The 55876-nt window shown below is 67.3% G+C and carries 56 protein-coding genes and 1 tRNA gene (2 of these 57 running past the window's edge); 37 read left to right on the forward strand and 20 right to left on the reverse strand.

Annotated features, from left to right (window positions below; translation table 11 throughout):
* From KHC28_RS25730 to KHC28_RS25760, 7 genes are all read left to right on the forward strand, one after another.
* Positions 1–370, forward strand: partial view of an ABC transporter permease gene (locus KHC28_RS25730; protein WP_214011224.1) — the end only. 662 nt of this gene lie to the left of the window's left edge; only the last 370 of its 1032 coding nucleotides appear in the window; the start codon falls outside the window, past its left edge; the stop codon is at positions 368–370.
* 71 nt (positions 371–441) lie between these two features.
* Positions 442–1443: a dihydroxyacetone kinase subunit DhaK gene (locus KHC28_RS25735; protein WP_214011225.1), complete on the forward strand. Its 1002-nt coding sequence runs from the start codon at positions 442–444 to the stop codon at positions 1441–1443.
* 11 nt (positions 1444–1454) lie between these two features.
* The gene (locus KHC28_RS25740) at positions 1455–2093 is read left to right on the forward strand and encodes a dihydroxyacetone kinase family protein (protein WP_214011226.1); all 639 of its coding nucleotides are present in this window, start codon (positions 1455–1457) and stop codon (positions 2091–2093) included.
* A gap of 181 nt (positions 2094–2274) precedes the next feature.
* Complete coding sequence (locus tag KHC28_RS25745) at positions 2275–3264, forward strand: aldo/keto reductase (protein WP_214011227.1); 990 nt, start codon at positions 2275–2277, stop codon at positions 3262–3264.
* A gap of 18 nt (positions 3265–3282) precedes the next feature.
* Positions 3283–3879 carry a flavodoxin gene (locus KHC28_RS25750; protein ID WP_214011228.1) on the forward strand — a complete coding sequence of 199 codons (597 nt, stop codon included), beginning with the start codon at positions 3283–3285 and terminating at the stop codon, positions 3877–3879.
* Positions 3880–3939: 60 nt separating this feature from the next.
* A complete protein-coding gene (locus KHC28_RS25755) occupies positions 3940–4680 on the forward strand; it encodes an SDR family oxidoreductase (RefSeq protein WP_214011229.1) in 741 nt (246 codons plus the stop codon).
* 5 nt (positions 4681–4685) lie between these two features.
* Entirely contained in the window at positions 4686–6023 is a 1338-nt protein-coding gene (locus KHC28_RS25760) for a multidrug effflux MFS transporter (RefSeq protein ID WP_214011230.1), read from the forward strand.
* Between the two features lie 15 nt (positions 6024–6038).
* Here KHC28_RS25760 and KHC28_RS25765 read toward each other — a convergent pair whose 3' ends face one another.
* From KHC28_RS25765 to KHC28_RS25780, 4 genes are all read right to left on the reverse strand, one after another.
* On the reverse strand, positions 6039–7334 hold the full coding sequence (locus KHC28_RS25765; protein WP_214011231.1) for a flavin monoamine oxidase family protein: 1296 nt from the start codon (positions 7332–7334) through the stop codon (positions 6039–6041).
* A gap of 62 nt (positions 7335–7396) precedes the next feature.
* The gene (locus KHC28_RS25770; RefSeq protein ID WP_214011232.1) at positions 7397–8095 is read right to left on the reverse strand and encodes a dihydrofolate reductase family protein; all 699 of its coding nucleotides are present in this window, start codon (positions 8093–8095) and stop codon (positions 7397–7399) included.
* Between the two features lie 60 nt (positions 8096–8155).
* The gene (locus KHC28_RS25775; protein WP_214011233.1) at positions 8156–9223 is read right to left on the reverse strand and encodes an NAD(P)-dependent alcohol dehydrogenase; all 1068 of its coding nucleotides are present in this window, start codon (positions 9221–9223) and stop codon (positions 8156–8158) included.
* 91 nt (positions 9224–9314) lie between these two features.
* Complete coding sequence (locus tag KHC28_RS25780) at positions 9315–9704, reverse strand: (R)-mandelonitrile lyase (protein WP_214011234.1); 390 nt, start codon at positions 9702–9704, stop codon at positions 9315–9317.
* 131 nt (positions 9705–9835) lie between these two features.
* On the opposite strand from KHC28_RS25780, the gene KHC28_RS25785 reads away from it, so the two are divergent.
* Complete coding sequence (locus KHC28_RS25785; protein WP_214011235.1) at positions 9836–10729, forward strand: LysR family transcriptional regulator; 894 nt, start codon at positions 9836–9838, stop codon at positions 10727–10729.
* A gap of 67 nt (positions 10730–10796) precedes the next feature.
* On the opposite strand, the gene KHC28_RS25790 is transcribed toward KHC28_RS25785, so the two are convergent.
* The 4 genes from KHC28_RS25790 to KHC28_RS25805 all read right to left on the reverse strand — a co-directional run bounded on the left by KHC28_RS25790 (position 10797) and on the right by KHC28_RS25805 (position 14156).
* Complete coding sequence (locus KHC28_RS25790; protein WP_214011236.1) at positions 10797–11465, reverse strand: DUF4405 domain-containing protein; 669 nt, start codon at positions 11463–11465, stop codon at positions 10797–10799.
* A 9-nt stretch (positions 11466–11474) separates the two neighbouring features.
* Positions 11475–11957: a cytochrome P460 family protein gene (locus KHC28_RS25795; protein WP_214011237.1), complete on the reverse strand. Its 483-nt coding sequence runs from the start codon at positions 11955–11957 to the stop codon at positions 11475–11477.
* A gap of 123 nt (positions 11958–12080) precedes the next feature.
* Complete coding sequence (locus KHC28_RS25800) at positions 12081–13166, reverse strand: alpha/beta hydrolase (protein WP_214011238.1); 1086 nt, start codon at positions 13164–13166, stop codon at positions 12081–12083.
* 126 nt (positions 13167–13292) lie between these two features.
* Positions 13293–14156: a DMT family transporter gene (locus tag KHC28_RS25805; RefSeq protein ID WP_214011239.1), complete on the reverse strand. Its 864-nt coding sequence runs from the start codon at positions 14154–14156 to the stop codon at positions 13293–13295.
* A 152-nt stretch (positions 14157–14308) separates the two neighbouring features.
* Here KHC28_RS25805 and KHC28_RS25810 point away from each other — a divergent pair, with 152 nt between their 5' ends.
* A complete protein-coding gene (locus KHC28_RS25810) occupies positions 14309–15724 on the forward strand; it encodes an aminotransferase-like domain-containing protein (RefSeq protein WP_214011240.1) in 1416 nt (471 codons plus the stop codon).
* Positions 15725–15738: 14 nt separating this feature from the next.
* Here KHC28_RS25810 and KHC28_RS25815 read toward each other — a convergent pair whose 3' ends face one another.
* Positions 15739–16161: a DUF1801 domain-containing protein gene (locus KHC28_RS25815; protein WP_214011241.1), complete on the reverse strand. Its 423-nt coding sequence runs from the start codon at positions 16159–16161 to the stop codon at positions 15739–15741.
* Positions 16162–16346: 185 nt separating this feature from the next.
* On the opposite strand from KHC28_RS25815, the gene KHC28_RS25820 reads away from it, so the two are divergent.
* The 5 genes from KHC28_RS25820 to KHC28_RS25840 all read left to right on the forward strand — a co-directional run bounded on the left by KHC28_RS25820 (position 16347) and on the right by KHC28_RS25840 (position 22485).
* Entirely contained in the window at positions 16347–17669 is a 1323-nt protein-coding gene (locus KHC28_RS25820; RefSeq protein ID WP_214011242.1) for a PQQ-dependent sugar dehydrogenase, read from the forward strand.
* Between the two features lie 96 nt (positions 17670–17765).
* A complete protein-coding gene (locus KHC28_RS25825) occupies positions 17766–19007 on the forward strand; it encodes an amidohydrolase family protein (protein WP_214011243.1) in 1242 nt (413 codons plus the stop codon).
* Between the two features lie 308 nt (positions 19008–19315).
* Complete coding sequence (ppk2, locus tag KHC28_RS25830) at positions 19316–20230, forward strand: polyphosphate kinase 2 (protein ID WP_214011244.1); 915 nt, start codon at positions 19316–19318, stop codon at positions 20228–20230.
* 147 nt (positions 20231–20377) lie between these two features.
* The gene (locus tag KHC28_RS25835) at positions 20378–21994 is read left to right on the forward strand and encodes an inorganic phosphate transporter (RefSeq protein ID WP_214011245.1); all 1617 of its coding nucleotides are present in this window, start codon (positions 20378–20380) and stop codon (positions 21992–21994) included.
* A gap of 203 nt (positions 21995–22197) precedes the next feature.
* On the forward strand, positions 22198–22485 hold the full coding sequence (locus KHC28_RS25840; RefSeq protein ID WP_214011246.1) for an HdeA/HdeB family chaperone: 288 nt from the start codon (positions 22198–22200) through the stop codon (positions 22483–22485).
* A gap of 396 nt (positions 22486–22881) precedes the next feature.
* Here KHC28_RS25840 and KHC28_RS28065 read toward each other — a convergent pair whose 3' ends face one another.
* Complete coding sequence (locus KHC28_RS28065) at positions 22882–23034, reverse strand: hypothetical protein (protein WP_214011247.1); 153 nt, start codon at positions 23032–23034, stop codon at positions 22882–22884.
* A 182-nt stretch (positions 23035–23216) separates the two neighbouring features.
* On the opposite strand from KHC28_RS28065, the gene KHC28_RS25850 reads away from it, so the two are divergent.
* The 4 genes from KHC28_RS25850 to KHC28_RS25865 all read left to right on the forward strand — a co-directional run bounded on the left by KHC28_RS25850 (position 23217) and on the right by KHC28_RS25865 (position 26027).
* Positions 23217–23726 carry a hypothetical protein gene (locus tag KHC28_RS25850; protein WP_214011248.1) on the forward strand — a complete coding sequence of 170 codons (510 nt, stop codon included), beginning with the start codon at positions 23217–23219 and terminating at the stop codon, positions 23724–23726.
* A complete protein-coding gene (locus tag KHC28_RS25855; RefSeq protein WP_214011249.1) occupies positions 23723–24334 on the forward strand; it encodes a hypothetical protein in 612 nt (203 codons plus the stop codon). Before KHC28_RS25850 ends, KHC28_RS25855 begins: the two co-directional genes overlap by 4 nt.
* Positions 24335–24883: 549 nt before the next feature.
* Positions 24884–25441 carry a glycosyltransferase family protein gene (locus KHC28_RS25860; RefSeq protein ID WP_214011250.1) on the forward strand — a complete coding sequence of 186 codons (558 nt, stop codon included), beginning with the start codon at positions 24884–24886 and terminating at the stop codon, positions 25439–25441.
* A gap of 512 nt (positions 25442–25953) precedes the next feature.
* Positions 25954–26027 (forward strand) — tRNA-Gly (locus KHC28_RS25865).
* Between the two features lie 769 nt (positions 26028–26796).
* Here KHC28_RS25865 and KHC28_RS25870 read toward each other — a convergent pair.
* Entirely contained in the window at positions 26797–27537 is a 741-nt protein-coding gene (locus KHC28_RS25870; RefSeq protein ID WP_214011251.1) for a GntR family transcriptional regulator, read from the reverse strand.
* 218 nt (positions 27538–27755) lie between these two features.
* On the opposite strand from KHC28_RS25870, the gene KHC28_RS25875 reads away from it, so the two are divergent.
* From KHC28_RS25875 to KHC28_RS25930, 12 genes are all read left to right on the forward strand, one after another.
* Positions 27756–28853: an ABC transporter substrate-binding protein gene (locus KHC28_RS25875; protein WP_246565189.1), complete on the forward strand. Its 1098-nt coding sequence runs from the start codon at positions 27756–27758 to the stop codon at positions 28851–28853.
* Between the two features lie 63 nt (positions 28854–28916).
* A complete protein-coding gene (locus KHC28_RS25880) occupies positions 28917–29810 on the forward strand; it encodes a branched-chain amino acid ABC transporter permease (RefSeq protein ID WP_214011252.1) in 894 nt (297 codons plus the stop codon).
* Complete coding sequence (locus KHC28_RS25885; RefSeq protein ID WP_214011253.1) at positions 29803–30693, forward strand: branched-chain amino acid ABC transporter permease; 891 nt, start codon at positions 29803–29805, stop codon at positions 30691–30693. Before KHC28_RS25880 ends, KHC28_RS25885 begins: the two co-directional genes overlap by 8 nt.
* Entirely contained in the window at positions 30686–31453 is a 768-nt protein-coding gene (locus KHC28_RS25890; protein ID WP_214011254.1) for an ABC transporter ATP-binding protein, read from the forward strand. Before KHC28_RS25885 ends, KHC28_RS25890 begins: the two co-directional genes overlap by 8 nt.
* Positions 31450–32214, forward strand: a complete 765-nt coding sequence (locus KHC28_RS25895) for an ABC transporter ATP-binding protein (RefSeq protein ID WP_246565190.1) — start codon at positions 31450–31452, stop codon at positions 32212–32214. The genes KHC28_RS25890 and KHC28_RS25895 overlap by 4 nt, the downstream gene beginning before the upstream one ends.
* Positions 32215–32236: 22 nt before the next feature.
* Positions 32237–33493, forward strand: coding sequence for a D-amino acid dehydrogenase (locus KHC28_RS25900; protein ID WP_214011255.1), 1257 nt, complete (start codon positions 32237–32239; stop codon positions 33491–33493).
* 59 nt (positions 33494–33552) lie between these two features.
* On the forward strand, positions 33553–34359 hold the full coding sequence (locus KHC28_RS25905) for a maleate cis-trans isomerase family protein (RefSeq protein ID WP_214011256.1): 807 nt from the start codon (positions 33553–33555) through the stop codon (positions 34357–34359).
* A 39-nt stretch (positions 34360–34398) separates the two neighbouring features.
* Entirely contained in the window at positions 34399–34752 is a 354-nt protein-coding gene (locus KHC28_RS25910) for a RidA family protein (protein WP_214011257.1), read from the forward strand.
* Positions 34753–35134: 382 nt separating this feature from the next.
* Positions 35135–35296 carry a hypothetical protein gene (locus KHC28_RS25915; RefSeq protein WP_214011258.1) on the forward strand — a complete coding sequence of 54 codons (162 nt, stop codon included), beginning with the start codon at positions 35135–35137 and terminating at the stop codon, positions 35294–35296.
* A gap of 333 nt (positions 35297–35629) precedes the next feature.
* Positions 35630–36733 (forward strand): efflux RND transporter periplasmic adaptor subunit, encoded by a 1104-nt coding sequence (locus tag KHC28_RS25920; RefSeq protein ID WP_214011259.1) that lies wholly within the window; start codon positions 35630–35632, stop codon positions 36731–36733.
* 17 nt (positions 36734–36750) lie between these two features.
* Positions 36751–39897 (forward strand): efflux RND transporter permease subunit, encoded by a 3147-nt coding sequence (locus KHC28_RS25925; protein WP_214011260.1) that lies wholly within the window; start codon positions 36751–36753, stop codon positions 39895–39897.
* A 35-nt stretch (positions 39898–39932) separates the two neighbouring features.
* A complete protein-coding gene (locus KHC28_RS25930) occupies positions 39933–40583 on the forward strand; it encodes a TetR/AcrR family transcriptional regulator (RefSeq protein ID WP_214011261.1) in 651 nt (216 codons plus the stop codon).
* 154 nt (positions 40584–40737) lie between these two features.
* On the opposite strand, the gene KHC28_RS25935 is transcribed toward KHC28_RS25930, so the two are convergent.
* From KHC28_RS25935 to KHC28_RS25970, 8 genes are all read right to left on the reverse strand, one after another.
* Positions 40738–41187, reverse strand: a complete 450-nt coding sequence (locus KHC28_RS25935; protein WP_312893340.1) for a type II 3-dehydroquinate dehydratase — start codon at positions 41185–41187, stop codon at positions 40738–40740.
* Between the two features lie 109 nt (positions 41188–41296).
* A complete protein-coding gene (locus KHC28_RS25940) occupies positions 41297–41917 on the reverse strand; it encodes a glutathione S-transferase (protein ID WP_214011263.1) in 621 nt (206 codons plus the stop codon).
* Positions 41914–42339: a GlcG/HbpS family heme-binding protein gene (locus KHC28_RS25945; protein ID WP_214011264.1), complete on the reverse strand. Its 426-nt coding sequence runs from the start codon at positions 42337–42339 to the stop codon at positions 41914–41916. Before KHC28_RS25945 ends, KHC28_RS25940 begins: the two co-directional genes overlap by 4 nt.
* A 7-nt stretch (positions 42340–42346) precedes the next feature.
* Positions 42347–43024 carry a DUF1028 domain-containing protein gene (locus KHC28_RS25950; RefSeq protein ID WP_214011265.1) on the reverse strand — a complete coding sequence of 226 codons (678 nt, stop codon included), beginning with the start codon at positions 43022–43024 and terminating at the stop codon, positions 42347–42349.
* A gap of 118 nt (positions 43025–43142) precedes the next feature.
* A complete protein-coding gene (locus tag KHC28_RS25955; protein ID WP_214011266.1) occupies positions 43143–43565 on the reverse strand; it encodes a RidA family protein in 423 nt (140 codons plus the stop codon).
* A gap of 21 nt (positions 43566–43586) precedes the next feature.
* Positions 43587–44789, reverse strand: coding sequence for an acetylornithine deacetylase (gene argE, locus KHC28_RS25960; protein WP_214011267.1), 1203 nt, complete (start codon positions 44787–44789; stop codon positions 43587–43589).
* An 18-nt stretch (positions 44790–44807) separates the two neighbouring features.
* Positions 44808–45314, reverse strand: coding sequence for a flavin reductase family protein (locus tag KHC28_RS25965; protein ID WP_214011268.1), 507 nt, complete (start codon positions 45312–45314; stop codon positions 44808–44810).
* The gene (locus tag KHC28_RS25970) at positions 45311–46765 is read right to left on the reverse strand and encodes a 4-hydroxyphenylacetate 3-hydroxylase family protein (protein ID WP_214011269.1); all 1455 of its coding nucleotides are present in this window, start codon (positions 46763–46765) and stop codon (positions 45311–45313) included. The genes KHC28_RS25965 and KHC28_RS25970 overlap by 4 nt, the downstream gene beginning before the upstream one ends.
* 132 nt (positions 46766–46897) lie before the next feature.
* On the opposite strand from KHC28_RS25970, the gene KHC28_RS25975 reads away from it, so the two are divergent.
* The 7 genes from KHC28_RS25975 to KHC28_RS26005 all read left to right on the forward strand — a co-directional run bounded on the left by KHC28_RS25975 (position 46898) and on the right by KHC28_RS26005 (position 53952).
* Positions 46898–47842 (forward strand): LysR family transcriptional regulator, encoded by a 945-nt coding sequence (locus KHC28_RS25975; RefSeq protein ID WP_214011270.1) that lies wholly within the window; start codon positions 46898–46900, stop codon positions 47840–47842.
* A gap of 251 nt (positions 47843–48093) precedes the next feature.
* On the forward strand, positions 48094–48687 hold the full coding sequence (locus KHC28_RS25980) for a HutD/Ves family protein (RefSeq protein WP_246565191.1): 594 nt from the start codon (positions 48094–48096) through the stop codon (positions 48685–48687).
* 149 nt (positions 48688–48836) lie between these two features.
* On the forward strand, positions 48837–49772 hold the full coding sequence (locus tag KHC28_RS25985) for a 2-hydroxyacid dehydrogenase (RefSeq protein ID WP_214011271.1): 936 nt from the start codon (positions 48837–48839) through the stop codon (positions 49770–49772).
* Between the two features lie 84 nt (positions 49773–49856).
* Positions 49857–50882 carry an ABC transporter substrate-binding protein gene (locus KHC28_RS25990; RefSeq protein ID WP_214011272.1) on the forward strand — a complete coding sequence of 342 codons (1026 nt, stop codon included), beginning with the start codon at positions 49857–49859 and terminating at the stop codon, positions 50880–50882.
* A gap of 229 nt (positions 50883–51111) precedes the next feature.
* Positions 51112–51969 (forward strand): ABC transporter permease, encoded by an 858-nt coding sequence (locus KHC28_RS25995; RefSeq protein ID WP_214011273.1) that lies wholly within the window; start codon positions 51112–51114, stop codon positions 51967–51969.
* Positions 51970–51979: 10 nt separating this feature from the next.
* A complete protein-coding gene (locus KHC28_RS26000) occupies positions 51980–52771 on the forward strand; it encodes an ABC transporter permease (RefSeq protein ID WP_214011274.1) in 792 nt (263 codons plus the stop codon).
* Between the two features lie 41 nt (positions 52772–52812).
* Positions 52813–53952, forward strand: a complete 1140-nt coding sequence (locus tag KHC28_RS26005) for an ABC transporter ATP-binding protein (protein WP_214011275.1) — start codon at positions 52813–52815, stop codon at positions 53950–53952.
* 111 nt (positions 53953–54063) lie between these two features.
* Here the strand turns inward: KHC28_RS26005 and KHC28_RS26010 are convergent, their stop codons facing one another.
* A protein-coding gene (locus tag KHC28_RS26010) for a putative bifunctional diguanylate cyclase/phosphodiesterase (RefSeq protein WP_246565228.1) crosses the window boundary here: on the reverse strand, positions 54064–55876 show its 3' portion. Its footprint extends 275 nt past the window's final position; 1813 of the gene's 2088 nt are visible here — the last part of the coding sequence; its start codon lies off the right edge, out of view; its stop codon occupies positions 54064–54066.

The raw sequence follows: 55876 nt of genomic DNA on the forward strand, positions 1-55876 counted from the left end.
CGGCGGCAACGCCAATGTGGCGGAGCGGCTCGGCTACAGCCTGCGCACCATCCACATCTTCATGTTCGCCTATGCCGGCGCGCTCGCCGGCCTCGCCGGCATCATCCACACCGCCGCCAACCGGCAGTCGAACCCGTTCGACCTCGTCGGCACCGAGATCAACGTCATCGCCGCCGTGGTTCTTGGTGGTGCCCGCATCACCGGCGGCACCGGCACGGTGATCGGCACGCTGCTCGGCGTGCTGCTGGTGGTGGTGGTGAACAGCGTGCTGGTGATGGTCGGCATTCCCTCCACCTGGCAACGCGTCGTGGTCGGCGGCTTCATCCTGCTCGCCGCCGCCTTCTTCGTGTTCTGCCAGAAGAAGAACTGAGACTCCGCGACGCGCGCCAAAGCCGCGCCACTTCCAAGACACGCCAAAGCTTCGAGCCCAAGAGGACCGAGATGAAGAAGTTTCTCAACGATCCGGCGAATTTCGTCGACGAGATGCTCGAGGGCATCTACCGGGCTCATCCCCAGGTGACCTATGTCAACGACGACAAGCGCTGCCTCGTCGTCGCCAAGCCCAAGGCCGGCAAGGTCGGCATCGCCACCGGCGGCGGCTCGGGCCACCTGCCTTTGTTCCTCGGCTATGTCGGCGACAACATGCTGGACGGCTGCGCGGTGGGCGGCGTGTTCCAGTCGCCGAGCGCCGACCAGATGCACGAAGTGACCAAGTACATCGACCAGGGCGCCGGCGTTCTCTACATCTACGGCAACTACACCGGCGACATCATCAATTTCGACATGGCCGCCGAGCTCGCCGACATTGACGGCATCACGGTGAAGCAGGTGGTCGGCAATGACGACATCGCCTCGTCCGTGGTCGGCGAGGAGCACAAAAGGCGCGGCGTCGCCGGCATCTTCTTCGTCTACAAGGCGGCCGGCGCGGCAGCGGCCAACGGCCTGTCGCTCGACGAGGTGACCCGTCTCGCCGACAAGGCGCGGGCGAATGTGCGCACCATCGGCGTCGCGCTGTCGAGCTGCGTGGTGCCGGAGATCGGCCACGCCACCTTCTCGGTCGGCGAGGACGAGATGGAGATCGGCATGGGCATCCATGGCGAGCCCGGCATCAGCCGCAAGAAGCTCGCCCCGGCCGACGCCGTCGTCGACGAGATGATGGAGCGGGTGTTCGCCGAGCTGCCGGCCGGCGCGGGCGACGAGTTCGCCGTGCTGGTCAACGGCCTCGGCGGCACGCCGAAGGAAGAGCTCTACATCCTGTTCCGCCGCGTCTCGCAGCTGTTCGAGGCCAAGGGCTCCAAGGTGAAGTATGTGTGGATCGGCGAGTTCGCCACCGCCATGGAGATGGCCGGCGCCTCGATCTCGGTGCTGAAGCTCGACGCCGAGCTCGACCCGCTCATCGCCGTGTCGGTGAACACGCCGTTCTTCGCCCACTACAAGGCCTGAGGAGCGCGAGAATGGATGCGATCCGTGCCGACGAACTGATCGGCCTGTTCCAGAGCTGGCGTGACATGTTCGCCGCCGAACGCGACTTCCTGATCGCGCTCGACGGCAAGGTCGGCGACAGCGATCTCGGCATCACCATGTCGAAGTCCTTCGCCGCCGCCTATGACACGGTGGCGGCCGAGGGCGCGGCGGCGGGGCTGACCAAGCTGCTGCGCTCGGCCGGCGCCATCATGGCCAAGACCGCGCCCTCCACCATGGGCACGCTCACCGCCACCGGCTTCCTGCGCGGCGCCAAGGCGCTGGAGGGCAAGGACGCCATCGGCACCGCCGAGGCGGCGGCCTTCTGGCGCGCCTATGCCACCGGCATCGCCGAGCGCGGCAAGGCGAAGCTCGGCGACAAGACCATCCTCGACGTGCTCGACCCGGTCGCCGGCGTGCTGGAGGCGCAGGCCGCGTCCGGCGCCGCGCTCGCCCCGGCGCTGAAGGCGGCGGCGGATGAGGCCGAGGCGGCGCTGGAGCGCACCAAGGCCATGAAGGCGCAGCACGGCAAGGCGGCGGTCTTCCAGGAGCAGACGGTGGGCCTGCAGGATGCCGGCGCCACCGTCGGTGTGTTCCTCGTCAAGGCGATGAGCGGCTACGTCGCCGGCTGACCGGCGCGACGGCGGGGATCACGAACAGGAATGGCCGGGCGGGGGTATCACCTCCGTCCGGATTGATTATTCCTGGATATGACTGCATGCGATTTATTGCGGCTAATCGCTTGCCCCACCCCGGCCTATCTTTGCATCGAACCACAGCAGCGGATCATCCGCGCGTGCTGGAGGATGAGCGATGCAAACACGTGAACTCGGAAAAAGCGGGCTGACCGTCTCGGCTCTCGGCTTCGGCTGCATGGGCCTCGATTTCGGCTATGCGACCAAGGTGACCAAGGCGGAGGGCGTCACGCTGATCCGCCAGGCGGCGGAGCGCGGCGTCACCCTGTTCGACACCGCCGAGGTCTACGGCCCGTTCACCAATGAGCAGATGGTCGGCGAGGCGCTGCGGCCGCTGCGCGACCAGGTGGTGATCGCCACCAAGTTCGGCTTCAACATCGAGGGTGGCAAGCAGACCGGGCTGAACAGCCGGCCGGAGCATATCAAGCAGGTGGCCGACGCCTCGCTGAAGCGGCTCGGCATCGAGGTGATCGACCTGTTCTACCAGCACCGCGTCGACCCCGAGGTGCCGATCGAGGACGTGGCCGGCGCGGTCAAGGACCTCATCGCCGCGGGCAAGGTGAAGCATTTCGGCCTGTCCGAGCCCGGCGCGCAGACGGTGCGTCGCGCCCACGCGGTGCAGAAGGTCACCACGCTGCAGAACGAATACTCGCTGTGGACGCGCGGGCCGGAGACCAACGGCATTCTCGACGCCTGCGAGGAACTCGGCATCGGCCTTGTCGCCTATAGCCCGCTCGGCAAGGGCTTCCTCACCGGCGCCATGGGGAAGGACACCAAGCTCGGCGAGGGCGATTTCCGCGCCCTGCTGCCGCGCTTCACCCCCGAGGCGATGGAGAAGAACCAGGCGCTGATCGATCTCCTGAAGCGCATCGCCGCCGACAAGCAGGCGACGCCGGCGCAGATCGCGCTTGCCTGGCTGCTGGCGCAGAAGCCGTGGATCGTGCCGATCCCCGGCACCACCAAGCTGCACCGGCTGGAGGAAAACCTCGGCGGCGCCACGGTGGAACTGACCGCGGCGGACACCGCCGAGATCCGCCAGGCGCTGGCCGCCATCGATGTCGAGGGCGAGCGCTATCCCGCGCATCTGATGGCGACCGTCGGCCGCTGACGCAGAAGGGTCCGGCCGATGGCGGACAAGGATGCCTTCTCGCGGCGCGGCGCGCTGACCGCCGCGCTGCTGCTGTCATTGACCGCCGAGGCCGGCCGCAGCCGCGCGCACGCCGCCGTCCCGGCGACGGGCGGCGGCCGTGTGCTGGTCGCCTATTACTCGCGGACCGGCAATACGCGGGTGATCGCCCGGCAGATCCAGCTTGCCTATGGCGCGGCGCTGTTCGAGATCCGCACCGCCGAGCCCTATCCCGACGACTACGAGGCCACGGTGCGGCAGGCGGAGCGGGAGCGGCAGGCCGGCTACCGGCCGCCGCTCGCGGCGACGCTGCCGGGCCTCGACGCCTATGACGTCGTGTTCCTCGGCTTTCCGATCTGGGGCACCACCGCGCCGGCGCCGGTGCGTTCCTTCCTCGTCGCCCACGAACTCGCCGGCAAGACGCTGGTGCCGTTCATCACCCATGGCGGCTACGGGCCGGGCAGCAGCCTGAAGGTGGTGGCCGACCACGCGCCCGGCGCGCGGCTGCTCGACGCCTTCACGCTGCGACAGGATCAGGAGCGCGAGACGCTGGCGCAGGTCACAAGCTGGATGGGCGGCCTCGCCATCGACCGATGACCGGCAGGCGACGACGCGTTCCGCGCCAGCCTGTCCGGCGACAACATCATGGAGCTTGAAATGAGCAACGCTATTCACGGCAAGGTGGTCGTCATCACCGGCGCCAGCAGCGGCCTCGGCGAGGCGACGGCCCGCCATCTGGCGGCCGAGGGCGCCAAGCTGGTGCTCGGCGCGCGGCGGCTGGACCGGCTGCAGGCACTGGCCGGCGAGCTGGGGCTGCCGGCGGCGGCCGCCGTCGAGACCGACGTCACCGACGCCGAGCAGGTGAAGCGCCTCGTCGACGCGGCGGTCGCCGCGCATGGGCGCATCGACGTCATCCTCAACAATGCCGGCCTGATGCCGCACTCGCCGCTGGAGCGCGGCCGCATCGCCGACTGGGACCGGATGATCGACGTCAACCTCAAGGGCGTGCTCTACGGCATCGCCGCCGCCCTGCCGCACATGACCCGGCAAAAGAGCGGACACATCATCAACGTGTCCTCGGTCGCCGGCCACAAGGTGCGCCCCGGCAGTGCGGTCTATGCCGCGACCAAGGCAGCGGTGCGCATGCTTTCGGAGGGGTTGCGCCAGGAGGTGAAGCCCTACAACATCCGCACCACCATCATCTCACCCGGCGCGGTGCAGTCCGAGCTGCCGCAGAGCATCACCGAGGCCGACGTCGCCCGGGGCATCCAGGATTTCTACGAAGCCTACGCCATCCCGGCGGAGAATTTCGCGCGGATCGTCGCGTTCGCGATCAGCCAGCCGGAGGAGGTCGACATCAACGAGATCCTGTTCCGGCCCACGGCCCAGGAGCTTTGACGCCTATGTTCGAAGGCCGACCGGCAGCGAACGACACCGATGCCTCCGATACTGATGCCGCACTGAGCGACGACGTCGAGCCGGCGGCGGACATCTTCCCCGGCGACGCCACCGAGGCGGCGTCGGCGGTCGGCTCCAGCGCGCCGGCGCGTACCGAGGCGGCACAGCATGGCTGGCGCGTGCTCGGCACGCTGAGCGCGCTGATGGGCTTCGCCTCGGTCTCCACCGACCTCTATCTGCCGGCTATGCCGGAGATGGGCCGGGCGCTCGGCGCCGACAGCGGCACCATCGAGCTGACGGTCTCCGGCTATCTGATCGGCTTCAGCCTCGGCCAGCTGCTGTGGGGGCCGATCAGCGACCGCCACGGCCGCCGGCTGCCGGTCGCCATCGGGCTGGTGCTGTTCATCATCGGCTCGGCCGGCTGCGCGTTGTCCTTCGACGCGTGGAGCATGATCGGCTGGCGGGTGGTGCAGGCGGTCGGCGCCAGCGCCGGCGTGGTGCTGGGCCGCGCCATGGTGCGCGACCTCTATGAGGGACCGCGCGCGGCGCAGATGATGTCGACGCTGATGACGGTGATGGCGATCGCGCCGCTGATCGGCCCGCTGCTCGGCGGGCAGATCCTCGCCGTCGCCGGCTGGCACGCGATCTTCTGGTTCCTGGTCGTCGTCGGTTTCGTCACGCTCGGCGCGGTGGCGCGGCTGCCCGAGACGCTGCCGGCGGCGCAGCGCAACCCGGCCCCGCTCGGGCGGGCACTGCGCGGCTATGGCGCGCTGCTGCGCGAGCGGCGGCTGCTCGGCTATGCCGGCGCCGGCGGCTTCTTTTACGCCGCCATGTTCGCCTATATCGCCGGCACGCCCTTCGCCTACATCTCCTATCACCACGTGCCCGCCGCGCTGTATGGCGTGCTGTTCGCCGCCGGCATCGTCGGCATCATGGCGACCAACATGATCAATGCGCGGCTGGTGATGCGGCTCGGCAGCGACCGCATCCTGGTCGGCGGCATCGCAGCGGCGACGGCATCGGGCCTGCTGCTGGCCGGGCTCGCCTCGGCCGACTGGGGCGGGCTGTGGGGGCTGTTCGTGCCGCTGTTCCTGTTCGTGTCGACCACCGGCTTCATCGTCGCCAACTCGATCGCCGGCGCGCTCGGCGGCGCTGCCCACCGCGCCGGCGCCGTCTCGGCGCTGGTCGGCGCCATCCACTATGGCAGCGGCATTATCGGCTCGGCGCTGGTCGGCGTGTTCGCCGACGGCACGCCCCGGCCGATGGCCTGGGTGATCGCGCTCGGCTGCATCGGCAGCCTCCTGTGCTGCCGGCTGCTGTCGGACGGGCGCGGGAAGGCCTGAGCAGGTAGCCGCGCCTTATCGCGGCGCGAGCGCCGCCAATGCCGCCAGCGCTTCCTCCGCTGCCCGCGCGCCGCTCATATAGGCGCCGTGCGCGGTGGAGAAGTCGGTGGGATGGGTCGCTTCGCCGGCAAAGAACAGCCGCCCGTCGAAGGGCCGCGCCAGCTCCAGCCGCGCATCGGCGTAGCCGGGCAGCGCGTGGCTGTAGGCGCCGCCAATGCTCGGCACGCCCGCCCAGCCGGAGGCGACCAGCGGCCGCAGGCATCCCCGCACCGAGGCACCGAACAGCTTGGCGAGCTCGTCGACCGCGCGGGCGAACGCCGCCGGCGTGCCGTCCCGCTCCACCGCGCGGGCGCCGGCGCCGCCGAAGAAGCACTCGATGACCGGCCGGCCGAAGGGACGGATATAATAGGTGCCGGTCTGCGGGTCATGGAGGTCGCCCATCACATGGGTTTCCGGCTCGAACGGGCTGTCGCCGACGATCTCCAGGAACAGCTTCTCGTCGCGGCCGAGCGGCAGGCGCGTCGCCGCCTCGCGCCAGGGATCGAGCGCGGCGGGCCAGCGCAGCGTGTCGCCGGCCAGCACATGGGTGGAGACGGTGACGAGGACCGCGCGGCAGCGCAGCGTGCCGGCGGGCGTGTCGAGCGCCACGCCGGGGCCGTCCAGCCTGATCGCCTCGACCGGCGTGCCGAGATGGACGGGGATCTCCGCCGGCAAGCTCGAGGTGACCAGCGTGCCGTAGCCGGCCGGCAGCCGCCAGTTGATGTAGGTGGAGGCCGCGTCGTAGGCGGCGTAGTCGCGCGCGGAAATGCGCTCCATCTCGTCGCCGCTGACATAGCCGCTCAGCGCCTGCATATAGGCGGTCCAGTGCGCGTCCTCAGCCACCAGCGCATCGGCGGCGCAGTCGCTGGCCGGCGGGGCGCTGGCCAGGCGCTCGCTCCAGGCGTCGAAGGCGCGCTGCGCGGCGGCGTGATCCTCGGGGGCGATGCCGAGATCGCCATATTGCCGGCCCCATGCGGCGGCGGAGCGCTCGACCGTGAAGCCCGCCTGTTCGGCGATACGCGTCCACGGGTTGCGGTCGCCCGAATGCAGCCAGCCGCAGCCGAGATCGAGGGCGAGCCCGTCGGCGTCATGCGTCGAGGCTTGATGCGTCCACGCCCGGCCGCCCGGTCGCGGCAGCGCCTCCAGCACCCGCACGGACAGGCCGGTGCCGGCGAGGCGGCGCGCGGCCCCCGTGCCGGCGGCGCCGGCGCCGAGGATGACGATGTCGGCCTCGTGAAGCGTGGCCTTCTGGATCGCGGCCTTCTGGGTCATGTCAGGGGAACCTCCGAACGCACCGGCCGGCGTCGCCAGGGCGGCACCGGCGCGGACGGCCCTCAGGCGGACGTCACCGCGTAGCGCAGGTGCAGCGTGCCGTGTCCGCTGGCTTCGCAGGATATCAGCGAGAGTTCAACCTTGTCGGCGAGGCCGGCGGGGCCGGCTTCCACGATGGTAGACACGCCGGTGCGGCCGTCGAGGGCCGGGCAGAGCAGAAGGCTGACCTCGTCCACCAGCCCGGCGGCGAAGAACGCGCCATTGGCGTTGGCGCCGCCTTCGAGCAGCAGGCGGCGGATGCCGAGCTCGCGGCCGATCTCGGTCAGCAGCGCGGCGAGGTCGAGTTCCGCCCCCTCGGACACCAGATAGCCGATGCCGTCGGCCGCCAGTTCCGCCAGATGGCTGTCGGGCACGTCGCGGCCGAGCAGCACCACCACCGGATCGCCGCCGAGGGTGGCGCCGTCGAAATGCAGCTTGCCGCCCCGGTCGAGCGCGATGGCGTAGCTCGCCGCGCCACGCACCGGGAGATGCCGCCGCCGCTCGACCTCGCCGGCCTCGGCCGGCGGGTGCGGCTTGCCCTTGGCCATCTCGGCCATGGTGACGCGGCCGACGATCCAGCCGTCGCCGTCGAGGGTCTCGTGGAGCCGTTCATAGATGCCGGACCACTCCGCGCGCGTGCCGTCCGGGCTGCGGCTCCAGCCGCTCGGATGCAGGCGGCCGTCCAGCGAGGTGATCATGTGGCAGACGAGGTGAGGCTTCATCGGGCGGATCCCCTGCTGCGAAAGAGTGGACGGCCGCGCGTGGCACGGCCGTCCGGGTGATCAGGCCGCCGCCGGGGCCGGCAGCGAGGCCATGTCGATCACGAACCTGTAGCGCACATCGGAGCGCTCCATCCGCTCGAAGGCCGCGTTGATCTGATCGATGCGGATCATCTCGACATCGGGCAGCACGCCGGCCTTGGCGCAGAAGTCCAGCATTTCCTGCGTCTCGGCGATGCCGCCGATGCAGGAGCCGGCGACGGCGCGCCGGCCGAGCAGCAGCGGCACGGTGGTGGAGGGCGGCAGCGGGCCGACCTGCCCGACCAGCACCAGCGTGGCGTCGACGTCGAGCAGCGGCAGATAGGGGGTGATGTCGTGCTCGACCGGCACGGTGTCGATGATCAGGTCGAAGCCATTCACCGCCTGCGCCATCGCCTCGGCATCGGAGGAGGCCAGCAGCCGGTCGGCGCCGAGGGCGAGCGCGTCGGCCTCCTTGTCCCGGGTGCGGCTGATCGCGGTGACGTCGGCGCCGAGGGCGGCGGCGAGCTTCACCGCCATGTGGCCGAGCCCGCCAATGCCGACCACGCCGACGCGGCTGCCGGGGCCGACATTCCATTTGCGCAGCGGCGAATAGGTGGTGATGCCGGCGCAGAGCAGCGGCGCCGCCTTGGAGAGGTCGAGCCCGTCCGGCACCCGCACCGCGAACTCCTCGCGCACCACGAGATGCTTGGAATAGCCGCCATGGGTCCGGGCCGCCGGCTCGCAGGAGAAGCGGTCGGTGTCGTTATAGGTCTGCACGTTGGCCTTCTTGCAGAACTGTTCCAGCCCCTTGCGGCACTGGTCGCAGGACTGGCAGGAATCCACCATGCAGCCGACCGCGACATGGTCGCCGATCCGGTAGCGCTGCACGTCGCCGCCGACGGCGATGACACGGCCGACGATCTCGTGGCCGGGCACCATCGGGTACTGGCTCCAGCCCCAGTCGTTGCGCGCCTGGTGCAGGTCGGAATGGCAGACGCCGCAATACAGCACCTCCATGGCGACATCGTTGGCGCGCAGCTCCCGGCGCTCGAAATCGAAGGGCGCCAGGGGCGCGTTCGCGGCCTGCGCCGCATAGCCGATGGTCTTCATGGTGAGGTCCCCTTATCGGTCGTGATCGATGGCGGGCCGGCGCCGCGGCCGGCCCTGCCGTCAGGTCGTCAAATGTTCATCCGCGCCGGCGTCAGCCGGCATAGTCGGCGTCGCTGACCTTCTCCAGCCAGTCGACCACCTTGCCGTCCTGCGCCTCGGCGATGGCGAGATGCGTCATCGCGGTGTCCGGCGCGGCGCCGTGCCAGTGCTTCTCGCCGGGCGGAAACCAGACGATGTCGCCGGGCCGTATCTCTTCCACCGGCCCGCCCTCGCGCTGCGCCCGGCCACAGCCGGAGACGACGAGTATCGTCTGCCCGAGCGGATGGGTGTGCCAGGCGGTGCGGGCGCCCGGCTCGAAGGTCACGGTGGCCCCGCTCAGCGCGCCGCTGCCGGCGAAGGGCGCGTCGATGCGAACGGTTCCGGTGAAGTACTCGTCCGGTCCCCGGCGGGAGGGCTGCGAGCCGGCGTGCTTGATCTCCATCGCGATGCTCCAGGTTTTGACGGGATTTCTTGGACGGGATTCCTTGGACGGGATTTCACGTCCTGTTTATCACGCTGAATTTGGTGAACTAGTGATTGTAAATCGCATGAAGCCATGTCCAAAATTCATGAATGCAACGCGATGACCTTGTCGATCTGAATGCCTTTCTGGTGGTGGCGGAGCAGCGCAGTTTCACGCGCGCCGCGGCCAAGCTCGGCACCTCGCAATCCGCCCTCAGCCACACGGTCCGGCGTCTGGAGGCCCGTCTGGGCGTCCGCCTGCTGACCCGTACCACGCGCAGCGTCGCCGCCACCGAGGCGGGCGAGCGACTGCTCGGCACGCTGCGGCCGGCCTTCGACGAGATCGGCGCGCAACTGACCTCGCTCAGCGAATTGCGCGAGAAGCCGGCCGGCACGATCCGCATTACCACCGCCGAGCATGCCGCCATCACCGTGCTGTGGCCGGCGCTCAAGCGGCTATTGCCGGACTATCCCGACATCCATGTCGAACTGAGCATCGATTCCAGCCTGACCGACATCGTGGCGGAGCGCTTCGATGCCGGCGTCCGGCTGGGCGAGGCGCTCGCCAAGGACATGATCGCCGTGCGCATCGGGCCGGATGTGCGGATGATCGTCGTCGGCGCGCCCGCCTATTTCGAGAAACGGCCGGTCCCTCTCGTGCCGCAGGACCTCGCGGCGCATTCCTGCATCAATCTGCGCATGCTCAGCTCGGGCGGGCTCTATCCCTGGGAGCTGGAGAAGGACGGGCGGGAAGTGCGGGTCCGCGTCGAGGGGCAACTCGCCTTCAACCATATGTACATGGTCACGCAGGCGGCGCTCGACGGCTTCGGCCTCGCCTTCGTCATGGAGGATCGGGTCAGCAGCTATCTGAAGGACGGGCGACTGGTCCAGGTGCTGGAGGACTGGTGTCCGGCCTTCCCCGGCTATCACCTGTATTATCCGAGCCGGAGGCAGCCCTCCGCCGCCTTCTCGCTGCTGGTCGACGCGCTGCGCTATCGCGGCTAGAGCACTTTCGAGCGAAGCGGGTACCGGTTCGCGTGAAAATTGCGAAAACCAAAAATCTAGAGTGCCTTCAGGTCGACCGCCGCCGCAGCCAGCCGGCGACGTAGTAGCTCAGCACGCCATAGAGCCCGGCGACCGCGAGGGCGTGGACGAAGAAGCCGGCTGCGGAATCCTCGAAGTTCCACCAGTCTAGTGTCGTTTGCAGGGTGAGGCGGGCGCCGATGCCGAGCTCGAAGGAACTCCACACGCCATGCAGGGCGACGGCGGCGGCGAGCAGCCGGAGCCCCAGCGTGCGCGCCGCGTTGGGGTGTTCCAGGCCGAAGCCGGCGCGCGCGACCGCCATGAGCCGCGGCCAGCGCAGGCCGAGATGGACCGCGACGACGATCAGCACCCAATAGGCGGCGAGCACGTGGATCTGCCGGCCGGTGTATCCGCCGCCGGGCATGATGCCGGCGAGCGTTTCGGAGATCGCAACGCTGGTGGCGAGAAGCGCCAGCATCGCCGTCGCCAGCAGGAGCAGCACGGCGAGATCGAGCCGGCCATGCGCCTGCCGGCGCGCCGCGACGAGCGGGCGGTAGCGGCGACGGTTGAAGACATTATGCGCGCCGACGAGGAGGAGCAGGGCGGTGCCGGCAAGCTCGTGGACCGCGTTGCCAAGCCACCAATAGGCCAAAGCGAGCAGCAGCAGGCCGCTGGCGAGGAGATCCAGAACCAGCCGGAACAGGAGGGCAGGGGTCACGCCGGCTTCTCAGTCGACCGGGGTGCCGTCGAAATCGGGGATCCGGCTGGCGGTGAACAGATATTCCGAGCCGGACTGGCTCCGGTGGCAGGACTGGCAGCGGGCGGTGTTCTCGTTCATGTTGACGCCCCGGTCGGCCCAGAACCACTGGAACTGCCAGTCGCCGGTGCGGCGGCGTTCGTCATAGTCGGTGCCCCATCCCGACCCTTTCTGCATGACGAAGTAGCGGTAGAGCTGGCCGTCGCGGTAGTCGACCAGCACGAAATGCGTGCCCTCCGGCACTGGCTTGCCGTTCTTCACCGCGTCGAGCGCCGCCGGGGTTGTCATGATGTGCTCGGTCACATTGCCGCGTCGCACCGTAGTGTAGTGGACGAGCCGGTCGAGATCCTCGGGGAAGGTAACCCGCGTGGTTTCCGCGTGTACCTGCCAGCCCGCCAGCAGGACGAGGCCGGCGACGCCGGCCAGCGACAGGAATGAGGCCAGTCTGTTCATCGATAGGCTCCCGACAGGAGGGGTGTGCGGCAGGGCGGGAGCCCGCGCCACGGGAGGGTGCGTGACGGGAGCCCGGGCGGCGGCGAGGCTGCGCCCCGGACGGGCCCGGTGGGCGGACATCGGTCAGTCGAGGTGCTTCGCGGCAAGGAAGGCCGACACCTGGTCGGCGATCTCGACATTGTTGAGGTCCGAGAACGGGAAATGCGTGTTGCCGCGAATGCCGATCTCCGGCAGGTGGACCAGCGTCGCGTCGCCGCCGTGCCGGTTCACCGCGTCGCGCCAGAGCCGCGCCATGGCGAGCCGCGCGCGCCACGCATCCTGGGTCGGGATGTCGGTCGCGGTCTCCGGGATGTTGTCGCCATAGAAGATGACGATCGGGATGCGGGTGAGCGCCATGAACTGGTCCATCGGCACCGGCACGCCCTTCAGCGTGTCGAAGGCGTTGGGAATGTCGGCGGGCACCTCGCCCTCGGGGAAGACGAAGTTGCTGCCCGGCTCGAAGGCGACGATGGCCTTGACGTTGGCGTTCTTCACCGCAGTGGCCCAGCCGAGCCCGCCGCTATGCGAATGGGTGACCAGGATGGCCGGGCCGATGCGGTCGAACAGCGCGGAGACGGCGCTGGACATGACGCCGATGTCGAACGGGCCGGTGTCGGGCGTCATCGCCCGGAAATACTGGTCGAGCGCCTGCGGGTCGCGGGAGAACTGCACGCCGTCGAAATAGTCCGGCCAGACGCCGACGCGGAACTGGCCGAACCAGAACTGCTCGTCCGGCACCGGCTTGATGGTGGTCTCGACCGTGCTGCGTCCGGCATTGCCGCGCCGGGGCTGGTCGATCAGATAGGTGGCGAAGTTCCGCCGCAGGAACAGGGTCTGGAAGCCTTCCCGGCCGTCCGGCGTGCTCTCCCAGGTCTTGGAGAACTGGCCGAAGCCGTGCCACATGACGAGCGGGTATTTCCTCGGCTGGACCGGGATCTGGTAGAAGACATAGGCATGGTCGCCGTGGAAGCTCTGCCCGGCGGGGCCGATCGGCTTGCGCGGATCGAAACGGCCGGGTGCCGTCGACACCGTGCCGCCGACCGTGAAGCTGCCCTGTTCCTGGATGACCAGCGGCTGCGGCTTGCCGGTGTCCTGCGCCCGGACCTCCGCTGCCATCAGCAGGCTGGCGGGTGCCAGCGCCGCCGCGAGGATCGAGGTCCAGCCATTCATGCCCATGCTTCCCGTTCGGTGAGTTCTCCTTAGGTTAGAACGGGGCGTCCACGCCGATTAGCCAAGCGGCGGAGATAGGGCCTATCGCTGGAATTAATGAATGGCCGGCGACGCCGTGCGGTCGGCTTATCGCGCGAATTTCCGCGCCCCGGCCACGCACAGGATGACCGCCACCGTCACCGCCAGCATTGCCGGGCTCACCTTCTCATGCAGCAGCGTCGCCGCCAGCGCGAGACCGAAGAAGGGCTGCAGCAGCTGCAGTTGGCCGACCGCCGCGATGCCGCCCTGCGCGAGGCCACGATACCAGAACACGAAGCCGATCAGCATGCTGAACAGCGAGACATAGGCGAGGCCCATCCATGCCGGGGCGTCGATGCCGGCAAAGCTCGGCGGCATGTAGAAGACGGCCAGCACGATCATCACCGGCAGCGACAGCACCAGCGTCCACGAGATCACCTGCCAGCCGCCGAGCGTGCGCGCGAGCCGGGCGCCCTCGGCATAGCCGAGACCGCACACGATGATCGCCGCCAGCATCAGCGCATCCCCGGTCGGCGAGGCGGTGAGCCCCTGCGACAGCGCGAAGCCGGCCACCAGCGCGCTGCCGAGCAGAGAGAACAGCCAGAAGGCCGGCTTGGGCCGCTCGCCGCCGCGCAGCACGCCGAAGATCGCCGTCGCCAGCGGCAGGAGGCCGATGAAGACGATGGAATGCGCCGAGGTGACGTGCTGGAGCGCCAGCGCCGTCAGCAAGGGGAAGCCGAGCACGACGCCGAACGCCACCACCAGGAGCGAGGCGATGTCGCGGCGGGCCGGGCGCCGCTCGCGGCAGGCGAGCAGCAGGCACAGCGCCAGCAGGCCGGCGATGGCGGCGCGGGCGACGGTGAGGAACACCGGGTCGAACTGCATCACCGCCACCCGCGTGGCGGGGAGCGAGCCGCTGAAGATCACCACGCCGACGAGGCCGTTGAGCCATCCGGCCGTTGCACGTTCCATGTCGCCCTTCGCCCTTCGCCCTTCGCCTCGGCGCTTTGCGCCGTCGCGCCGTTCTGCCGCGCGTGCCAACCCTATCGGCCCCGGCCTCTGGTGCTTCAAGCCACAGTTCGATACGGTTCTGCCGAACTGTTATGAAACGATGAGCCATACGGATGAGTGCAGGTTCCAAGGTCGACGCGGTGATGGCGACGATCCGGCAGCGCATCGCCGGCCGCAGCCTGACGCCCGGCGCCAAGCTGCCCTCGATCCGCCGACTGGCCGCGAGCCTGAAGGTGTCGGCTTCCACCGTGGTGGCGGCCTATGAGCGGCTGGCGGCCGAGGGGGCTATCCATTCCCGGCCGGGTTCGGGTTTCTACGTCGCCAGCCAGGCCGAGCCGTTCGCGCTTTCCGAGCGCGGGCCGAAGCTCGACCGCGCCGTCGATCCGTTCTGGGTGTCGCGGCAGTCGCTGGAGGCCGGCGGCGGCGACCTCAAGCCGGGCTGCGGGTGGCTGCCGCCCTCATGGCTTCCCGAGGAGGGAATGCGGCGGACGCTCAGGACGCTGGCGCGTGCCGAGAGCGGCGTGCTGGCGGAATACGGCTCGCCGCTCGGCCTGCCGCCGCTGCGCCAGCTCATCGCGCGCCGCATGGGCGAGCGCGGCATCGAGGCCTCGCCGGACCAGATCGTGCTGACGGAATCGGGGACGCAGGCGATCGACCTCCTGTGCCGGTTCCTCATCGAGCCCGGCGACACCGTGCTGATCGACGACCCCTGCTATTTCAATTTCCAGGCCCTGCTACGGGCGCACCGCGCCAAGGTGGTCGGCGTGCCCTATACGCCGTCCGGCCCCGACCTCGCGCGCTTCGGCCAGGCGCTCGCCGAGCATCGGCCGCGCCTCTACATCACCAATTCGGCGATCCATAACCCGACCGGGGCGGTGCTCTCCGCCGTGACCGCCCACAAGGTGCTGAAGCTTGCCGACCAGTTCGCGCTCACCATCGTTGAGGACGACATCTTCGCCGATTTCGAGCACACCCCGGCGCCGCGGCTGGCGGCGTTCGACGGGCTGGAGCGGGTGATCCATATCGGCAGCTTCTCCAAGACGCTGTCGGCCTCGGCGCGCTGCGGCTTCATCGCCGCGCGCCCGGCCTGGATCGAGGCGCTGACCGACCTGAAGATCGCCACCACCTTCGGCGGCGGCCGGCTCACCGCCGAGCTGGTACTGGGCGTGCTCAGCGACGGCGGCTACCGCAAGCACATGGACGGGCTGCGCACCCGGCTGTCGCGCGCCCGGTTCGAGGTCGGCGCGCGGCTGAAGGCGATCGGCATCACCCCCTGGCTCGAGCCGGAAGCGGGCATGTTCCTATGGTGCCGGCTGCCGGAGGGCATCGACGCGGCCGAGATCGCCCGGGCGGCGCTGGCCGAGCGGGTGGTGCTGGCGCCGGGCAACGCCTTCAGCGTGTCGCAATCCGCCGCCGGCTTCCTGCGGTTCAACGTGTCGCAGACGCTGGAGCCGGCGGTGTTCGAACTGCTGCGCCGGCTGCTGCGCCGGGACGGGCTCGCGCGGCGGAGCGAGGCGGCGGCCGTCTAGGCCTTCCTGCCGGGCTAGGCCTTCTTGCCGGTCTTCTTGGCGAGGTTCAGCGCCACGGCGGCTTGGATGAGCGCGGTCAGCGCCGCCTCGTCGATCGCCTCGCCTTCATGAATGTCGATCGCCCGGCGGGTACTGCCCTCCAGGCTGGCATTGAACAGGCCCGCCGGGTCCGCCAGCGCCGCGCCGCGGGCGAAGGTCAGCTTCACCACGCTCTTATAGGTCTCGCCGGTGCAGAGGATGCCGGCGCGCGACCACACCGGCACCCCGCGCCACTTCCATTCCTCGACGATGTCGGAATCGGCGCCGCGGATGAGGTGGCGGATGCGGGCGAGCGTCTCGCCCCGCCAATCGCCCAGTTCCGCGATCCGCGCATCAATGCGCTGCGAAGGGGTGGGGGCGTCCGCGTCGTGCCCCGCGCCGTCGTGCTGTTCCGTCATGCTCGCCGCTCGCTCCTTCGGGTTCGGTCCCCCTTAGCTAGGGCCGGCGGCGCGCCTGTCCAGCGATGTCCTCGTGGATCTCCGGCGCGAAGCCACCACGCAGCTGTGGCCAGTGGCCCTTTGGGGGATTGCACGTGCTCGGCTTTCCGGGATCAGATGGCGGCTCTCTCAGGCTGGAGCGGCGCATGGCCAATTACGCGAAGATCGGCGGTTTCATCGGCGCGTGCATTACCGGCACGGCGCATTTCCTCGCCGACCTGCGCAAGGCGCCGGCGCTGGCCGAGGAGGCCGGCTATGGCGACCTGCCGAAGCTGCCCAAGCCGAAGCCCACGCTCATTCCGATCATGAAGATCGCGCCGGCGGTCGGCTGGGGCGAGGGGCAGAAGCCGAAGCCGGCGCCGGGCCTGAAGGTCGGCGCCTTCACCACCGATCTCGACCATCCGCGCTGGGTCTACGAACTGCCGAACGGCGACATCCTCGTCGCCGAGACCGCCGCGCCGCCGACGCCGGGCGGCATCTTCAGCCTGCGCTGGTGGGTGATGGGCTTCGTCATGGTGCGGGCCGGGGCGGGGGTGAAGAGCGCCAACCGCATTACCCTGCTGCGCGACGCCGATGGCGACGGCGTCGCCGAGATCAAGCTGCCCTTCCTGGAAAACCTCAACTCGCCCTTCGGCATGGCGCTGGTCGGCGACCAGCTCTATGTCGCCAATGCCGACGAGCTGGTGCGCTTCCCCTATGTGCCCGGTGCCACCCGCATCGACGCGGCGCCGGTGAAGGTGTGCGACCTGCCGGCGGGCCGCAATCATCACTGGACCAAGAGCCTGGTGGCCAACAAAGCCGGCACCAAGCTCTATGTCGGCGTCGGCTCCAATTCCAACGTCGCCGAGTTCGGCATGCATGAGGAGGAGAACCGGGCCGCCATCCTCGAGGTCGACATCGCGACCGGCGCGCTGCGTGTCTTCGCCGGCGGCCTGCGCAACCCGGTCGGCATGGACTGGAACCCGGTGACCGGGGAACTGTGGACCAGCGTCAACGAGCGCGACGAGATCGGCGACGACCTGGTGCCGGACTACATGACCTCGGTGAAGGACGGCGCCTTCTATGGCTGGCCCTATTGCTATTACGACAAGATCGTCGACGACCGGGTGAAGCCGCAGCGGCCGGATCTGGTCGCCGCCTCGCTGAAGCCGGACTACGCGCTCGGCTCGCACACCGCCTCGCTCGGCCTCACCTTCGTCGACGACGAGCGCTTCGGCGCCCGCTTCAAGAACGGGGTGTTCATCGGCCAGCACGGCTCGTGGAACCGCAACCCGCCCTCCGGCTACCGGGTGATCTTCATCCCGTTCAAGGACGGAGTGCCCGCCGGCCCGCCGGAGGAAATCCTCGGCGCCTTCCGGGTGGACGGCAAGGCGCTCGGCCGCCCGGTCGGGGTGATCGTCGACCAGCGCGGCGGGCTGCTGGTGGTCGACGATGTCGGCGACTGCATCTGGCGCGTGACGTCTATCTGACCAAGCTTCGGCCCGACCGGGGCAGCGCCTGACCGGGCCGCCATTCACACCATTTCCGATGCCGCGTTCCGCCCGGCGGCCGCCGGAGAGACGACCATGCCGCAACCGGATCTCATCCTGAAGAACGCCTCGCTGCGCGACGGCCGCCGCGTCGACATCGCCATCGGCGGTGGCCGCATCCTGGCGCTGGAGCCCGCCATCGTCGCCGACGCCCCAAGCGAGGACCTTGGCGGCCGGCTGGTGCTGCCGGGGTTCTGCGACACCCATGTCCATCTCGACAAGGCATGCCTGCTCGGCCGCTGCGGCCATGACCATGGCGATCTCGCCGCTGCCATCGGCGCGGTGTCGCGGCTCAAGGCCGGCTTCACCCCGGACGACGTCTACCGGCGCGGCGCCTATTGCCTCGACAAGGCGATCGTGCAGGGCACCACCCATATGCGCACCCATGTCGAAATCGATCCGCTGGTCGGCCTGCGCAGCTTCGAGGCGGTGATGGCGCTGAAGCGCGACTATGCCTGGGCCGTCGACCTTTCGGTCTGCGTCTTTCCGCAGGAAGGTCTGATCAACAATCCCGGCACCGAGGAATTGCTGGTCGAGGCGCTGGAACAGGGGGCGGACCTGCTCGGCGGCTGCCCCTATACCGACAGCGAGCCGCACACCCAGATCTCCCGGCTGTTCGACCTTGCCCGGCGGTTCGACGTCGATCTCGACTTCCACCTCGATTTCGACCTCGATCCGAGCTGGATGCATCTCGACGAGGTGCTGAGGCAGACCGTGGCTCGGGGCTGGGGCGGCCGGGTGGCGGTCGGTCACGTCACCAAGCTGTCGGCGCTGCCGGCGGCGGCGCTGGACGCGCTCGCCCTGCGGCTCGCCGGAGCGGGGATCGCGGTCACCGCGCTGCCGTCGACCGATCTCTACCTCACCGGGCGGACCGAGGCCGGCAACGCGCCACGCGGCGTCGCACCGGTGCACCGGCTGGCGGCGCGCGGCGTGTGCTGCTCGGTGGCGACCAACAATGTGATGAACCCCTTCACCCCGTTCGGCGATCTCAGCCTGCTGCGCATGGCCAATCTCTACGCCAATGTCTGCCATGCCGGTCCGGCGGATTTCCCTGCCGTGCTCGATCTCGTCACCACCGGCGCCGCGCGGCTGATGAAGATCGCCGGCTATGGGCTGCATGCCGGTGCGGCAGCCGACCTCGTCGTGCTCGACGCGATGGACGAGCAGCAGGCCTGCGGCGAGATCGCCGCGCCGATCTTCGGCCTGAAGAACGGCCGGCGCAGCTTCACCCGCCCGGTGCCGCGGCTGCATCGGCCCGGCGAGGCCGCGCTATCGTAGCGGAGCGCGTCGGCGCAACGCTTCCACCGGCCCGGCGTCGGGTGGTTCCGCTCTGTTGTGAATCCTACACATGACGGTGTCAGTGTGCGGCGCATCAACGTGTTCGGCGTGCGTCGGCTCGCATCGTCGCGGCTCGTCACGCATCTGGAAGCGGCATCATGACGTCACGGAGTTCGGGGAAGGTGCGCACCGTCGGCATGACGGGCGGCATCCGCCGCGCGCTCGTGCCGGGCGCGTATCTGCGAGATACTGCCCGATAGCCGCCTTCCTGAGCCGTGTTCCCGTCAAGACAGACTAGGAAGCTTCCCATGACCCACGACCCCAAGGACCAGTTCAACCGCATCCGCGAGGAAATCACCGACAGCTTCGACGAGGAACTGGAGACCCAGCTCGACGAGGACTATCTCGACGAACTGGTGGCGGAGGGGCTGGGCGAGGGCGGCACGCCGACGCTCGATCGCAAGCTGTATTTCCGCGAGTTGTTCCGGCTCCAGCACGAGCTCATCCGCCTGCAGGACTGGGTGCAGCACAAGAAGCTGAAGGTCGCGGTGCTGTTCGAGGGGCGCGATTCCGCCGGCAAGGGCGGCGCCATCAAGCGCGTGACCCAGCGCCTCAATCCGCGCGTCTGCCGCGTCGTCGCCCTGCCGGCGCCGACCGAGCGGGAGCGCAGCCAGTGGTACTTCCAGCGCTATGTGCCGCATCTGCCGGCCGGCGGCGAGATCGTGCTGTTCGACCGCTCCTGGTACAACCGCGCCGGCGTCGAGCGGGTGATGGGCTTCTGCACGCCGGACGAGCTGGAGGAGTTCTTCCGCTCGGTGCCGGATTTCGAGCGGATGCTGGTGCGCTCGGGCATCATCCTGATCAAGTACTGGTTCTCGATCACCGACGAGGAGCAGGAGTTCCGCTTCCAGATGCGCATCCAGGATCCGCTGAAGCAGTGGAAGCTGTCGCCGATGGACCTGCAGAGCCGGGTACACTGGGAAGACTACACCCGCGCCAAGGAGGACATGCTCCAGCGCACCCATACGTCCGACGCGCCCTGGTGGGTGGTGCAGGCGGTGGACAAGAAGAAGGCGCGGCTGAACTGCATCGCGCATCTTCTCGAGCAGATCCCCTACGAGACCGTGCCGCGCTCGGACATCGTGCTGCCCGAGCGGGTGCGCCACGCCGATTACGAGCGTCATCCGGTGCCGCCGGACATGTACGTGCCGGAGAAGTACTGAGCCTGTCCGCAGGGCGATGGCGTGCTGCCCGGCGCGCCACCGCCCTGCGCATGCCGCCTGTCGCCGGCCGCCGCCTGTTTGGATGTCGCCGGCGGCCGCCGTGTGTTAGGTAATTTCCTACGGGCCTGTGCGTTCACGGTGATCGTGATGGTTGATGTCAGCCCAAGTGAAGTCCGCCCCGGGGAAGTCGGAATCCCGCGCGGCACCCACCCGGTGCACGGCGCCGACGGGGCGAGATGGTTCCTGCCGCTGTTCGGGCTCATCCTGACCGGCGGCCTCGCCTATATCGGCTATGCGCTGAGCCATGATCTCGCCGTGGCGACCAGCGTGCCGTGGATCCTGCTCGGTCTCTCGCTGCTGATCGCGCTCGGCTTCGAGTTCGTCAACGGCTTTCACGACACCGCCAACGCGGTGGCGACCGTCATCTACACCCGCTCCATGCCGGCCGAGCTGGCGGTGATCTGGTCGGGCATCTTCAATTTCATCGGCGTGCTCACCTCGTCCGGCGCGGTGGCCTTCGGCATCATCGCGCTGCTGCCGGTGGAGCTGATCCTGCAGGTCGGCTCCTCGGCCGGCCTCGCCATGGTGTTCGCGCTGCTGGTCGCCGCCATCATGTGGAATCTCGGCACCTGGTTCCTCGGCCTGCCGGCGTCGAGCTCGCACACGCTGGTCGGCTCGATCATCGGCGTCGGCATCGCCAACCAGTTCGTGGCGCCGGCCGGCTCGGCGACCAGCGGCGTCGACTGGTCGCAGGCGACCAATGTCGGGCTTACCCTGCTGGTGTCGCCGATCGTCGGCTTCGTGGCCGCCGCGCTGCTGCTGCTGGCGATGAAGGCGGTGATCCGCAACAAGGAGCTCTATGAGAGCCCGAAGGGCGACGCGCCGCCGCCGCTGTGGATCCGCGCGCTGCTCATCTTCACCTGCACCGGCGTCTCCTTCGCGCATGGCTCGAATGACGGGCAGAAGGGCATGGGCCTGATCATGCTGATCCTCATCGGCGTGGTGCCGACTGCCTATGCGCTGAACCGCACGCCGGACGTCAACTACATCGAGGCCTACAAGGACGCCTCGGTGAAGGTGGAGCAGGTGCTGGGCCAATATGTGCCGCCGGGGATGACCGTCGCCGATCCCAAGGCGGAGGTCGCCGCGGCGGTGCGCAGCCGCAGCTGGACCGAAGAGACCACGGCCGCGCTGCGCGCCTTCATCAACCAGACCACGGCGATGCTGCAGCCCTATGCCTCGGCCGAGCAGGTGCCGACCTCGCTGGTGAACAATGTCCGCAACGACATCTATCTCGTCGGCGAGGCGCTCAAGCTGATCGAGAAGAACAAGCTGCTGGCGATGACGCCGGAGGATCTGGCGACGGTGAAGACCTATCACGCGGCGGTGGACGGGGCGACCAAGTTCATCCCGCTCTGGGTCAAGGTGGCGGTGGCGCTGGCGCTGGGGCTCGGCACCATGGTCGGCTGGAAGCGCATCGTCGTTACCGTCGGCGAGAAGATCGGCAAGACCCACCTGACCTATGGCCAGGGCGCGGCGGCCGAGCTGGTGGCCATGGCCACCATCGGCGCGGCGGATCGCTTCGGGCTGCCGGTCTCGACCACCCATGTGCTGTCCTCGGGCGTCGCCGGCACCATGGCGGCCAACGGCTCCGGCCTGCAAGGGTCGACGGTGCGGAACCTGCTGCTGGCTTGGGTGCTGACGCTGCCGGCATCGATCGCGCTGTCTTTCGTGCTGTTCCTGGTCTTCCGGCAGGTCTTCTGAGGCCCAGGCGCCTCCGCCCCGTGCGGCGATGCGGCGTGCAATTGCCGGCGCGTGTATGGTATTCACGGACCGGAACGGCAGCAGGCTTGGCGTCGGGTTGCGTGAGCGATGTCCGCGCCGGTCGCGGGCAATTGCGGGTTCGCGGGTGCCGGCGACAGGGCATGGGGCGGTTTCAAAAAAAACGTCCTCGAGGAAACCCCATCATGAAATATGCAGTCGCCGCTGCCGCCCTGTTCCTGACCGTCAGCCCCGCTCTGGCGGACAAGTGGGATCTTTCCACCATGACCTGCCAGCAATTCATCAGCCAGGACAAGTCGACGATCGGCATCATCCTGTCGTGGCTGGATGCCTACTACAAGGACGAGGACGCGCCGCCCGTCATCGACACCGAGAAGTTCGTCCAGAACGCAGAGAAGCTGGGGGCTTATTGTGCGATGAATCCGCAGATCGGGCTGATCACCGCGACGGATACGCTGTTCGGCGGCGACTGAGGCGCGCGTCGGCGTGGGCCGCTCATGGGCCGTGCCGGCGCGGGGCGGGAAGAAAAGGGGGCCAGCAAGCTGGCCCCTGTTCCGTCATTGCCCGGCGGCGATAGCGCGGTCGCGCTGCGGCAACCCGACCGGCGGGTGCCCGACGGACCATAAGGGGCAGAGCGGGGTTCTGTTGATCGGCGGACCCGGCACGCGAGACGCTCCGATACGCCGAACTTGGCTCTGGCATGCTCGCCGCCGCGCCGACCCCGGGTGGAGCCAGACGTTTCGCGACGCGGCTTGCTTCAGAACCGCGTTCGGAGCGTCGGATCCGCCGCGACCTCGCGCAGCTGCCCGTTCTCCGGCTCAATATCCGTCAGCTGTTTCACCTGATCGCTGTTCAACCCGCCAAACTCCTTACACCCGCTCCTTACACCCGCGATAATAGGCGAGCGCCGTCACGCCGATCGTTCGGATCGCCTCGGCGAGCGGGCGCCCCTGTAACACCAACACGTCAACCTGCCGAAGCTTCGCGACAATCTCTTCGTGCTTCTGCTTCTTCCGCATCATGGTGCGATCCTCCAAGGCTTATGAGCCGACTTGCAAGAGGTCGCTATTCAGGAGGAGGATCAGGTGTGATTGACTGGTGCAGTTGAGTTTTTATCTAACTTAGATGGAGTTTTACTATCTGGTTATTATTATTACATACGAAAAGCGCTATGTTCTGGGTTTATTTTTGGATGAGCGGGTAGATGAAGTCGATCTCGTGCATTAGGAGAAATAGGATTCTATTTAGGATCTACCATTCGGTAGAGATAGGGAGCGGAGCGTTCGTCGCGCGTATTTTAGATATAAATGGTGAGAAGATCGAACGTAAATCGTCGGGTTCTGATGTTGTTGCAACGGAATATCTCGATGATACCTCCGTATTGCTTCTAGGTCCGGTAAAAAACTACAAGTTGCCGCGTAGATTTCAGGATTTCATGTTCGATCTCCCCTCCATTCCCGTCAAAAAGATTTCTGTCGATCTCAGGCGTGCCGACGGGAGTGTCGAGCCCGTCGACTGGGTGGATCCGGCGCTGGGGATTGATGAGGTGCTTCCTCGTACCCGGGAAGAGTTCAGGAAATATTTTTCTTATATACCCGGTCGGCATATAGATACGAAGACGGTTCGATTTATTGCGAAAATATACTTGATTATCATGATGGAATTGAGGGCGCGGATCCGGAAATTCTGGGGCACCTGGCGAACGCCTTCGTGATTTACGTTTATAAATCAATCGAACTGGATATGGAAATAAACGACATTGATAAATTGCTGGGCGCTGCGAACCGGCGGGTATCAGGGTTGAAAAACAAGTCGAACCCTCGTGAAGACCGAATAAATATGGAGGTTTCCGTTCTTGTTTGCGTCTGGCACCATCATCTTGGTCGCGGCGATGTGGGGACGGTGTTGAACGTCGCGAACAAGGTTCGTGATGTTTTTCTATCGAAGTTTAACTTCTATGTCATGCATGGATATAATATGTGCAAATCTATGCTATTTTGCGGACTGGTTTACTGTATTGCCGGATCGCGCGACCGCGCCCTGGAGTGCATGAACCTGACGATGGAATGTTTCGTCAAAGCCGTCGCGTGCCGTACCAAAAACCTGAGCTGGTTCAGGGAGTTGAAGAGCAGTCACCAGTGCGCCGCCGCCGCGCTCGGCATGATCAAGCTTCTGGAGGCCGGTTCCCCGATCAGCGATGGGGCGGTCGCGCGGGAACTGGCCGCGACGTTCAGGGTCAAGGACGAGGCGTTCGTCGCGCGGGCGACGGCGGCCCTGCTGGCTTGTCGCAATCAGGCTTCCCTGGCCGCGGCAGGGGGCTAGCCTCGATCTCGGTGGGTACATCTTCTCGCGGCGCTTGGATCGTGCCTGTTGTCCGGGGGAGGGGGCGTCCGTAACAGGAGGTCACGCGGCACGATGATCCCGACACCGGCGTTGGCGTCGTTCCAGTGAGGTGGAGCGGAGCTTGGGCTCCCCGGCGCTGTGTACCCTCGCTGCACGGGTCCGCCGTCGTTGATGTCGCGAGGGTCTCATCTCACGAGTGGCGGCCATTGCATAATGCGAGCAGCATGCGTAAGTGACCTTGCGCGAGGTCGTCGCCTCCGAGGTGCCAAGTTGCCCGCCGGGTCAGGTGATGGAGCCCGATATATATTGTCAAATAAAGAATTCAGAACGAGATTGTCTTGAGATATTACATTTTTTAATCATCCGACTTGAAGATGATCGTTGTGACAACTGATTTTCTTCCATGTCGTTTGGGAGGCGAGCGCGTTAAAAACAAAAATCTCCGTCCGTTCGGAGGAAAGGCCGTATGGCCTTTTTGGCATCAAGCTCGCCCAGTTGAACAGCTCGAGGCTCATCCACCGCATTGTCGTGTCCACGAATGACGAGGCCATAATCGAGGCGTGCGACGAATTGGCTCCAAGCATCAGTAAAGAGCTGATCGTCGACCGTCGCCCGGAAGAATACGGCACGTCTCAGACATCCACGGACGACCTGATCGATTATGCCCTGCGCATTCTTCCAGACGACAGCATTCTCTGGACGCACGTTACATCGCCCTTCGTGATCGGAAGTCGATACGATGAGATGATCGTCCGTTTCCAGGCTGGGTTGAACGAAGGCTATGACAGTCTCATGTCGGCCGGAGTCGTCAGAACTTTTCTTTGGAACGACAGGGGCCCCCTGAATTATGACCGTTCGGTTGAGAAGTGGCCTCGTACCCAGACGTTGCCCCCGGTTTATGAGATCGATAGTGCTGCCTTCATTGCGAATTTCAGCACCATGATCGCCCATGCCGACCGGATCGGATCCCACCCAGTTCTGTTTCCGCTCACCTCGATCGAGCATCTTGATATCGATTGGGAGGAGGATTTTCATCGGGCCGATGAGATCTGGCGGCGAATGGAAAGTTCGTCGGGGCATGAATGAGATATTCTGCCGGCATGCTGCACGGTGTCATCGGAGGCGTCGCGCCGTTGCAGGCGGCAATGCCCGATCCGCCGGCGAGGGCGTGAACGCGGGGCCATGGGCATGAACCCGCTATTTGGCAGCCGCCCGGGCCGAAGGGGTTGCGTTCGCTAGTTTCAGGAATTCCTGCGCGAGCTTGAATCGCTTCGGCTTGAACGGTTGCAGTCCGCCGGCGATCTTCTCCTCCAGCCTGTCCAGGAGGGCTGACGGGTCCGCAAGATCCAGGCCGGCAAAGTGTTCCGGACCGTACGGCCACTATTCGACACGCTGAATGCGCGCGATGAGTGCGTCGTCGAAGCGCCAGCGGATCCGGCGAGCCGGAGCGCCGCCTACAATGGCGAATGGTGGAACATCCTTCGCGACGCGGAGCGCCCCCGAGCGGTGGGTGGGACGAACCCTGTGCGTGGCAGGGGAAGTCGGCCGGGCCCCCCTTGAACACCGCGTGCGTGCCACTTATGGTGCGCCGCGTCGATGCGGGCGTAGTTCAATGGTAGAACGGCAGCTTCCCAAGCTGCATACGAGGGTTCGATTCCCTTCGCCCGCTCCACTGTTTCCCCGGATTTTACCAGGTATTACATAGGGTTGCCGCCCAATCCCATGGGGTCGGTGAGTGGGTGTGGCGATACTGTCCAACAGATCGTCCAACACACGCGTGCGCCCATGGCTGATTTCTGACCTAACGCGGGGCCTTTTGACACTCGGCTCGCCGCGTTCCCGCTGAATGCCGCGCCATCGACCGTCAGGGAACCATCCGGCATTCGACGCGAAACCGCGTCGTCGACCGCTTCGGGCGACGGGCAGTCAGGGTCGCCAAAAAGCTCGACGATGAGCTTGAACGGCAATGGGCGGTGCTGGCGGCAGCCGCATCCACGTCCAATCCGCAGAATTGCGACGACGCCCGAAGAGCGTGCCCGTTCGACCCACCTTACTTCCGCTCGTTACAGCCGGTGTCGATGGTCGCGTGTCCACCGGATGGGTGCGATCCGCCTTGTGCCGTCATTCGTTCGGAAAGAAGTCGATGGCGTCAGCCACATCCTGCGGCACGGTTCGATGATCCTGCCAGCGTGCGGTGATGCCCGCTTAAAGCTTCTCCAGCAAACGGGATGGGCGCGCGGCCGCCTCCTCTCGGTCTCGTTGGTCCGGGGCGAGGCCTCATTGACCAATCGATAAAGGTCGGTTGGTGCGGGTACGCCGTCGGGCGACAGTCCGGCCTGCTGCCGCGTGATCGCATGAGCCAAACCCGGGTTGCATCGGTTGGGCACAGCTGGGCCTTCGACCAACCGCCGTCCGATTAGTGCAGCCAGCTGGGCCGTGCTTCAGGCTGCGGTGCCGAAGAAGATGCGCGCGAGGCCTCGCGTGGCGACCTCCACCGCATGGGCGGAACTCAAGGTGATATGCTGCTCGATCAGTCTGGCTCCGCCTACGGCGTCGCGCCGGCGCAGGGCCTCGATGATGTCGGCATGCTCCTGGTAGCTCTTTGAGCGCTGCGGCAAGGTCTCGAGCGCGATGCGGCGGAAGAACCGGATCCGCAAGGAGATGGATTCGAGCGCCAGCTCCATCTGGGTGTTCTTGGACAATCGCGTCAGCGCCATGTGGAACGCTTCGTCCGCCAGCGCGATATTCGCCCACGAGCCCTCTTCGGCGAGGTCGTTGTGTCGCTCCCAGGCGGCAATGGTGGTTTCCAGGTCGCCATCTGAGGCGCGCTGGCAGGCCAGCACGAAAGCCGCGCGCTCCACGGCCGCACGCAGCTCGTAGAGCTCGCGCACCGAATCCGGGCTGATGTCGCGGGCATAGAAGCCCTTATTGGGCACCGTCAGCACGAAGCCGTCGCGCTCAAGCCGGTTCAGCGCCGCGCGCACCGGCGTGCGGCTGACCGAAAGCTGGGCAGCAAGCTCGGCCTCATTGATCTTCTGGCCGGGACGAAACTGATACTCGATCGCCAGATCCTTGATGATCGCGTAGACGCGCTCGACGCTGTCGGCGGCGCGGCCCCGGCGCTCTCCCGCGTCCGGTTCGGTGGTTTCGTTCGCCTCGCGATCCGATTTCCTGCGTGCCATCCGAGTCGCGCCTCCTCTCCCGCTTATAGGGGCTCCGGTCGGGATCGGAAACGGGCCGTGCACCGTCCGCGTCCCGCCTCTCACGCTGCCCTTGCGCGCCGCCGGTGCCCAGCGAATAGGCGTAGTATGCCCAAATTTTGAGATTGTGAACTCACTTATGAATTCTAAAGTGTACTCACTTATGAATTCTAAGTGAGCGGAGCCGAGGGGATCCAATGATGGTGCGCATTTCAGCCTGGTTGACAGTGGGTATGGTGGCCGCCGTGATCGCCGTGCCGGCGAAGGCGGACATCGCGATCGGGGCCGTGGTGCCGCTCTCCGGCGCCAGCGCGACGCAGGGCGAGGACCAGCGCCGCGGCATCGAATTGGCGGTGGACGAGATCAACGCCGCGGGCGGCGTGCTCGGCCAGCCGCTCAAAGTGATCGTGGAGGATTCCGGCGGGCGCCCGCCTTCCGCTCTCGACGCCGCAAAGAAGCTGGTGGCGGTCGACAAGGTGCCGGCGGTGATCGGGGAATATTCCTCCGGCATCACCCTGCCGATCGGTCAGTACCTCGTTCAGGAGGGCAAGCTGCACGTCAATATCGGCAGCTCCAGCAACAAGATCCGCGACATCGGCCCGACCGCCTTCAGTGTCATCGGACTGGAGGCCGTCTCGTCGAAATTCTCCGCGGAGGACGTTGCCGCGCAGGGCTGGAAGAACATCGTCATCGTCGGCCCGAACAACGCTTATGGCCATGGCATGGCGGAGGGGTTCAAGACCGAGTTCGAGAAGCTCGGCGGCAAGGTGGTCTCGACGCTGCTCTACACCGAGGGCCAGACCAGCTATCGCCGCGAGCTACAGCAGGCCGCCCAGTACAAGCCCGACGCCTTCATCTACTCCGCCTATGGCAAGGACGGGGCGCTGATCAACCGCGAGGCCTTCGAGCTCGGCGTCAACAAGACGCCGTGGTACGCGATCTACTTCTCCATGTGCACCGCCGACAGCAAGCCGGAATATGTGGTCGGCCAGTACGGCATGGACCTCAATTACATTGGCCCGGACGGCAAGTCCTATGAGGAAGCCTACAAGAAGAAGTACGGCGCCGACTTCAAGACTTCCTTCTCCGGCTATGGCTATGACGCGGTGAAGATCTTTGCCGCCGCCGCCAACAAGGCCGGCAGTGTCGAGCCGCAGGCGGTGAAGGCCGCGCTGATCGAGGTCGGCAAGGATTATCCGGGCGCCACCGGCACCATCACCTTCGATGCCGAGCGCCAGCGCAGCTACCAACCCTATCTCAAGCTGAAGAAAACAGAGACCGGCATGGACGTGCGCTGACCGTACCGTCTCCCGCCTCGCGGCCATGCCGCGAGGCCCTCCCTCCCGCGACGCGAGAGCCTCATGATCCCGATCATCATCGACATCGTGCTGCGCACCGGCGACATCGCGCTCGCCGCCGTGGCGCTCAGCGCCGGCTACTCGCTGGTGAAGTTCCCCAACATCGCGCTGATGCAATACGCGACCGTCGGGCCCTTCCTCGCCTATCTCTTCGCTTCCTGGGGCGCACCGCTCGTTGCCGCCGCGCTTGCGGCCTGCATCGCCGTCGGCCTCATCGCCGTGCTGCTCAACATCACCGTGTTCGATCGCCTCCTAAAGTCCGGCTCGGCCATCGCCATGATCGGCTCGCTGGCCGCGGGCATGCTGTTCACCGCCGCCCTTCTGGTGACCGCAGGCCCGGATTCCCGCCATTTCGACTTCCCCGTGGAGGCACCGCTCAATGTGTTCGGCAGCCCGGTGACGGGGCCCCAGCTCCTCGCGGTCGCCATCTCGCTCGCCGCTTTCGTGCTGCTCGCCGCGCTGCTGTTCCTCACCGATATCGGCCGCTGCATGCGGGCCACCGCGACGAACCCAGACCTCGCCCGCGCCACCGGCATCGACGCGAGGCTGGTCGTGCGGGTGATCATCTTCCTCTCCGGCGTGCTCGCGGCGCTCGGCGGCATCGGCATCGCCGTCAAGGGCGAGCTCAACATCCTCATGGGGCAGGACCTGATGCTGCCGGTCTTCGCCGCCGCCATTCTCGGCGGGCTCGGCAACCCGATGGGCGCGATCTTCGGCGCGCTGGTCATCGCCACGGCGGAAACCCTCGCCGCGACACTGAATTTCGGTCCCCTGATCGGCAAGGCCTTCCTGTTCATCCCGGCCAACTACATCACGGCGGCGTCTTTCTTGATCCTCGTGCTCGCCCTGCTGTTCCGGCCGCACGGCCTGTTCGTGAACGAGGTGAAGCGTGTCTGAATTCGCCCTCCATGTCGCCACCATCGCCGCGCTCTATGCGATGCTGGCGCTCAGCCTGAACTTGCAGGCAGGTTTTGCCGGGCTAATCAATTTCGGCCAGATCGCTCTGTTCGGCTGCGGCACCTATGGCGCGGCGCTCGCCTTCTCGCATGCTCTCGGGCCGCTCGCGGGCTTTGCCCTCGGCCTCGTGCTGGTGGTGCTGGTGGCGCTGCTCTTTGCGCGGCTCGGCCGCAATTTGGGCGCCGACTATTGGGGCATCGCGACGTTGTCGATCGGCGAGATCCTGCGTACCATCGCCACCAATGAGATAGACATCACCGGCGGCGCGCAGGGTATTGGCGGCATTCCCGCATTGTTCGACACCGGCTCGCCCCTTTCCGGCCGCCTCATTCTTTTCGCTGTCGTGCTGGCAGCACTCATTGCGACCTGGTTCGCTTTCCGCCGCCTCACCCAGAGCAAGTTCGGCCTGTCGCTGCGCCTGCTGCGCGAGGAACCCCAGCTCGCCGCCGCCTTCGGCTACGATCTCGATGGACTCCGCCGGCGCATCATGCTGGCGGCGGCATTGCCTGCGGCACTGTCCGGCTTCCTGTTCGCCCACTACCTCACCTTTGTCGGGCCGGACCAGCTCTTCGCCAGCGAGACCTTCGTCATCTGGACCATGGTGGTGGTCGGCGGACTCGGCAGCCATGCCGGCGCGGTGATCGGCGCCATCGTGGTGCAATGCCTGTTCGCGCTGGTGCCCTTCGCCAAGGATGCCTTCGGCCTGCCATCCGAGTTCGTCGCCGCCATGCGCCTCGTGCTGATCGGCGGCGGACTGATCGGCTTCCTGCTGCTGCGCCCACAGGGCCTCATCCCGGAAAGAATTGGAGGCGTGCGTGGCTGAGACCGTCCTCGACGCACGCGCCTTGCGCAAATCCTTCGGTGCGCATCTGGTGCTCGACGATGTCGACCTCGCCGTCGAGGCGGGCAGCATCGTCGGCCTGCTGGGCCCGAACGGTTCGGGCAAGAGCACGCTGCTCAACGTGCTGACCGGCTTCCTCGCCGCCGACGGCGGGCAGGTGTCCCTGCGCGGCAGCTCCGTCGGTGCGCTGCCGCCTTCCTCCATCGCTCGGCTGGGACTGGTCCGCACCTTTCAGCTGCCGCGTATGCCCTCCCGCATGAGCGTGCGCGAGGTGCTGCTGGCGGCGAACCGCGCGCAGGGCGGCCTGTTCGACGCGCTCGTCGGCCGGCCCACCGACACGGCCCGCACCGACGATCTGCTGGAGCAGCTCAAGCTCGCCCCCGTTGCGGACCAGCCGGCGAGCGCGATTTCCGGCGGACAGAAGAAGCTGCTCTCCATTGCCGCCGCGCTGGCCAACCGGCCGAGCGTGCTCTGCCTCGACGAACCGACCGCCGGCGTCCACCCCAGCCTGCGCGAGCACATCGTGGCGATGCTCAAGCGCGCCAATGCCGGGGGCGTGACGCTGCTTATCGTGGAGCACGACATGGGCTTCGTGCGCAATCTGTGTCGGCGCTGCGTGGTGCTCGACCGCGGCAAGCTGATTGCCGATTGCCCGCCGCGTGAGCTGACCGAGCATCCGCGCGTGGTCGAGGCCTATCTTGGCCGCAAGGTGGCCCGCCCCGTGGTGGAGGTGCCGGCATGAACGCGCCACTCGCCCTTGCCGGCCCGGCGCCGCGTCCGCTGGAAGGCATGATCGTCACGCAGGGCCTGCGCGCCGGCTATGGCGACGGGCCGGACATCCTTCACGGTATCGACCTCGCCGTGGCGTCGGGCGAGATCGTCACCATTCTCGGACCGAACGGTTGCGGCAAGTCGACCTTGCTCAAAACCATAGGCGGCTTCGTCGTGCCGCGCGCCGGGCAGGTGCTGATCGATGCGCGCGACACGACAAGCGTGCCGGCGCACCTGCGCGTGCGCGAGCACCATGTGGGCTTCGTGCCGCAGACCGACAATGTCTTCGCCACGCTCAGCGTTGCCGAGAACATATTGCTCGGCGCGCGCTTCCTGGTGGCGAGCCAGCGCCGTGAGCGCTTGGCGCAGATCATGAAGGCTTATCCATCCCTCGCGGCGAAGAAGGACCGGCGCGCGTCCGCCCTGTCCGGCGGCGAGCGGCAATTGCTGTCCATCGCCCGCGCCCTGATCGCCGATCCCGCCGTGCTGCTGCTCGACGAGCCTTCGGCCGGCCTGTCGCCGCTGATGATGGACGAGGTGTTCGACGAGATCGTGTGCATCCGCGACCGGACCGGCATGACCATCCTGATGGTCGAGCAGAACGCTGCGCAGGCGCTCGCCATTTCCGACCGCGCCTATGTGCTGGCCCTCGGCCGGGTCGCCATCGAGCAGCGAGCGTCGGAACTGCTGAACAATCCCGAACTCGCCGGGCTCTATCTCGGCGCGCATTGAGCAAGGGCAGATCGAGGACGACATGAGGATCATCGTGCTCGGTGGCGGCGTCGTCGGCGTCACCACCGCCTATCAGCTCCAGAAGGACGGCCACGAGGTCGTCCTTCTGGAGAAGAACCCGCAGGTCGCCGACGAGACGAGCTGGGGCAATGCCGGCATGATCGCGCCGGGCCATTCCTTCGTCTGGTCCTCGCCCAAGGCGCCGATGATCCTGCTGAAGTCGCTGTTCCTGAAGGATCAGGCGCTGCGCTTCCGGCTCTCCGCCGACCCGCGGCTCTATGCCTGGTCGTGGCGCTTCCTGTTGGAATGCACGGCGGACAAGGCGAAGCGCAACACGCTGCTGAAGCACCGCCTCGCCGCCTATTCGCAGGCGGTGCTGCGCGAGGTGATCGGCGCGGAAGACATTGCGCGGGAGGATCTGGCCTACGATCGCAACGACCGCGGCATCCTCTATTTCCACCGCAGCCAGCAGGCGCTCGACGCCGGCATTGCCAATATGAGGCTGCTGGAATCCGACGGCCAGCTCATCAAGGTGCTCGACCGCGACGAGGTGGTCGCCCTCGACCCGGCGCTCGGCCATGCCCGCGAAAAGATCGCCGGCGCCATCTGGTGCCCGACCGACGAGACCGGCGACCCCGCCAAGTTCACCCGCGCGCTCGCCGCCATCGTCGCCCGGCGCGGCGGCGAGATCCGCACGGGCACCGCCATAGTCGGGCTGGAGACCTCCGGCGACGCGGTGACGGGGGTGAGAACCGGCGCCGGCACGGTGAAGGGCGACGCCTATGTGCTCGCCATGGGCACGGCGAGCGCGGGCCTTGCGCGGACGGTGGGCATCGCGCTGCCGATCTATCCCATCAAGGGCTATTCGCTCACCATTCCCATCGGCGGCCAGCCCCGGCCCCCGGCCCTCGGCAGCGTCGACGAGCACAACCTGGTCGCCATCTCGCGCTTCGGCGACCGCATCCGCGTGACCGCCACCGCGGAATTTGCCGGCTATGACAAAAGCCACACGCCGTCCGACTTCGCCTTCATGAAGAGGGTGACGCAGGAGCTCTACCCCGAGGGCGCGGATTACGGGCGCGCCGAGATGTGGGCGGGCCTGCGCCCGATGACGCCGACCAACCTGCCGTTCTTCGGCCGTCGGCACCTCGGCAATCTCTATCTCAACACCGGCCACGGCCATATCGGCTGGACCATGTCGCACGGCTCGGCGCGCATCACCGCCGACCTCATCGCCGGCCGCGCGCCGGCCATCCCCGTGGACGGCCTCGTGGCCTGACAGGCCGGGCCGGGGCTGCCGGCGCGGCGAAACCCAAGGTGAGACCCAAGGTGAAACCAATGACGCTTTCAGCCTCCCCGTCGACGGCGGCAACCGGGCCGGTGGATCTTGGTGTCCTGCCCTCGGACATCGCCCCGCGCATCGGCGAGCGGGCCAATATCGGGCTGGTCGTGCTCGGCACCGACCAGACCATCGAATATGAGTTCCGCAACCTGCTCACGCCGCCGGGCGTCGCGCTCTACGAGACGCGGCTCCACAGCGATGTCGACATCACCCCCGAGACATTGCGCGCCATCGGCCCGCGGATCGCTCCCTCGACCGACCTCATCCTGCCCGGCCTGTCGCTCGACGTGGTGGCCTTCGGCTGCACCTCGGCGACCATGCTGCTCGGCGAGGACTATGTGTCCGGCGAGATCCGCAAGGTGCGCCCCGACGTCGCCTGCACCACCCCGGTCACCGGCGCGCTCGCCGCGCTCAGGGCCTTGAACGCCGGCCGCATCGCGATGCTCACCCCCTATTCGCCGCAGATCACGGCGGGGATGGCGGATTACTTCGCCTCGCGCGGCGTCGAAATCGGCGCTTACGCCACCTTCGACCGCCGCGACGACCGCGACGCGGCCTCCATCTCGGTCGACTCCATCGTCGCCGGAGCCGAGCATCTCGCCGAACGGACGCCCGGCATCGAGGCGATCTTCGTCTCCTGCACCAGCCTGCGTGTGGTCGAAGCCGTCGCGCGCATCGAGGCGCTCACCGGCCTGCCGGTCACCTCGTCCAATCATGCGATGGCCTGGCACGCGCTGCGCCTCGCCGGCATCGACGACGCCGTGGCCGGCGCCGGGCGGCTATTCGAACGCGTCCTCGCCTGAGCGACGCTGATTGTCTTCACATCAGAAAAGGAGAACAAAATGAACGACATCGTCCGTATTGAGCCAGGCCCGCGCATGAGCCAGGCGGTCATCCATGGCGGCCTCGCCTATCTCGCCGGCCAGGTCGCCCTCGATGCGCCCGGCGCCAGCGTGACCGAGCAGACGCAGTCCATCCTCGCGCGCATCGACACGCTGCTGGCAGCCGCGGGCACCGGCAAGGAGAGGCTGCTCACCGCTTCGATCTGGCTCGCCGGCATTGCAAGCTTCGCCGAGATGAACGCGGTGTGGGACGCCTGGGTCGCGCCCGGCGCCGCGCCGGCTCGCGCCACTGTGGAATCGAAGCTCGCGGCCCCGCAATTCACCGTCGAGATCGCGGTGGTGGCGGCGACCTGACCTTCCGCGACGACCGGCCGTGGACGCGCCCTTCCAGGTCCGAGGGTATCCCATCGCCATGCCTCCCACCACGGCCGGCCTCGTCCCCCCGTGCCTTCCTTGTCCGCCCATGGCCATCTCCTGCCGATCTGTCTCGTAAGGGGGCGACCTATCTGGCGGTGAAGATCTGCATTTCCGGCCCCACCGCCATCACTGCGCTACAGCTCCAATGCGCCCGCATGTGATGGGCAGCGCTGCTGCTTGGTGCGGTCGCCCTGGTCTGTGCCGGACGGGTGCCACGCCCATCGGTACGCGACCTCGGCACCTGCGCGGCGAGCGGCCGGCTGATGTGGGTTAACCGGCGACGGGTTGGCGACACTCGCCTCGCACCGTGGCGTGGCGAGTGACATCGTCATGGCCGTTCGGCGCCATCCCGCCGTGGAACTGCCTGCTCGAGCTGGTCATCGCCCGTACCGTGCCGTGGCGCGGGGTCGTGTTCGGCCTGGTGCTCGGCTTGTTCGGCCTCTTCCTCATCGTCGCGCCGACGCTCCCCGGCGCCCCCTAAGGCGGTCATCGAGCCGGGCGATGCCGAACTTGCCGCGCTCGTCCTGATCGGCGCGGGAGCGAGCTGGTCGCTCGGGACCATCGTGTAGCCCCCCACGGATGCGGTGCCTGCAGCCGGAATGGGCGGCCAGCTTCCAGATGCTCGCCGCCAGGGTGAGGGCGCATCCGCGCGGAACCGATAAGTGATAAGTGCTGACTGACGAATATTGACATTCGTTACTTATTGCGGCACGTTCCCTTCGCTGCGGGTGGCTCGGTGAACATGTGCCACGCCCCCGGACTTGCCGCCCGGCTCATCCGCAGCGCTGCAACTTTCCAACACATCGAGGGCGCCATGCGCGGAAGCTCATTGCTTTCCAGCTTCCTTCCGGTCATTGCCGTCACCGGGCTAGCCGCGGTGCTCGCCGGCTGTGGGCCGGCGGACAGTTCGCAGCCGGAGCCCGACAAGGTCAGGCCCGTGTTGGCCCGCCCGGTCGCCTTCGAGCCGCGCATCGGCGAGCGCAGCCTTGTCGGGATCATCCAGGCCCGGGTCGAAAGCGACCTCGGTTTCCGCGTTCAGGGCAAGGTTGCCAGGCGCCTCGTCAATGTGGGGGACGTGGTTCACCAGGGCGACGCGCTCGCCACCCTCGATGAGGTCGATCTCGGGCTCCAGGTCGAGCAGGCGGAAGCCGAGCGCGGTGCCGCACTCGCCGCACGCGAGCAGGCGGAAGCCGAATTCCGTCGCGCTGAACGATTGTCCAAGGATGGTTGGGCGACCGCCTCCACCCTCGATACGCGGCGCGCCGCCCTGGAAGAGGCGAAGGGCCGTCTCGCACGTGCCGAGCGCGCGCTCGACCTCGCCAGAAACGCATCGTCCTATGCCGTGCTGCGCGCCGATGCGGAGGGTGTCGTCACCTCGACCGCGGTCGAGCCGGGGCAGGTGGTGCAGCCGGGTTTCGCCGCTATTCGTCTCGCCCGTACGGCCGAGAAGGAAGCGGTTGTCGCTGTTCCGGAAACGTTCGTGGAACGTGCCCGCGCCTCGAAAGCCGTGGTCACGCTGTGGTCGGACCCGAATGCCCATTACGCAGCGACGCTGCGCGAGCTGTCGCCAGCCGCCGACCCGGCGACACGGACATATCTGGCGAAGTTCACCATGCCGACGGCGGGCGCCGACGTGCAACTGGGCATGACGGCGACCGTCACGCTGACCGAGCCGAACGCAGGTCGCGTCGTTCGCCTTCCGTTTACGGCGCTTGTCGATCAGGGCAAGGGCCCCTTCGTCTGGACGGTCGATCCAGCCGGAAAGCTCGCCGCCAAGCAGGTCACGGTTGCGGCCTATGAGGCGAAGGATGTGCTCGTGACCTCAGGCCTTGCCGACGGTGACCGGGTTGTCCTGATCGGTGCCCAGAAGCTCGACGCCGGCGTCGCCGTCCGTGCCGTCGACCGGTTCTCGTTCTGAGCGAGGCTATGACGTCCATGGATCGTTTCAACCTGTCGCGCTGGGCGGTCGAGCACCGTCCGCTCGTCCTGTTCCTGATCATCGCCATCGCGATCGCCGGGGCCGTGTCGTTCCAGCGGCTCGGACGTTCCGAGGACCCGAACTTTACCGTCAAGGTCGCGGTGCTGACCGCCGTGTGGCCGGGCGCGACCGCGCGGGAGATGCAGGACCAGGTCGCGGACCTGATCGAGAAGAAGCTTCAGGAGCTTCCGCATTTCGACAAGGTGCAGACCTATGTGAAGCCGTCCTTCACCGCGATGCAGATCACCTTTCGCGACGACACGCTGCCCGCGGAAGTCCCCGGCCTGTTCTACCAGATCCGCAAGAAGATGGATGACGTCCGTCCCTCGCTGCCGGCCGGCGTGATCGGTCCCAGCGTCAATGACGAGTATGGCGACGTCGACTCGATCCTCACCATGCTGACGGGCGACGGTGTGGATTATGCCCAGCTCAAGAAGGTCGCCGATGCGCTTCGCCAGCGGCTGCTCAAGGTGGCGGGTGTCGTCAAGGTGAACATCTATGGTGTGCAGCAGGAGCGCATCTTCGTCGAGTTCAGCCATGCCAAGCTGGCCACGCTCGGAGTGACGCCGCAGGCGATCTTCGATTCACTCGCCCGACAGAACGACGTCACGCCCGCCGGCACGGTGGAGACCGACACGCGCCGTATTCCTCTGCGGGTTACCGGAGCGCTCGACGGTGTCAAGGCGGTGGCGGAGACCCCGGTTGAATCGGGTGGGCGTACCTTCCGGCTGGGCGACATCGCCACCATCACGCGCGGCTTCGTCGACCCGCCGGACTTCCTCGTCCGCCAGCGCGGCCAACCGGCGCTGGGCGTCGGCGTGGTCATGGCGCGCGGCGCGAACATCCTGAAATTCGGCGAGGACGTCCTTGCCGAGACCCGCGCCTTCCAGGCGGAGGTGCCGCAGGGCGTTTCCTTCGAGCAGATCGCCGACCAGCCCGAGATCGTCGAGGAATCGATCTGGGAGTTCGAGCGCTCCTTCGTCGAGGCATTGGCGATCGTGCTCGGCGTCTCGTTCCTGTCCCTCGGGTGGCGCACGGGCATCGTGGTGGCGCTATCCGTGCCGCTGGTGCTCGCCGCGACCTTCGTCGTCATGTACGCGCTCGGCATGGACCTGCACCGCATCACCCTCGGCGCACTGATCATCGCGCTCGGGTTGCTGGTCGACGATGCCATCATCGCCGTGGAGATGATGGTCGTGAAGATGGAGCAGGGCTACGACCGCATGGCGGCAGCGGCCTTCGCCTGGACATCCACCGCCTTCCCGATGCTCACCGGGACCGCGGTCACCGTTGCGGGCTTCCTTCCCGTGGGTTTCGCGAAGTCCGCGGCGGGGGAATATGCCGGCGGCATCTTCTGGGTGGTCGGCATTGCACTCGCTGCCTCGTGGATCGTCGCCGTGGTATTCACGCCCTATCTTGGCGTCATGCTTCTGCCCTCGTCGCTCGCAAAGGCCGGTGCGCACGAAGACCACGACGCGATCTACCAGACCCGCCTCTATCGCGGTCTGCGCGCGGTGATCCGCGCCTGCGTGCGGTGGCGGATCACGACCGTCGCAATCACGGTCGCCATCTTCTTCACTTCCGTCGTCGGTTTCGGACTGGTCCAGCAGCAGTTCTTTCCGCTTTCCGAGCGCAAGGAGCTTTTCCTCCAGCTTCGCCTTCCCGAAGGATCCTCGATTAGCGCGACGACCCGTATCGTCAGTGAAGCGGAGAAACTGATCGGCCAGGCCGATCCCGATATCCAGACCTTCACCGCCTATGTCGGACAGGGCTCGCCCCGCTTCTGGCTGGGCCTGAACCCGACCTTGCCCAACGAGGCTTTCGCCGAAGTCGTGATCCTGACCCGGTCCATCGAGGGTCGCGAGCGGGTGAAGAAGCGGCTCGAAGCCGCCGTCGACTCCGGTGCCCTCGCCGGGGCGCGCGTGCGCGTCGACCGCTTCTCCTTCGGGCCGCCGGTCGGCTTTCCGGTACAGTTCCGCGTTATCGGGCCGGACCCGATGAAGGTGCGCGCGATCGCCTATCAGGTCCGCGATGCGCTGCGTGCCAATCCCGATGCGATCGACCCGCATCTCGACTGGAACGAGATGTCGCCATCGGTGCAGCTCGTGGTCGACCAGGAGCGCGCCCGCGCACTCGGGCTCAACGTTCAGGATGTATCGCAAACCCTGCAGACCCTGATCTCGGGTCTCACCGTCACCACGGTTCGGGACGGCGTCGAGCAGGTGGGCGTGGTGGCCCGCGCGACCGCCGACGAGAGGCTGGACCTCGGCCATGTCGGCGACCTGACGATCGTCGCCCGCAACGGCATCGCCGTGCCCCTGTCGCAGGTCGCCCGGCTCGACTATGTGCAGGAAGATCCGATCCTGTGGCGGCGCAACCGCGACACGGCGATCACCGTACGGGCCGATGTGGTCGACGGTGTCCAGCCCCCCGACGTGACGGCGCGGATCCTGCCGCTGCTGCAGCCGATCAAGGACGGTCTCGAGCCCGGCTACCGCATAGAGACCGGCGGCGCGGTCGAGGAATCGGAGAAGGCGAATGCCGCGCTGTTCGTCGTCTTCCCGATCATGTTCCTTGCCATGCTCACCTTGCTGATGCTCCAGCTGCAGAGCTTCTCGCGACTCGCTCTGGTGTTCGCGACAGCTCCGCTCGGGCTGATCGGAACCTCGGCGGGCCTGCTCATCGCCCAGAAGCCGTTCGGCTTTGTGGCCCTGCTCGGAGTGATCGCGCTCGCCGGGATGATCATGCGCAACACCGTGATCCTCGTCGACCAGATCGAGAGCGACGTCGCCTCGGGCTCCCACACGCGCGGAGAGGCCATCATCGAGGCGACCGTCCGGCGGGCACGGCCGGTGGTGCTGACGGCGCTGGCCGCGATCCTCGCGATGATCCCGCTTTCGTCGAGCGCGTTCTGGAGCCCGATGGCGGTCACGATCATGGGCGGACTGTTTGTCGCGACCTTCTTGACCATCCTGTTCCTGCCCGCGCTCTACGCACTCTGCTTTCGAAACTCGCTCAACGAGCGCGGCCTGCCGGCCGCACACATGGGAGGGGATGCCGCGGCAGGCACGCATCCGGCTCTGGCTGTTGAAGGACAACGCTAGGACATGTCCCTCATGGCTGTTTGGGAGTAGACTGAATGGACCATTCATCGAGTGCCGCCGCCCGAATGACCGTTCAGTCCCAGAGCTCCAGCCGCCGTCAGGACGGCTCGGAGGGGCAGCGCGAGATTCTCGCCGCCGCGCAGAAGCTGTTCACGACGATCGGCTACCGTAAGACCACGGTGGCCGATATCGCGGCCGAGCTCGGCATGAGCCCTGCCAATGTTTACCGCTTCTTCGACAGCAAGAAATCGATCAATGAAGGGGTCGCCGAGCTTCTGCTCGACGGGATCGTGGCCGATCTGGCAGTGATCGCGGCGTCCACGGCGCGCCCTTCGACGCGGCTTGCCGAATTCCTTCGGACACTGGCGCGGCTCAGCGACGAGCGCTTCATGACCAATAGCCGTGTGAACGACATGGTCGAGGACGCGATGACGGAGAGCTGGAGCGTCTGCGTGCGCTATGCCGAGCGTGTCCAGGCGATGGTCGCGCGCATCGTCGAGGACGGCCGGGTTTCAGGCGAGTTCAGTATCGAGGACGCGGCGATCGGCGCGGGTTGCGTGAAGGTGGCGATGACCTGTTTCATGCATCCCACCATGATGGCGCTCAGCACAGATTTCGACAGGCCCGGGATCGAGGAGGTCATCGCCTTCATACTGCGCGGCCTCGGTCAAAAGGCGGCGGGCTGAAGCGCGCGTCGGTCGGCACGGCGCCCGATCCAGGACGGCGCCTGTCTTGCCATGATGATGCCTGTCCTGCTCATGCGTCCGCTTCGCGGCGCCGTGCACCGTTTCATCGATGCCGTGCGCGGCAGAATCTCTCTCGAGAGGGAGGCGTACGCGCTCAGACCGTGCCGCGCAGCTGCGCCACCAGCGCCTCGATGGCGAGCTCGTAGCCCATCGGGCCGGCGCCGATGATGCAGCCGGTCACCGCGGCCGAGAGCGGCGAGAAATGCCGCAGCTTCTCGCGCTTGAACACGTTGCTCACATGCACCTGGAACGCCGGCTTGCCGAGCGCCGACAGGGCGTCGAGGATGCCGATCGAGCCATAGGACAGGCTGGCGGCGTTGATGATGATGCCGTCCGCCTCGGTGCGCGCCTCCTGGAGCCAGTCGATCAGCACGCCCTCATGGTTGGACTGGCGGAAGCGCAGCGTGGCGCCGAGGCCGGCCGCCTTCGCCTCGCAGCGCGCGCCGATGTCGGCCAGCGTCAGGCTGCCATAGGGGCCGGTGGGGTCGAGCCCATAGAGATTGGCGTTGGGGCCGTTGACGACGTCGATACGCAGGGCGGTCACGGGCAGGCTCCGCAGGGGGACGAGACTTCGGGATGCAGGCTTGGAACAGGGGAGGGGCGCGGGCCGGGCGCCCGCGCCGCCTTTCGCTCGGGAGGCGGACGCGATGGGGTCAGGCGACGTGCTCGCGCGGGCGCGTCGCCGCCATGGACGGGCGCTCGTCGAAGGCGGCGAACCATGCCGTCGCCTGCGGCCGGCCCTCGCGCCAGTTGAGGTGCGCATAGCGGAAGTCGAGATAGCCGAGCGCGCAGCCCAGCGTGATCGTGCCGATCGTCACCGTGTCCGGCAGCTCCGGCGCCAGCGCCTCGATGCGGTCGAGCGCGCCGGCGATCTTGGCGAGTTGCGCCTTCGTCCAGTCCGGCCAGCGCAGATCCGCCGGGCGCGGCACCGTCTCGTAGCGGTTGGCGATGGCGGCATCGAGCAGCCCGTCGCCGAGCGCCTGCTGGGTCAGCGCCGCCCAGCGCGCCGGGCCGGCGGGCGGGAACAGCGCGGTGTCGCCGGCGGTGGCGGCGAGGTACTCGCAGATCACCGGGCTATCGAACAGCACGCTGCCGTCGTCGAGCACCAGCGCCGGGATCTTGCCGAGCGGGTTGAGGTCGACCAGCGCCGGGTCGCGGGTGAGCGGGCTCGCCGGGTTGAACTCGACTTCCAGCTTGCCGGCGAGGCCGGTCTCGTGGGCGACCGCCATCACCTTGCGGACGAAGGGCGAGGTCGGAGCATAGATCAGCTTCACGGTATCTGGTCCTCCGCGCCGATGGCGGCCAGACCCGCCCGCGCCACTTCCACGTCCTCGGCGCCCTTGCCGGAGCCCACCCCGATGGCGCCGACGCACTGGCCGTCGATGATGATCGGCAGGCCGCCTTCGAGATTGGTCAGCCGCTGGCCGGCGGCGAGCGACAGCTTCACCTCGTCCTTGGGGTTCAGCCGCGAGGAGGGCTGGCGATGCGAGGCGGCGGTGACCGCCTTGGACATCGAGGTCTCGCGGGACAAGAGCTTGGCGCCGTCCATGCGGATATAGGCGAGGAGGTTGCCCCCCTCGTCGACGATGGTGATGTTCTGCGGCACGCCGAGTTCGGTCGCTTTGGCGAGCGCACCATGCAGCGCCTTCAACGCGCCGTCATGGGTCAGCTTGAGGGCAGGGCGGGTGACCGACATGGCAGCCTCACTCATCGCCCGGCACGCCGTAGGACGGCGCGGTGGACGGGTCGAGGGCGCGGGTGACATAGGCTTCGAGCTGCGGCTTCCACAGCTCCCACAGCGCCGCCAGCTCGGCCATGACATCGCCGTCCGACCAGTCGATGCGCAGATCGGCGACCGGCCAGGCCACCTTGTCGACGATCAGCATGCCGACCGAGTGCACCGGGCCTTCCTCGCCGCCGGCCTTCACCGCCGCCTGCATGGCGGCGACCAGCCGGTCGCCGAGATCGGCGTCGGGCATCGACAGGAAGCTGTCGACCATCGCCTGCGGCACCGCCTTCGAGGACAGGAGGTTGCCCGCCGCCGCCACGTCGGGGGCAAAGGCGATGGTGTGGGTGCCGAGCGTCTTCACGCCGGAATGGCCGGCCGACCGGCCGGTCTTGCCCAGCACCACCACCTGCCGGTAGTCGAAATGCGGTGCCTCTTCCTTGAAGCGGGCCATCACCTCGTCGGCGGAAAGACCCTGTGCCAGGAGGTCGAGGCCCTTGGGGCCGAGCGTCGGGTCGGTGATGTTCTGCGTCGCCACCACGCCGACGCCGGCGCGGGCATGGGCGCAGCGCGCCGCCACCGCCGGCGAGGAGGACGACACCGCGATGCCGAAGCGCCCGGTGCGGGCGCAGCGGGCGGAGATGGAGAAGGTCACGTCGGCGCCTTTCAAAGCATTTTCAAGCGAAGTGGGTACCGGCTCGCGTGAAGAAAATGCGGTAAAACAAAAGGTTGCTGCATTTTCGTGGTTCAGGGAAACGCGGAAATACAGCAGCTCAGGCGGCGTCGGGGATGACGGCGGTCACTTCGATCTCGACCAGCCATTCCGGCCGGGCGAGCGCCGGCACCACGAGGCCGGTGGAGCAGGGGAATACGCCGGCCAGCCACTTGCCCATCTCCAGATAGACGGCTTCACGGTAGCGGATGTCGGTGACGTAGACGACGATGCGGCAGATATGGCTCATGTCGCTGCCGGCTTCCTCCAGCAGCAGCTTGATGTTGGCCATCGCCTTCTCGGTCTGCTTGCCGGCATCGCCGACATGGAGGCTCTCGCGGGTGTCGAGATCCTGCGCCACCTGCCCGCGCAGGAACACCATGGTGCCCCGAGCCACCACGCCCTGCGACAGGTCGTTGTTCAGCTTCTGCTCGGGATAGGTTTCCTTGGTGTTGAACGGGCGGATGCGGGTGTGCACGACCATGGGAGTGACCTCGTTGGGAGTTCAGAACAGCGGATCGGAAGGGGTGTCGCCGAGCGTCAGCGCCAGGCGATGCATCAGGTGTTCGGCGCGGGCGAGTTCGTCGAGGCCGATCCATTCGTCGGCCTTGTGCGCGCGGGCGATGTCGCCCGGGCCGCACACCAGCGTCGCAATGCCGGCCTCGTCATAGAGCCCGGCCTCGGTGCCATAGGCCAGCGTGATCGGCGCCTCGTTGGAGCCGGCGAGCCGGGAGAGCCTGGCGGCGGCCGGCAGATCTGCCGGGGTGTCGAGGCCGGGATAGGCGCTGATCGGTTCGACCGTGATGTCGGCCTCGGGCGCCTGCGCCTTCAGGTTTGCGCGCACCTCGGCGACGAGCGCGTCGATGCGGGCCTTGATGGTGGCGGCGTCGGCACCGGGAATGGTGCGCACCTCATAGTCGAGCACCGCGCGATCGGGGACGAGGTTCAGCGCCGTGCCGCCATGCAGCGCGCCGACATGCACGGTGGTGTAGGGCGGCTCGAAGGCGTCGTCGGTGATCGTGGTGAGCGAGGCGCCGATCGCCTCCAACCCGACGACGATCTTGGCGGCGGCGTTCACTGCATTGGCGGCGCGATGGGGCAGGGCGGAATGCCCGCCCTTGCCGGTGATGATGAGGCGGTTGGCGAACTTGCCCTTGTGCGCCCGCGCCACCTTGAGCGAGCTCGGCTCGCCGACGAGGCACAGCATTGGGGGCACCGCGAGCGCGGCGGTGGCGGCGACGAGATCGGGCGCGCCGGCGCAGCCGACCTCCTCGTCATAGGAGAAGCACAGATGCACCGGGCGCTGCGTGGCGTGGCGCACGAAGTCCGGCACCGCCGCCAGCACGGTGGCGAGGAAGCCCTTCATGTCGGAGGAGCCGCGCCCATAGAGCTTGCCGTCGCGGATCGTCGCGGTGAAGGGCGGGCTCGACCAGTCCTGTCCCTCCACCGGCACCACGTCGGTATGGGCGGAGAGCGCGAGGCCGGGGGCATCGGCCGGGCCGATGGTGGCGAGCAGCGAGGCCTTGTCGCCGCCGGCGTTGTAGAGACGCCGGCTGGTGACGCCGTGTTCGGCGAGATAAGCCTCGATGTAGTCGACGACCGGCAGGTTGGAGACGGCACTGATCGAGGGAAACGCGATCAGGTCGGCCAGAAGACGCAGAAGCCCGGCCGAGGGCTCGGCGCCCTCCGCTGCGGTCCCGCTACGCAACGCCCCCACGCTCATGCCTTACGCGACCTCGAGCTTGTGGTAGCCGCGGTTGGAATAGACCAGCGGCTTGGTCTCGAAGCTTTCCAGCGCCACCACCTCGCCGGCGATGATGTGGTGGGTGCCGAACTCGAACACGCTGGCGATCTTGCAGTCGAAGCGGCACAGGGCACCCGGCAGCACCGGCGCGCCGGTATGGAGGGCGTCCCATTCCGCCACCGCGAAACGATCCTCGCGCAGCTCCGGGATCAGGCCGGCAAAGCTGTCGGCCACCCGGTGCTGGTCATGGGCGAGGATGTTGGCGGCGAACACGCCGTTGCTCAGCAGCGTCGACAGGATGCGGCTGCCCTTGTGCAGGCAGAACAGCACCGAGGGCGGCTCCATCGACAGCGAGCACAGCGAGGAGACGGTGACGCCGCCCCGTCCGGCTTCGCCGTCGGTGGTCACGACGGTCACGCCGGAGGCGGTACGCCCCATGGCAGCGCGAAAATCGGCCTGACTGAAGAGGGCGGCGTCGATCTGGCTCATTTTCCGGTACCCATCACCTTGTCCGACAGGCCGGCCGCCTTGCGCACGAAGTCGAGCGGGCCGGAGAAGTCGAAGCTGTTGTAGACGGCGTTCAGGTGGTTGAAGTGCGGCGCCTGCGCGAACTGCACGAAGGTCAGCCGGTGGCCGGCATAGTCGGAGTTGAGCAGGTCGCGGGCGAAGGCCAGCAGCTTGCGGCGGTCCTCGCTCTCCCACTGCTTGTTCAGCGAGTAGAACTTCTTCAGCCAGTCGCCCGAGCCCTCGGCCTCGAAGGCGGCGGCGTTCGGGGTGACGCAGATCTGGCCGCCGCACAGTTCGCGGGCGATGTGCATCATCGCCGGCAGGCCGCTGCAGGCATGGACGCGGCCGGCATAGAGCATCGACTGGTTGGGCATCAGAAGCCCGCCGGGGCTCTTCTCGGCCAGCGTGATCGCGGCGGTGAGATGCGCGTTGATGCCCTCGCGGTAGACCACGAGGTCGGCGAGCTTCTCACGCACCGACTGCAGCTTGTCGAGGCCGGTCTGCTTGGCGTTCCACATCGCCGCGCCGATCATCATGTCGGCGACGTAAAGCAGGCGGTGCACATAGGGGAAGGCGGAGTAGCGGTGCAGCGTGGCGCGGATGAACTGCGCCGCCTTGGTGTGCCGGTAGAAGAACACGTTCTCCCACGGGATCAGCACGTTGTCGAAGATCACCAGCGATTCGACCTCGTCGAACTTGTTGGCGAGCGGGTAGTCCTTCGGGTTGTTGCGCCCGGCAAAGGAGGAGCGGCAGATCTGCCGCACGCCCGGCGCGCCCATGTCGATGATGCCGCCCACCGCGTAGTCGGACAGCGTCTCGTTGGTCCAGGCGCCGACGGTCGGCTTCAGGAAGGCCTGGTCGGCATAGGCGGCGGCGGTCTCGTATTTGGCGCCGCGGATGACGATGCCGGCATCGGTCTCCTTGACCACATGCACCATCATGTCGGGGTCCTGCTCCTGCGGCGGCAGGGAACGGTCGCCCTTGGGGTCGGTGTTGGCCGAGATGTGGAAGATGTCGTTCTCGAAGATGTTCTGCACGTGCCGGTCGACATTGTCGGCGAAGCGCGGGTCGAACTCGGCGAGCACGTCGCGCCCGTCGATCAGCGACCACACCTCGCCGATGGTCTCGTCGCCGACGCGGGTGACCACGCCGCCAATGTCCTGCATCACCGCGTCGACGGCCTCGACCTTGTCGGTCCAGTCCTTGGTGTCACGCGGCGGCTTGTAGAAGATGGTGTTGCGCTTGTTGTCCTCGACGTAGGTCAGGCGGTCCTGGTACTTCGCCTCATGGGCCATGTCGTACATGCGGGCCCGAACGTCGACGATCGGCTTGAAGGCCGGGTGCTGGGTGACGTCCTTCACCCGCTCGCCGTCCATCCAGACCTCACGGCCGTCCTGAAGTCCCTCACGATACTGGTCGCCGGTACGGATCATGATTCCATCCTTATTCCTGTGAGGAAATATTGCGTCGCGGCGATAGATCGGTAAAATATTATCATTCATTTTTTGGGATAAAAAAATCCGATGCGGAAAGGCCGAGGCGAGTGAACCGATGCGAGTGAACCCATGAACGTCTCGCTCCGGGCCCTGCGCTACGTCGTGGCGACCGCCGACTTCGGCAATCTGACCGAGGCGGCGAAGTTCCTGAACGTGTCGCAGCCCTCGATCTCGGCGGCGGTGGCGCAGTTCGAGGCCGAATGCGGCGTGCAGATCTTCGTGCGCCACCACGCCAAGGGCGTCACCACCACCATTGCCGGCACCCGCATCATCAACGAGGCGCGGCTCTTGCTTAACCACGCCCGCGACTTCGGCCAGAACGCCCGGGCGATGGCCGACGAGGTGCGCGGCGAGATCACGGTGGGCTGCTTCTGGACGCTGGCCACCCATTTCATGCCGAGCCTGCTGTCCGACTTTGCCGAAAGCCATCCCGGCATCTCGGTCAGCCTCGACGAGGGCGACCAGGCGCAGATCCTCGACGCCATCATCTCCGGCCGCACCGAGCTCGCCTTTTCCTATGAATTCGCCGTGCCAGAAGAGGTGGTGGCCGAGCCGCTGGCCGAGCTGCCGCCCTATGTGGTGCTGCATCCCGATCATCCGCTCGCCCAGCGCGACAACGTCCGCCTCGCCGACCTCAAGGACGAGCCCTTCATCCTGCTCGACCTGCCGCATTCGCGCGACTATTTCCTCGGCCTGTTCCGCGCGGTGGGCATCGAGCCGCGCATCGCCTTCCGCTCCAAGGCCTATGAGCTGACACGCGGCCTGGTCGGCCACGGGCGCGGCTATACCATCCAGAACGTCATGCCGCGCACCCAGACCACGCATGATGGCGGCCGGGTGGCGGCGGTGCCGCTGGTGGAGCGGCTGGAGCCGGTGCATCTCGTCAGCCTGCGGTTGCGGCGGCAGGCGCCGCGTCCGGCGGTGGAGGTGTTCGCCCGCCATTTGAAGGAATCGTTCTCGCCCGGCGGGGTGTTCGCCCCCGGCACGCTGTCGCCGCAGGTGACCATACGCTGAGTCCTCCGGCGGGCGCCGCAACGGCCGGGAACGGGGGCGGTCGTCGTTCCCCGACACCTTCCTCTCCCCTTGGGGAGAGGTGTGCGCTGGTACCTCCGCCTCCATAACCGCGCCCTATGCAATCCATCGGCAAACTGTTGCCATGGCGTCCGCTTCCCCCGATTGCCGGGGCGTAACGACGCTCGTTAGTCTCCGGCCTCTTTGGCAGAGGGGGAGCGTCGCCGGCGGGTCCGGCGGCGTGGGAGTGCATCATGTCGCTGAAAGTCCTGACCATGTCCGACTACGTCGTCACGCCGTGGAAGAACGGCGGCGGCGTCACCAGCGACGTGTTCCTGTTCCCCGAGGGGGCGACGCATGAAAGCTTCGACATCCGCCTCAGCCTGGCGCCTATCGTCGCTGAGGGCGCCTTCTCCTCCTTCCCCGGCATCGACCGCCACATCACCCGCCTCAGCGCCGCCCCGCTCGGCCTCGTCTTCGGCCGCGAGACCCGCGAGCTGAAGCGGCTGGAGCCGCTCTATTTCGACAGTGTGCTGCAGCCGCGCTCGGTGCTGCCGGACGGGCCGGCTGAGGTGCTCAACGTGATGACGCGGCGCGGGCGCTGGAACGCGCAGGTCATGCCGGTCGCCGGAGCCAACGAGCCGCTGCTGGCGGTGCCCGATGGCGGGCTCGTGGTGCTGCATGCGGTCTCCGGCGCCTGGCAGGTCGGCGACCGGGTGGGCTCGGTGATCGTGCGTCCGGGCGAGACGCTGATCGCCCGCGAGGAGACGACGCTGCGTGCCTCCTCGCAGCGTGATGGCGAGGCGATCGTCGCCTTCCTGTCGCCGACCCGGCGCCAGGATAGCTAGATTTATTTTTCCAATCTTGGGTAACAATAAAAAGTATTTTTCTATTTAGCTCGCAACCGCAACATTTCCTGTCAGGAAAAACACCGACGGGAATTGCATTCGATGCAGCGCTTCGCCGACTCTGCACGCCTCAACAAGGAGGCCCCGTAATGGGACGCGATGCCCTCGTCTTCTACAGCCCCGTCGACAGCGCCGAGGAATGGCGCGCGGCGATGGCCGCCGAACTGCCCGATCTCGATTTCCGCGTCGACCCCGAGGTCGGCGATCCGTCCGAGGTCCACTATGTCCTCGCCTGGACACCGCCGGATGGTTTCTTCGCCCGCTTCCCGAATCTGAAGCTGGTCACCAATCTCGGTGCCGGCGTCGATCGGCTGGTCAATCGCGACGACCTGGTGCCGGTGCATTTCTCGCGCCTGAACGACACCGGCATGACGGCGATGATGACCAGCTACGTCGTCTTCGCCGTCACCCGCTACGCCCGCGACATGCACGTCTTCGAGCGCGCCAAGCGGCGCGGCGAGTGGGAATATGTGCATCCGCGCCCGCTCGCCGACATCAAGGTCGCCGTGCTCGGCCTCGGCGAGCTCGGCGGTCCCGCCGCCGCCATGCTGGCGCAGATGGGCTATGCCGTCTCCGGCTGGTCGCGCTCGCTGAAGTCCATCCCCGGCGTGCGCTCGCTCACCGGCCGCGAGGGTCTGGAAACCATCCTCCGGGAAAGCGAGATCGTCGTCAGCCTCATCCCGCTGACCAAGGAATCGCGCGGCTTGCTCGGTGCCGCCGAACTCGCCTTGATGCCGAAGGGCGCCAAGTTCATCAACGCCTCGCGCGGGCCGGTGGTCGACGAGGACGCGCTCGTCGCCGCGCTCACCTCCGGCACCCTGGCCGAGGCGACGCTCGACGTCTTCAATGTCGAGCCGCTGCCCACCGGCCATCCGCTCTGGGCGCTCGACAACGTGTTGATCACCCCGCACATGGCCAGCATCACCGTGCCGGCGCTCGCCGCCCGCGACGTCGCCGAGAGCATTCGCCGCGTGCGCGCCGGCCAGCCGCCGCTGCATGAGATCGATCCCGCCCGCGGCTACTAGCTCGCGGGCAGGCGGCTCGCGGCCAACGATGTCGCGGCCGGAAATTCCGGCGGGTCATGCCGCCCAATGAAGAGAGGTGGAACTATGAAGAAGCTTGCTTTCGCGCTTGGCGCGCTGGCTGTGATGGCCTCGGCCACCGTTGCCTCGGCCCAGGAGAAGCTGGTCATCAGCACCTGGGGCGGCAACTGGAAGGAAGGCGTCGCCATCGTCGGCAAGGAATTCACCAAGCGCACCGGCGTCGAGGTGGAGTACATCACCGGCGGCACGCTGGACCGTCTGGCCAAGGCCAAGGTCGCCCGCGACAACCCGGAATCCGACCTCGTCAACACCACCGCCCATGTCGGCTATCTCTATTATTCCGACGGGCTGATGGAGAAGCTCGACTGGTCGAAGATCCCGAACGCCGCCAAGCTCTACCCGATGGCGAAGCGCTCGGACTACACCGTCGCCGACTATGTCTACGTCTACACGCCGGCCTTCCGTAAGGACCTGATGCCGAAGGACTTCAAGATCACCAGCTGGGAAGACCTGTGGAGCCCGGCGGTCGCCGGCAAGCTCGGCCTGCCCGACTTCGATCCGAGCCACGTCATCATCGCCGCCACCAAGCTCGCCGGCGTGAAGCCGGAGGAGTGGGACAAGGTGAAGCCGAAGCTGCTCGAGCTGAAGAAGAGCATCAAGGCCTTCTACCAGTCGGATGCCACCAGCCAGAACCTGATGCGCACCGGCGAGACGCCGGTCCAGGTGCTCTTGAACATCAACGGCTACCACCTTGAGAAGCTCGGCATGGATGTCGAGATCGACGTGCCGAAGGAAGGCGCCGTCGCCGGTACCGACGTGTGGGGCATCAACGCCAACTCCAAGAAGAAGGCGCTGGCCGAGCAGTTCCTCAACATCGCGCTCGAGCCGGCGATGCTCGCCCAGCTGTGCAACTTCCACAAGTGCTCGCCGATGACCTCGGAGGCGAAGCTCGATCCGGAAATCGCCAAGCTGCCGGGCATCTTCACCAGCCAGGAAGCCATCGAGAAGGGCGCCATCGTCCTCGACGACAAGACCTATGCCACCCTGCTGCCGCAGTGGAAGGCGTGGTTCACCGAGAACATGATGCACTGAGACGCGGAGAGGGCGGTCGACGGCCTCGCGCTGCCGGCTGTTCCGTTCCACCTGCTTTCCGGACACCGGCGACGCCTGGGAGCCGGGCGAGTTCTCCGGTGTTGACGTGATCCCGGATTCGCCTTCGGTTGTCCGGGATGGCGCTCTTCCCCCCTCTCCCCAATGGGGCGAGGGGGCGTGCCGCCCGTTCACCGTTATCCGTCGCCTGAACCCCAGCCCCCAAGGCCCGATGCTCGCTAGACGCCCCTTCTTCATCACCTTCCTGGCGCCGGCGGTACTCACCGCGGTGATCCTGGCCGCCGCCATCTTCGAGGTGCTGCAATACAGCGTGCGCGAGTTCATCCCGGGCTCGCTGAATGTGGGCGGTTTCACGCTCGCCAATTTCGCCGCGCTCAACAAGCCGATCTACTGGTGGGTGCTGGCCGACACGTTTTTCATCAGCCTGCTCACCGCGATCTTCTCGCTGCTCGCCTCCTATCCGGTTGCCTATGCGCTGGTGCGGGCAAAGAAGGACTGGGTGCGCTCGGCGCTGGTCTCGCTTTCCATCACCCCTTTGTTCACCGGCGAGATCGTGCGCACCTTCTCCTGGATGCTCACGCTGGGCACCGATGGCTTCATCAACTCGATGCTGCGCAAGCTCGGCGTGATCGATATGCCGATCCAGCTGATGTACACCCGCTTCGGCGTGGTGGTGGCGCTGGTGCAGTTCTCCATGCCGGTGATGATCATCCTGCTCGCCACCGCCATCGCCCATGTCGACCGCGACTGCGAGAAGGCCGCCGCCAATCTCGGTGCCTCGCCCTCGGCGGTGTTCTGGCGCATCACCCTGCCGCTCACCGTGCCGGGCATCCTGTCGGGCATCGTGGTGGTGTTCGCCTGGACCATGAGCGCCTTCTCCACCCCGCAGCTCATCGGCGGCGGCAAGATCCTGATGATTTCCAATCTCGCCTATCTGCAGGGCTTCTCGGTGCTCAACCTGCCTTTCGCGGCGACGCTGAGCCTGGTCGCTCTCGTCTGCGCCCTCGGCAGCCTCGCGCTGATGAAGGGCGTCACCAGCCGCATCGAGCGGCGCCTCGCGGTCAATTGAGGAGGGAGCGATGCGGTCTTTCGCCTTCTGGAGCCTCGTGGTCGCGCTGCTGACCTATATGACGCTGCCGACCATCGTGGTGCTGATGACCTCGGTGAATCCCACCGAGATCCTCGCCTTCCCGCCGCAGGGCGTCTCGTTCGACTGGTACGCCAAGGCGGTCACCTATCCGGACTTCCAGGTCGCCTTCAGGAACGGGCTGATCGTCACCGCCTGCGCCTCGACGCTGGCGCTGATCGTCGGCTCGGCCTTCGCCTGGCTGATCCACCATTACGAGTTCCGCGGCCGCGGCCTTTTGGAAGGCGTGCTGTGGTCGCCGCTGATCATCCCGCACTTCACCCTCGGCTTCGGCTTCCTGCTGCTCGGCGGCGCTTTCCGCCTGCAGCAGGGCTATGTGATGATCGTGCTGGCGCACATGGTGCTGGTCATGCCGTTCGTCACCCGCGCGGTGCATGTCAGCCTCGGCAATATCGATCCGGCGCTGGCCCGCGCCGCCGCCAATCTCGGCGCCTCGCCGTTCCAGGTGCTGACGCGGATCACCCTGCCGCTGGTGGTGCCGGGCATGGCGGGCGGCTGGCTGATCGCCGCGGTGCTGTCGCTCACCGAGTTCACCGCCTCGCTCTATGTCACCGGCTCGCGCACCCAGACGCTGCCGGTCGCCATGTACAACTACATCCGCGAATATGCCGATCCCACCGTGTCGGCGGTCTCGGCGCTGCTCATCATCGCCACCACGCTGATCATGCTGGTGGCGGACCGGACGATCGGTCTGCGCCGCGTCCTCGCCATCGACACGCACTGACCTTGCCGGAGATGCCTGCCTTGCCGGAGACGCCTGATCCCATGACCGCCACGCCCACCCAGGAAGCGAGCCGCCCCATCACGTCGCAGGAAGCCGGCAGCGCCGTCGATATCGTGCGGGTGCGCAAGGATTTCGGCTCGGCGGTTGGCGTCGCCGACGTGTCGCTGACGATTCGCAAGGGCGAGTTCGTCACCCTGCTCGGGCCCTCGGGCTGCGGCAAGTCGACCCTGCTCGGCATGATCGCCGGCTTCGTCACGCCGACGGCCGGCAAGATCGTCGTCGATGGCGCCGACATCACCGATCTCGAGCCCTACCGGCGCGACATCGGGATGGTGTTCCAGTCCTATGCGCTGTTCCCGCATATGAACGTCCACGACAACATCGCCTTCGGCCTGAAGATGCGCAAACTGCCCGCCGCGCAGATCGAGGCGGAGGTCCGCCGCGCCATCTCCATGATGAAGCTCGACGGCTTCGAGAACCGCCGCGTGCGCCAGCTCTCCGGCGGCCAGCAGCAGCGCGTGGCGCTGGCCCGCGCCATCGTCATCCGCCCGAAGGTGCTGTTGCTCGACGAGCCGCTCTCGGCGCTCGACAAGAACCTGCGCGCGCAGATGCAGGTCGAGCTGTCCGAGCTGCACCGCAAGACCGGGCTCACCACCATCTTCGTCACCCACGACCAGGGCGAGGCGCTGTCGCTCTCCGATCGCATCGTGGTGATGAACAAGGGCTCGGTGCAGCAGGTGGCGGCGCCGGTCGAGCTCTACCGCCGGCCGGCCAACGGTTTCGTCGCCTCCTTCATCGGCGAGATCAACGCTCTGCCGCCCGGCCGCTGCGAGGTGAAGGACGGCACCGCCTCGCTGGTGCTGCCCGGAATCGGCCCGCTGGCGTTCCCCGCGACGCCCGCCGCCGGCTTCGCGCCGGGCCGGCAGGTGCGCGCCTTCCTGCGGCCGGAGCATGTGCGCCCGGCGTCCGCCGGCGAGGCCGGGCCGAACATCGTCACCGGCACGGTGGAGGCGCACATCTATCAGGGCTCGCACACCATCACCCGCGTGGTGGTGGAGGGCATCGGCCTGATCGAGACCCGCGTCACCGGTGCCGACATCGTGGCTTCCGCCCCGGTCGGCACGCCGCTGGCGCTGGCCTTCGATCTCGGCGAGGCGGTGCTGCTCGACGCCGGCGAGTAGAGCGTTTTCGAGCGAAGCGGAATCCGGTTTGCGTGAAGAAAACGCGTCCGAACAAGACTCGAGAGCACTTCCGGTGAACCGGGAGTGCTCCAGCGCCGCGCCGGGGGCGCGTCAGTTGAGCGCGGCTTCCGCCGGCTGCGGCCGGTGGAAGTAGTAGCCCTGGTACTTCGCGACGCCGAGTTCGCGCAGCTTGCGCAACTGGGTGTCGTTCTCCACCCCTTCGGCGACCAGTTCGAGGTCGAGCGAATGGGCGATGGAGATCGCCGCCTTCATCAGCGCCTCGTCGATGGGGTCGACCAGCAGGTCGCGCGTCACCCGCCAGTCGATCTTGATGCCGTCGACCGGCAGCTGCTTGAGCGCGTCGAACGAGTTGTAGCCATTGCCGAAATCGTCGAGATAGATCCGGATGCCACGCTGGCGCAGCCGGGTGAGGAAGCCGGTGATCTCGCTCAGGCTGTGAATGGCCTCGGTCTCGGTGATCTCGATCCTCAGCCCCTTCTCGCAGCCGGGATAGCGGTCGAGCAGCTGGATGAGCTCCTTGTGGAAGCCGGGATCGGCAAGGGTGCGGGCGCCGATATTGATCGAGACGTAGCGCGGAATGCCGCGGCGTACCAGGCGGCTGGCATAGGTGATCGCACGCCGGCACACCCAGCTATCGATCCGCCGCATCAGCCCGAGCCGGCGGGCGGCGGGCAGGAAATGCGCCGGGCCGTGCATGCCGCCCATATTGTCGTCGAGGCGGATCAGCGCCTCATAGCCCTGCACCCCGCCGTCGGTGTCGACGATCGCCTGCAATTCGAGGATGAGCTGGTCGAGTTCGAGCGCGCTCCTGATGCGCTCGGCCCAGCTGACACGCTCATGCGTGTCGGTGACCTTGGGATCGCCGGTGTCGTAGAGCTGCACCCGGTCGCGGCCGGATTCCTTCGCCACGCAGCATGCGGTGTCGGCGCAGACCAGCACCGAGCGCGCCGAGGAATCCGGACCGCCGGTGCGGGCGAGGCCGATGCTGAGGCTGAGCGCGAAACTCTGTCCGCTGATCGGGAACAGGTGGCCGCGTGTGGCGGCGACAAGCCGGGTGGCGATGCGCTGGGCCTCGGCCTCGTCGATGCCGAGCAGCAGCACCGCGAAACTGTCGCCGCCGATGCGCGCGATCAGGTCGTCGGCGCGCAGCTGGTTGCGCAGGAAGGCCGCGAAATCGATCAGCAGCCGGTCGCCGGCGGCGTGGCCGACCCGGTCGTTGACGGTCTTGAAGTGATCGATGTCGATGAAGCCGAGCCAGATCTCCGGCAGGTCCTTCTCTTCGGCGAGCAGCTGGTCGATGCGCTCTTCCAGCGCGAAGCGGTTGGGCAGCCCGGTCAGCGCGTCGCTGCGCGCCTGCCGCGACACCAGCCGGGCGAATTCCCCGAGCGCCGCCGCCTGCTCCTCCACCTGCGAGCGCGCGTCGATCAGTTCCTGCTCGCGGCGCTTCTGGGCGGTGACGTCGGTCCATACCGCGGCGAGGCAGCCATCCTCCATGCGCCGGTGGCTGGCGAGCAGCCAGGCGCCGGTACTGAGCGCGATCTCGATGCGCGGCTCGGCGTCGGGACGGCCGGCGAGCAGCGCCAGCGCGTCGTCGGTGGTGCCGGGGCCGAACAGACCGCCGCGCCTCGCCGCCTCAAGGGCGGTGTCGAAGCGGGCGCCGGGCGGCAGCGCGACGCCGACCTTGGCGAACAGTCGGCTCATGCTGGCATTGGCGAGCACGATCCGCCCTTCGGGAGAGAGCAGGATGAAACCTTCGCCGATGCCGTCGATGGCGTCGCGCAGGGTCTGCTCGACCTCCTTCAATTCGCTGATATCGGTCCAGGTGGAAACGATGCCCCCTGTCGGGGTGCGGCGCTCGCGCACCCGGACCCAGCCGCCATTCTCCAGCGGGATGTCGAACGGC

Source organism: Ancylobacter sonchi (assembly GCF_018390695.1).
Classification (GTDB): Bacteria; Pseudomonadota; Alphaproteobacteria; order Rhizobiales; family Xanthobacteraceae; genus Ancylobacter; species Ancylobacter sonchi.

Bases quoted from the DNA above. Each gene is read 5' to 3' on its own strand.
- KHC28_RS25850 (WP_214011248.1), top strand. From the start codon at position 23,217: ATGAAGTCGATCTCGTGCATTAGGAGAAATAGGATTCTATTTAGGATC.
- KHC28_RS25810 (WP_214011240.1), top strand. From the start codon at position 14,309: ATGAGTGCAGGTTCCAAGGTCGACGCGGTGATGGCGACGATCCGGCAG.
- KHC28_RS25895 (WP_246565190.1), top strand. From the start codon at position 31,450: ATGAACGCGCCACTCGCCCTTGCCGGCCCGGCGCCGCGTCCGCTGGAA.
- KHC28_RS25945 (WP_214011264.1), bottom strand. From the start codon at position 42,339: ATGTCGGTCACCCGCCCTGCCCTCAAGCTGACCCATGACGGCGCGTTG.
- KHC28_RS25980 (WP_246565191.1), top strand. From the start codon at position 48,094: ATGTCGCTGAAAGTCCTGACCATGTCCGACTACGTCGTCACGCCGTGG.
- KHC28_RS28065 (WP_214011247.1), bottom strand. From the start codon at position 23,034: ATGATGCGGAAGAAGCAGAAGCACGAAGAGATTGTCGCGAAGCTTCGG.
- KHC28_RS26005 (WP_214011275.1), top strand. From the start codon at position 52,813: ATGACCGCCACGCCCACCCAGGAAGCGAGCCGCCCCATCACGTCGCAG.
- KHC28_RS25750 (WP_214011228.1), top strand. From the start codon at position 3,283: ATGGCGGACAAGGATGCCTTCTCGCGGCGCGGCGCGCTGACCGCCGCG.
- KHC28_RS25785 (WP_214011235.1), top strand. From the start codon at position 9,836: ATGCAACGCGATGACCTTGTCGATCTGAATGCCTTTCTGGTGGTGGCG.
- KHC28_RS25805 (WP_214011239.1), bottom strand. From the start codon at position 14,156: ATGGAACGTGCAACGGCCGGATGGCTCAACGGCCTCGTCGGCGTGGTG.
- KHC28_RS25870 (WP_214011251.1), bottom strand. From the start codon at position 27,537: ATGGCACGCAGGAAATCGGATCGCGAGGCGAACGAAACCACCGAACCG.
- KHC28_RS25955 (WP_214011266.1), bottom strand. From the start codon at position 43,565: ATGGTCGTGCACACCCGCATCCGCCCGTTCAACACCAAGGAAACCTAT.
- KHC28_RS25735 (WP_214011225.1), top strand. From the start codon at position 442: ATGAAGAAGTTTCTCAACGATCCGGCGAATTTCGTCGACGAGATGCTC.
- KHC28_RS25975 (WP_214011270.1), top strand. From the start codon at position 46,898: ATGAACGTCTCGCTCCGGGCCCTGCGCTACGTCGTGGCGACCGCCGAC.
- KHC28_RS25740 (WP_214011226.1), top strand. From the start codon at position 1,455: ATGGATGCGATCCGTGCCGACGAACTGATCGGCCTGTTCCAGAGCTGG.
- KHC28_RS26000 (WP_214011274.1), top strand. From the start codon at position 51,980: ATGCGGTCTTTCGCCTTCTGGAGCCTCGTGGTCGCGCTGCTGACCTAT.
- KHC28_RS25825 (WP_214011243.1), top strand. From the start codon at position 17,766: ATGCCGCAACCGGATCTCATCCTGAAGAACGCCTCGCTGCGCGACGGC.
- ppk2 (WP_214011244.1), top strand. From the start codon at position 19,316: ATGACCCACGACCCCAAGGACCAGTTCAACCGCATCCGCGAGGAAATC.
- KHC28_RS25765 (WP_214011231.1), bottom strand. From the start codon at position 7,334: ATGACCCAGAAGGCCGCGATCCAGAAGGCCACGCTTCACGAGGCCGAC.
- KHC28_RS25920 (WP_214011259.1), top strand. From the start codon at position 35,630: ATGCGCGGAAGCTCATTGCTTTCCAGCTTCCTTCCGGTCATTGCCGTC.
- KHC28_RS25820 (WP_214011242.1), top strand. From the start codon at position 16,347: ATGGCCAATTACGCGAAGATCGGCGGTTTCATCGGCGCGTGCATTACC.
- KHC28_RS25775 (WP_214011233.1), bottom strand. From the start codon at position 9,223: ATGAAGACCATCGGCTATGCGGCGCAGGCCGCGAACGCGCCCCTGGCG.
- KHC28_RS25985 (WP_214011271.1), top strand. From the start codon at position 48,837: ATGGGACGCGATGCCCTCGTCTTCTACAGCCCCGTCGACAGCGCCGAG.
- KHC28_RS25910 (WP_214011257.1), top strand. From the start codon at position 34,399: ATGAACGACATCGTCCGTATTGAGCCAGGCCCGCGCATGAGCCAGGCG.
- KHC28_RS25840 (WP_214011246.1), top strand. From the start codon at position 22,198: ATGAAATATGCAGTCGCCGCTGCCGCCCTGTTCCTGACCGTCAGCCCC.
- KHC28_RS25900 (WP_214011255.1), top strand. From the start codon at position 32,237: ATGAGGATCATCGTGCTCGGTGGCGGCGTCGTCGGCGTCACCACCGCC.
- KHC28_RS25930 (WP_214011261.1), top strand. From the start codon at position 39,933: ATGGACCATTCATCGAGTGCCGCCGCCCGAATGACCGTTCAGTCCCAG.
- KHC28_RS25795 (WP_214011237.1), bottom strand. From the start codon at position 11,957: ATGAACAGACTGGCCTCATTCCTGTCGCTGGCCGGCGTCGCCGGCCTC.
- KHC28_RS25970 (WP_214011269.1), bottom strand. From the start codon at position 46,765: ATGATCCGTACCGGCGACCAGTATCGTGAGGGACTTCAGGACGGCCGT.
- KHC28_RS25745 (WP_214011227.1), top strand. From the start codon at position 2,275: ATGCAAACACGTGAACTCGGAAAAAGCGGGCTGACCGTCTCGGCTCTC.
- KHC28_RS25965 (WP_214011268.1), bottom strand. From the start codon at position 45,314: ATGAGCCAGATCGACGCCGCCCTCTTCAGTCAGGCCGATTTTCGCGCT.
- KHC28_RS25780 (WP_214011234.1), bottom strand. From the start codon at position 9,704: ATGGAGATCAAGCACGCCGGCTCGCAGCCCTCCCGCCGGGGACCGGAC.
- KHC28_RS25995 (WP_214011273.1), top strand. From the start codon at position 51,112: ATGCTCGCTAGACGCCCCTTCTTCATCACCTTCCTGGCGCCGGCGGTA.
- KHC28_RS25755 (WP_214011229.1), top strand. From the start codon at position 3,940: ATGAGCAACGCTATTCACGGCAAGGTGGTCGTCATCACCGGCGCCAGC.
- KHC28_RS25835 (WP_214011245.1), top strand. From the start codon at position 20,378: ATGGTTGATGTCAGCCCAAGTGAAGTCCGCCCCGGGGAAGTCGGAATC.
- KHC28_RS25875 (WP_246565189.1), top strand. From the start codon at position 27,756: ATGGTGCGCATTTCAGCCTGGTTGACAGTGGGTATGGTGGCCGCCGTG.
- KHC28_RS25925 (WP_214011260.1), top strand. From the start codon at position 36,751: ATGGATCGTTTCAACCTGTCGCGCTGGGCGGTCGAGCACCGTCCGCTC.
- KHC28_RS25990 (WP_214011272.1), top strand. From the start codon at position 49,857: ATGAAGAAGCTTGCTTTCGCGCTTGGCGCGCTGGCTGTGATGGCCTCG.
- KHC28_RS25770 (WP_214011232.1), bottom strand. From the start codon at position 8,095: ATGAAGCCTCACCTCGTCTGCCACATGATCACCTCGCTGGACGGCCGC.
- KHC28_RS25880 (WP_214011252.1), top strand. From the start codon at position 28,917: ATGATCCCGATCATCATCGACATCGTGCTGCGCACCGGCGACATCGCG.
- KHC28_RS25815 (WP_214011241.1), bottom strand. From the start codon at position 16,161: ATGACGGAACAGCACGACGGCGCGGGGCACGACGCGGACGCCCCCACC.
- KHC28_RS25905 (WP_214011256.1), top strand. From the start codon at position 33,553: ATGACGCTTTCAGCCTCCCCGTCGACGGCGGCAACCGGGCCGGTGGAT.
- KHC28_RS25760 (WP_214011230.1), top strand. From the start codon at position 4,686: ATGTTCGAAGGCCGACCGGCAGCGAACGACACCGATGCCTCCGATACT.
- KHC28_RS25800 (WP_214011238.1), bottom strand. From the start codon at position 13,166: ATGAATGGCTGGACCTCGATCCTCGCGGCGGCGCTGGCACCCGCCAGC.